Consider the following 56,136-nt stretch of genomic DNA (forward strand, 5'->3'; position numbering starts at 1 on the left):
TTCATTTAGTATTGATTCTTTTAATTCTTTTGTATAACTTTTACCTTTCATAAAATACCTCCAATCACTTTTCTTTATTATATCTATTCCAAAAGCAATTGTCCAAGTGTTCTTAGGGGCTTAAGAGTTATCAAAGAGTACATGGAATAAGGATTATGTTCTAAGAGCAATGCAAAATTTTGCTATCAAGAGAATTTGGGATTTATCACGAACTACTGGTGAACCTATTTATGTTATTATTGATGATACTATTTCAGAGAAAACTATACCTTCGTCACGGGCTAAATCTCCAATGGAATTATGTGGTTTTCATCAATCTCATACTAAGAATAAAACAGTTTATGGTCATCAAATAGTAGGTGTTCTTTTGCAATGTGGAGATGTAACTATCCCTTACGAGCTACCGCTCTATGATAAAAAGCAATATGATTCTAAAGGCAATAAAATATCTAAAATTATGATTGCTATAAAAGCAATTTTATCATTACCAAAACCACCCCGACAGGGATATGTTCTAGCTGATAGCTGGTACAGTGCCGAAAAAATAATAAAAGCTTCTTTAAAAAATGGATTTCAATATGTGGGGGCTCTAAAAACTAATCGTGTTATATATCCAAAAGATTGTAGACTAAGTCAGAAAATCAATGGATATGCCCAGATGATAGACAAAGATCAATTTCACCTTGTTACAGTGAATGGGCATTCTTATTATATTTTCAGATATCAAGGTAAAATCAATGGATTTAAGAGTGTAACTATACTAATAAGTTATCCTAAGAATGCTTTTCATAATAATAATGCACTGAAGGCATTTATAACAACCGATATCAATCTAAGTGATAATGAGTTGCTTCAACGTTATAAATGTCGATGGACAATAGAGACTTTCTTTCGTCAAAATAAGATGGAATTAAATCTTGATAAATATCAAATAAGAAATTTTAAAACTTTTAAAAGTTGCATAGGTAAGGTATAAATTTGTACTGTAAAAATTTGTTAGCATTTTTGCACGTTTATAGTAGCTAATATTTATATGATTTTTATAAACATATTTGGTATAAAAAGTTATAACCCTTATATAGTCACAGGCTGAATTACGATTGCTTCTATATCTTTATCAAAATTACCTTTTTCTCTTTTATACGCATTTTCAAAAGCATCTGTATTTTTTATTATATTTTCTTTATCAAATATAAATAAAAATAAATACTCCCCTTTATAATGAAAAGCATCTGAACCTAACTCCTCAGTTAAATTGCGTTCACTCATACTTTTTCTTGAACATTTAACTTCTATAACTATGCTATATTCTTCAAGAATAACATCATACCTTACAGATTTATATCCAGCATCATCAGAAACCTCTAGTCTTACTTCTGGAAAAATTGGTCTTATCAAAGAATATAGAATTCTTTGAACGTCATATTCATTTCCAATTCTAATTTTTCTCAAATCTTCTTGCTTTATAGTACCATTTCCATGAACTTTTTCTTGATACATGGCTTGAATATGTTTATGGAAATTATTTAAAATTCTTCTTATAATTATTAAAGCTATAGTTTTATCAATAGCTTCATCTTTATTTAGGTTTTCTGCCTCATCATAAAGTCCTTTGCATATATCAGATCTTAATATTTTTAAAAAGTTCATTCCTTTTTCAAAACCTTCATTTAACGTATTTATTGTATTTTGTTGGGAAAACTTGTTGATAAAAATTACCGTTTCCATTGAAAATTGATTTAATATAGAGTTATCAGAGAAAATATCATTTAAGCTTTTTATAGTATTATTTCTCCATGTATTAAATCCAGTTTTAAAACTAATAGTATCCCTATCTAAATTAAACTTATTAATAATCCTATTTCCAGCTGCAATATGTTTCTTTATTTCTTCAACTATCTCTTCTTTCTTATTACCATTTTTTATAATTGGCATATCTTCACCTCCCCCTATAAGATTACGTTCATATTAAAATCTTGAATTCTTAACAAACTCCCCATCTTAAATAAAATAAAAATAAAGGATCGAGAATATATACTTGATTATCTTTCCATTCAAAAACTTGATAAATTGATGCACTTGTCATCATAATATCTTGAAGTTTTTGTAATGAATCTCTAATCTTATTTTTATCAAGCTTATCTCTAGAGTTTTTTATTAATCTATCTACTCTATTTTTTATTTCTTCTAAAGAAATACTTATTAATGGAGGATTTTCAGCAATAGATTTTAGTAAAATACTATAAACATCTGCATTTTCTCCGTTAATTAGTTCATATTTTTTCCTCTTTTGCCCTCTTGTAGACGGACCCTCTTTTAATTTTTTTACTACTTCTTTATAAGGTAGATTTATTGTAGTAAACCCATAACTTTCTTTTATTATTGATTCATTTAATACTTGATTAACACTATCATTATCTATATTTAAAAGAGTTGATAAATTTAAACATATTGATTGCATCAATTGTGGAGATGTAAGACTTTCTAATGCAATTTTTGATGCAAATTCATCTGATATATTTACACCTAATTTATTAAATCCCGTAGTAGCAATTTCTTTAAGCTCATATTCTTGCCATGGTTCTATATTAATTAAACTTAACCTCCCACTTAAATCCGCATTTTTTCTTATAGCATCATCTGCTCTATGTGGTAAAGATATAACTATAGCTTTAAATTCTTTTCTTATTGCATCCTTTAATTGATACGCTATATCAAATTGTAAGTCTTCTGGTGCATAATGAAAATCATCAAGAACTAAAACTAAATTATTCTCTTTAAAATAATCAATTACCCTGTCTTTACTTGATACATATTTTTCTTTTATAGTTACTGATTTTTTTTCAGTATTACTTGTTATTCCTTGTCCTTCATACGAATTACTTTCTGTATGTTCTCCTTCAAGAGATAATCCTACCTTTCTTGATACAACAACCCAAAAATCATAGGATTTTTTAAAATCACTGCCTGATAGTGAAATTAGCTGGTGTTTACCTATAACCTTTTCGCATAAAACAGTTTTTCCTGTTTTTGAAGGCCCAATAATTGATGTAAGATATCCTGCTGTATTTAATGCTTGCTGTAACCTAATCTCATAACTGTATTTTAACTCTGATGATACTCTTGAAATATATGTATATTCAGGAAATGCTCCTGGTTTAAACACATCATTAGAACGAAGTTTCTCCATAGCAAATTTCACTCCTTTAACCACCTTAATAGTAATATATATTAATTATATCCCTAAATTAATAATTTTAAAACAATACTATGAAATTAACGACCTTTTAGCACTTATTATATACCTTTTCTTACATATATATAGCTAATATAAACTTCCAGTTCCTATTATAAATCCTATAGCCATAGCAATAAATGGAAGTTATTGTTTTTTATTAAAATACAGATTCAATAGATTTACCACAATTTTATGTTAAATGTTCTGAGGAATATAACAACATAATTTTTATTAGAGTATCACCAATAAAACAGTCTTTGAAATGCCCTAAATGCGATAGCATAGTCGATAGACTTCATGATAAAAAAGAGTTTTTAGTAAAAGATATTCCTATTCATGGAAAGCCTGTAATATTGATTGTTGAAAAGATCAGATTAAGATGTACTTGTTGTGGTCATAGAGGAATACCAATTAGGATTCCTTTTCTTAATAAATATCAAAGAAAAACCGATAGGTTTATTGAATTTATTGCTAAAGAAGTAGCTAAAACTAGTATTAATGAGGTATGTCAGCAACTTGAATTAGGTTACCAAGAAATAAAATCAGCTTTCCATATATATTCTGATAAATTGATTAATGAAATAGACAAAAAGGTTCAAGATAATGGAATTGAATACTTTGGAATAGATGAATTTGCTTTGAAAAAGGGACATAATTATGCTGTAGCATTGATAAATTTCATGTTATTAAACATATGGGAGATGCATTGAAAGAAGTTAGAAAATCAGTATGTAAGCAATTAGATAAAGAATCTAGAACAAAACTATTCAAAGATAGATATATATTAAAGAGAGCTAATGAAAATGTTACAGATGAAGAATATTTAAGATTACTAGAACATTTTAATTTTTGTAGCTGTGCTAATTTAAAAAGAAGGATAATTGCACGCTTTGCAAAATAATCTTTCAAATTTAGTATAGGTATAAATTTACAGGCTACGCCTAAAAGATTTTCAGAGTACGTTTTTTAAAAAATATTGAAAGTGACTATGATATTTTATAGCCACTTTGCACAACATTTATTAAATAGCCTTTTTGTTTTAATATTTTTTCAGATAAAAAAACTTATGCTGCTGACAATATGTCAACAACATAAATATTATAATTCCATAATATGTCTATTTATCAAATATAATTTGGTTTTTATATGCATCTTTTAATTCTTCTATCAAATTACTTCTATCCTTTGAAACACTATCAACATCCTTTTTACGAAAAGTTTCTTTACTTTTATTTATTGCTTTTTCTAAATCATTTTCAATTAAATAATGTCCATTTATACTTGGCATAGTATACCAATTCTCTTTATCATTGAAACGAGTACAAAATATATAAGTATTACCTTCTTGTATCATAGTATCATTATTTGTAGTGTAAAATACTCCATCTTTATATCCACATTGTTGGTCTACTGTTACTGTTTCTTGTAAATTTCCTTTTATATTTTCTAGTACTTTTACTTTAAATTGAGTTTCAGGACAACGATCTCTTTCTTTATCTCCTGATTTTTCTAATACTGTACCTACAAATACATTATCGCAAAATCCTACAAGTTTACGTTTATCATTTAAATCAGTTACAATATTAGTATCTATATTTACAATTTTATTTCTTTTTGAATGAATTATCTTTGTTATAAAACTTATAGCTACTAGTGAAAATATAATTCCAAAACATATAGCATTTTTTTTATTCAGTATTTTCTTCAATAATGTCATCTCCTCATATAATTTTATTATTGATATTCACAAATAGTACTACTATCTCGTTATTTTCCCCACAAGTATTGATAATCATAAATATCCTGACTTCCTAAATTGGCCATATTTTGCAAATATTTATACATTATATTTCCTTTTGGACTATGATCTAATCCTAAGGCATGCCCAAATTCATGTGTAATTGCACATTTTTTTTCTAATTTAGTTATCCTATTTCCTTTCATATAATAATCATTTATTTGTATTTCATCTGTTAGTATTGGTGGATGTACATATCTTGCCGGCCATTCAACATCACTATTATATGTATCACAAACAATTAAATCCGATAATGTTGTCCAAGTATCTTGTTGTATTTTTACTTTTTTTAATTCATTCCATTTATTCACAGCGTAATTCAGTTCAGTATCATATTTTGTTTTATCTTCATAAGCTATTTTCCCATTATCTACCGAATAATGACCTAACAAAAAATGTTGCTTTTTTGCATAAACAGTCGTTGATGCAGAAACAACTAACGTTCCACATAAAATCATTGTAATAACAATTTTTTTCATAAATCTGCCTCCATTTTTACCTTGAATGTTATCAAAAATTATATACTAACTTTTTGTAACCCTTTTAGTCTAAAAAAACAATTATACATTCACATAGACTTCCATACATAAATGTATTTCTAAATAAAAGAAATAAGATTGACCTCTTTAACAGCAATCCTGCTCCCTGCTAGAAGCACTGAAGCTCCTATTCCTAACTTACCAAATTTCTTTTTTAATGCCATATTAATATTCCTCCTATTAATTTTAAAATTTTTAATGGCTTACTGAATTATACAAGCCTTAATTGCCACAAATCGCAATAGAGTAATGATACCATTTTAATCTAAAATTTCAATATTAAATGCATGAAACGTAAAAAATCGAACATAAACGGAATTTTTTTTACAAATTATGTATATTTTCTTCTTGGAGTAACCAAAACAGAACTCACTAATATTCATTCCATTTTGTGTAGGGTAACTGCTTTATCTCAAAAATTGATAAATCTTTATTAAAAAAAAGCACCCCAAGGGGTGCTTCCAATAATTTGAAAACTCTTAATTTTATTTAATTTCAAATGGAACTCTTGTTGCTTGATCAAGCATTTCTCCATTATCTGATTTTATATCCTTACTAATGAATAAAGTGTATTTTTCTCCCTTTGTATAGTTCTCTATAGGAATGATTTTAATTACTCCTGTATTTTTATCAAAGCTTACTTTAGTCTCAACAAGAGTATCATTAGAATCAACTACAAATATATTTATTCCGTTCAATGATTCTAATTTAAGGTTTTTATTGAACCTTATTGTCCAAGTTTTATTAGTTTCAACTGATTTATTTTTAGGAGTATATTCTCTTTGTTCTCCTATTTTATTTTTTAACTTTTGTAAAACAGGACTTTGAAAATCCTTTAATTTTTCTACATTATCAGAAATCTCTTTTTTAAGTTCAGCTATTCTATCCATAGTTGCAGCATATTGTTCATTAGTTTTATCAAGCTTTCCTGATGGAGAATTCATTTGTTTCTTTACTGCATCAAGTCTATTATTTAATGCATTTAGCTTTCCAATAAAGCTGTAACCACTGATACTTTCTTCTTCCTCATCAGCTTCTGTTTCTTCAGCATCTTCATCATTTTCTTCTTGGTCTTCAACTTCTTCCTCTTCTAACTCTTGATCTTCAGATTCTTGATCTCCTATTTCTACATTCTCTTCTTCATTAATTACTTCCTCATTTGTTGCTTCTTCACTCTCTTCAGTTACATTTTCTATCTGTTGACTGCCTATGGCCTCATTCTCTATTGTTAAGCTTGCCTTTGTAGTTTGATCTTGATCTTCTAAATTTTCACTAAAATACTGGTCAATTCTCTCTGAAACATAATTGATGTGGTTTTCAATCTTATCTAGTTTACGGTTTATCTTTTCTAATTCTTTTGCTGTTCTATCTGGTTTTTCTTTTAATTCTTTTTCTTTTATCTGTTTTTCCTTTGCTTCTTTTTCTTTTAATTGCTTTTCTTTTAATTGCTTTTCTTTTACCTGCTTTTCCTTTAATTCTTTTTCCTTTTCATGCTTAATCAATTTTGAGCTTTTGCTATTTTTTTGTTCAACTTTTGGTGCTGGTTTTGCTGAAGTTACTGTTGAAAATGATAAAGCAACTATTAACCCAGCAATGGCCCCTCTTACTTTTACATTTTTTTTCATTTTACAGCCTCCCTTGATAATTTTGGATTCATTTACAAATAAATTCCCTCATTAGTAATTATCGTTAAATATGTTTTTAAGTTTAATTATATTTTTATTTGAAACTAAAATAAAACTGCTGACATTTTTTTTGCCAGCAGTTTTATATATGCTATATAGCTTCCTTATCAAGATTTCCACCAACAAACTGACTGTTGTAAAGATCAGCATAAAAACCTTCTTTAGCAAGGAGTTCATTATGGTTACCTTGTTCAATAATACTTCCATTATTCATAACAAGTATCAAATCTGCATCACGAATTGTAGATAATCTGTGTGCAATAACAAAGCTTGTTCTTCCTTTCATAAGGTTGTTCATAGCCTTTTGTATATAAAGCTCTGTTCTTGTATCAACACTGCTTGTAGCCTCATCAAGAATTAATATTGATGGATTAGCAAGTATTGCACGGGCAATAGTCAGAAGCTGCTTTTGTCCTTGAGAAATATTAGAAGCTTCTTCATTTAGTATTGTATCGTAGCCATCTGGAAGAGTTCTAATAAAATGATCTGCATGAGCGGCCTTTGCTGCCTGAACAATTTCTTCCTCAGTAACTCCTTCACGTCCATAACCTATATTGTCTCTTATAGTACCGTTAAATAACCATGTATCTTGAAGCACCATACCAAAAATTCTGCGTAAATCTCCACGTTTCAAGTCTCTTATATCTACACCATCAACAGTAATTTTCCCACCTTGGATTTCATAAAAACGCATAAGCAGATTTACAAGGGTAGTTTTTCCTGCTCCAGTTGGTCCTACAATGGCAATTGTTTGTCCCTGTTTTACATCTATATTCATATCCTCTATAAGAGTAATCTCTTCTTTATAGCCAAATTTAACATTTTTAAATTCAACTTCACCCTTAGGTGCTTCAATAGTTTTTGCCTCAGCACTATCTGCAATTTCTTCAACCTCATCAAGAAGTTCAAAAACACGTTCAGCTGCTGCAACAGTAGATTGAAGAATATTTGCTATATTTGCTGTTTGAACTATTGGGCGAGAAAATTGCTTTGAATATTGAATAAACGCTTGAATATCCCCAATCTCAATTTTCTTTTTAGTTACAAAGATACCACCTACAACGCAGATAATAACATATCCTATATTACCTATGAAATTCATAAGAGGCATGATTATACCTGAAACGAACTGTGCTTTCCAGCCTACATTGTAAAGTCTCTCGTTAATCTCATTAAACTCATTTATAGACTTATCTTCATGTCCAAATGCCTTTACTATTTTATGACCAGTATACATTTCTTCAACATGACCATTAAGTTCACCCAGTGTCTTCTGCTGTTCTGCAAAATATTTTTGTGAGCGTTTTGCTATCTTTGTTGTTACTATAATGGAAAGTGGTAAAGTTACAATTGTAACAAGTGTCAGTACTGGACTTATAGTCAGCATCATAATGATTATCCCTACAATAGTTACTACAGACGTAATAAGCTGTGTTAAACTCTGTTGCAATGTTGTTGCAATGGTATCTACATCATTAGTAACACGACTTAATATTTCACCGTGAGTATGTGAATCAAAGTACTTAAGAGGTAGACGGTCCAGCTTATCCTTCACTTCGTTACGTATATGAAAAACAGTCTTCTGTGCAACACCTGCCATGATATATTGTTGAATATAACTGAATGCTGCACTAATAACGTAAAGACCTATTAGCAAAAGAAGGATTTGGCCTATATACTTAAAATCCACACTTGGAACAGGTTTATGCATTTTTATTGCCATAAATTTTGCCATAAGACCTTCAAACAATTTAGTTGTAGCTTTTCCCATAATTTTAGGACTGACAATACTGAAAACTGTACTTAAGATTGCCGTTAAGAACACTGCAAGAAGTTTAACTTTCTGAGGCTTTAAATATCCAATAAGCCTTTTCATTGTTCCTTTAAAATCCTTTGCTTTTTCTGCTGGTCTTCCTAATGCTCCCATGGGACCTCCGCCATGACCACGCCCCATTTTTTGTCTTTTCCCATCTTGGTTCATCATGCTATCTCCTCCTCTGAAAGTTGTGAGAGCACAATCTCACGGTACACCTGACAGGTATTTAAAAGCTCTTTATGGTTTCCAATTCCAGCAACTTCACCTTTATCTAAAACTATAATTCTGTCTGCATCCATTACAGTGCTAACTCTTTGTGCAACAATAAGTACAGTGGAATCCACCGTTTCCTTTTTAAGTGCGGTACGGAGATTTGCATCAGTCTTAAAGTCAAGGGCAGAGAAACTGTCGTCAAATATATATATTTCAGGTCTTCTAACTAATGCACGAGCGATAGAAAGACGTTGTTTCTGTCCTCCTGAAACATTGGTACCACCTTGAGAAATTTCTGAATTAAAGCCTTCCTTCATATTGGAGATAAATTCTGTTGCTTGTGCAATTTCAGCTGCGTGTTTAACCTGTTCCTCTGCAGCATCTTCCTTACCATATCTAATGTTATCGGTAATGCTACCTGTAAACAGTACCGCTTTTTGAGGAACAAAGCCTATTTTTGCTCTAAGATTTTCTTGAGACATTTCCCTAATATCTACCCCATCAACCAAAACACTTCCCCTGTGAACATCATAGAAACGTGGTATGAGGCTTATAAGTGTAGATTTACCAGAACCTGTACCTCCGATAATAGCAGTTACCTCACCTGGTTTTGCACTAAAGGAAATATTACTTATAGCTGGCTGCTCTGCACCAGGGTAGCTAAAGGTAACATCCTTAAATTCCACAAATCCTCTTTTATTATCAGTACTTTTTGCATGCTCTGGATTCTTAATTTCTGGAACAGTATCAAGAACTTCATTAATTCTAACCGCTGAAGCTTCTGCACGAGGTATCATAACAAACATTATAGAAACCATAATTAGTGAAAACATGATCTGCATAGCATATTGAAGAAATGCCATCATATCTCCTACTTGCATACTTCCATTATCAATACGAATACCGCCAAACCAAATAATTGCAATACTTGTAAAGTTCATTATTATCATCATAACAGGCATTAAAGAAGCCATTATTTTGTTAACTTTAATAGCTGTTTCAGTAAGATCATGATTTGCTTCATTAAAGCGTTTCTTCTCCTGATCAATACGATTAAAAGCACGTATTACCCTAATACCTGTAAGATTTTCACGTAAAACAAGATTTAACTTATCAAGCTTTACTTGCATAGATTTAAATAGGGGTATACCCTTCCTTGCAATAATAAAAATAATACCAGCAAGAACAGGAATAATAGCGACAAGTACCAAGGATAACTTTGCATCTTTGGATACTGCCATAATAATACCGCCAATACACATCATTGGTGCACTAATCATCATACGCATTATCATAATTGTTACTTGCTGCACCTGTGTAATATCGTTTGTAGTTCTTGTAATTAGGGATGCTGTTCCCATTTTATCAAATTCATTTAATGAAAAGCTTTCTACTCTTGAAAAAACCTTACTGCGAAGATCTCTTCCAAAGCTTGTTGCCACTTTGGATGATAAAAATCCTGCCAAAATTACACATATACCACTTCCTGCGGCTACAAGCAGCATATATCCTCCCACTTTTAAAATGTACTGAGTATCTCCTTTAACTATCCCCGTATCAACTATATCTGACATCAAAGTAGGCAAATACAGTTCTGCCAAGGATTGAAAAAATAATAGTATCAAAATTGCAGCTATAACCGCTGTATAGGGCTTTAAAAATCTAAACAATTTAATCATAAATTATCATCTCCATTCAATATAAGCTGTTGAAAATTCAATATTATAACTCCAACTTCTTGTCACATACCTTTTCAAGATTATCATGCATTTGCATTAATAGCCTGCGCAGTAAAACTTGATCCTCTGCTGTAAAGTTGCCAAAGCACTCTGTTTCTAAATCCTTCATTATTTCTTTTACTTCTATCCAAGCTTCTTTGCCCTTTTCAGTAAGGTATACCCTTGATATACGCTGATCTTCAGTATCCTGTCTGCGCTCCACAAGTTCTCCCTTTTCCATCCTCTTCAACATTACTGTAATAGTAGAAGGCTTGATGCCAAGTTTCTTCGCTAACTCCTTCTGACTTTGACCATCCTTCATATGTAAAGCATGCAGCATAGGCGGTTGTCCAGGATAAATTCCCACTTTATCAAGCAGTGCTTGCATTCGGTGATAATGAAGTCGTATTACTTTAAAGAACATATGATTTAATGAATCCGATCTATAAAAACTCATTTATCTTCCTCCTAATTATTTAGTCGACTAACTAATTATATATTATAACTAATTTTTTTACTAGAGGTATATTGTGTTAGAATTCTTTGAACAATATGCAAAAATGATGAAGTGATTTTCAGTAGCCAGTAACCAGTATCCGAAAAAGGAATAAAAAGTGCTTAGATATGTTAAATTAAGTAAAAAGAAATATAAATAAGAGTAAGAATATAGAAAATCACTATGTTCTTACTCTTATTTTAATTTAGTTTTGCGTTAGCAAAATTTCCTTTACTAGTTACTGGCTACTGGCTACTGGTTACTAAAATATAAACCTTTAGTATACTTGAAAGTAGTCATGATCCTAAAATAATCTTAAAAACACTCTACTGAAACTCATCAAGTATTCTATAGTTTAAATTCTTCAACAGCAGTTTCAAGCTCCTCCGCCAAACTTCTCAAATTAAGGGATGACTCTGCAATTTGCTGCATAGATGCTGTTTGTTCTTCAGTAGTTGCTGATATTTCTTCTGAGGATGCAGCAGTTTCTTCCGCTATTGAAGCTATATTGGTTATAGATTTCACTATTTCTTCACTATTATTTGCAATGCTTTCAGATGTATCGCTAACTTGTTTGATTTGGTAAACAACTTTATCTACTTCTGAAGCAATGGCTTTAAAAGTTTCTCCAGTTTTATTTACGACTAAAACCCCTTCTTCCACTTCCTTTGAACTCTGTTCAATAATTACTACTGCTTTTCCTGTCTCGTTTTGTATGTTTTTTACCAACTCAACAATTTCCTGTGCCGATTGGGATGATTCTTCTGCTAATTTTCTTACCTCTTCAGCTACAACTGCAAAGCCTTTTCCGTGTTCTCCTGCCCTTGCAGCCTCGATAGCTGCATTTAATGCTAGCAAATTAGTCTGGCTTGCAATTCCTTGTATAGCTCCAACAATTACTCCTATTTTTTCAGATTCTTGTCCCAAAAGTTTTATTACATTTGATGTTTGTACCGAAGTATTTTTAACTTCTTGTATTTTTTTAACTGCACCTTCTGATACTGTCAATCCTTCGTTTGCAGTTTTCAAAACCTGTATACTTGTATTAGATACTTCTTTTGCATTTTCTGATCCCTTAATTATTTCCTTCCACATATTATTTACTATAATATTTGCATCCTCAGTGGCTTGTGCTTGTGTCGTAGTACCTTGTGCCAATTCTGTAACTGTATTTGATATGTTCATGCTGGCTGATGATACCTCTTGTGATGAAGCAGATAGCTGTTCACTGGAAGATGCTAAAAGCTGAGATGATTGGTTAACTTTCTGTATTAAATTTTTTAAATTTGATACCATAGTATCAAAAGCTTTTGATAATGTCTCAATTTCATCTCCTGTCTTAATTTCTCTAACAGATTGAGATAAGTCTCCATCAGCAACCTTATTGGCTGCATTCGTTAATGCAATTACTGGGTTTGAAATGCTCAATGACATAAATATGCTTATAATTACCCCTATTATAATAGCCACTGCTACAAAGATAATCATTTTAATTTGTTGGTGATTTAACTCTTCTTCCACTCCTTGAACAATTTCTGTATTTTGTTTATCTACCCATTGAATCCATTTCTCAGTGATTTCTTGAATCTTATCAACTTTATCTCTGCCCTCTGCGGCTTTCACATATGCCTTCTGAAAATCCCCTGATTTTCCTAATTGAAAAACACTTTGTGCTATTTCTTCATATTCTTTATGTACATTTATAATTTCACTTAAACATTGTTTTGACTGTTCTGTATCAATAAGCTTCTCAATATTCTTATATGTCTCACCTTTAGAAGAATTTATTTCATTAAAAAGTTCAATATATCTTTCATCTTTGTATACTAAATATCCTCTAAGAGCTGCCACCTGATCTAATGTATCAGATCTTACTTCCCATATATAACTTGATATAGGTATATTCTCCTTTACTGCCACATCATACTCTTTTTTAGTATTTCTCAATCCTGAAATTCCAAGGTATGATACCAATAGTATCAATGCAATCATTATGGCAAAACCACTAGTTATCTTAGTTCTAATTTTAAATTTCATATTTACCCACCTATACATATGTTTTTTTAATATTTAATTTTTATCCATTATGTTTATATTGTATATGTTCCTGAATTAACTTAAGTGCTTTAAAACATTGTATGAAAAACGCTCATGCAAACGTATACACGCTTAGTGCTTAACAAAATTATATGCTAACTAAACTCTCAATATACCTGGCTTTTACCAATGACATTACCTTATCATAATAAGTTACTTCTTCTAAAAAAAGAATAAATTAAAATCATCTTTTGTTTCCCCCCTATTTATGTTAAATTTTTATAACTTCATTTACCTCCTTTATAAAATTTTACATATTAAATGAAATTTTTTCAATATTTTTATATAAATATAGTTTTTTTCAATTTATTAATATAATACCACAAATACCCATACTCCTTATTTTCAAAATACAAATAAAGAGTGTAAAATATATAAACAATAAAAATAGCTTTCAAAGTTATACATAAAAGTTATAAAATGGTTGTTAATCTTATACATATACCTAAGAAAGCAATCTCTCATGTCTTTTTATATTTTATTATTTACTATAATAATTAGTATTCTTTTCTATTACTACTGGAAATTCATCATCTCCCTTTAATTCTTTATTTTTTTCAATAACTACATTCTTATCAATAATAACCTTTGTAAGTTTAGCATTCTCTTTTATTTCACAGTTCTGCATTATTATACAATCCTGAAGCTTGGCCCCTTTTCCGACTCTCACTCTTCTTGCTAATATACAGTTTTCTATCTCTCCTTCTATTACTGATCCATTAGCTATCAAAGAGTTTGTTACATCGGAGCTCAAAGAATATTTTGTTGGTGGCTCATCCTTTACCTTAGTATATATTGGTCTTTTACTAAAGAACAATTCTTTACTGATTTTAGGATTAAGCATGTCCATATTTGCTTTATAAAAAGTCTTTGTTGAATTTATACATGTTAAATATCCGTCAAATTCATATGCATTAATATCTAACTGCTTAAGCTTCGAATAAATACATTCCTTTATTGATTTATAATATCCTGCTGAAACACATTCATTAAGGATATTTAAAAGAACTTCTTTGTCCATTATAAACATATCCATAGATATATTTACTTCATTCTCCATTCCAATATTTCTTCCTACACTTATAACAGAGTTATTATCATCTATATTCAAAGCATTACAATTAATAAAATCTGTAATACCATCTTTTACTTTTTTATAAATTATAGTTATATTCTTTCCTTCCTTTTCATGAAATTCAATAGCTTTTTTATAATCAATATTGCATATCATATTTGATGAGGCAAATATAACCTTACTCTGTTTGCTGCGGTAAAGATACTCTATGTTTTCCTTTATAAGATTTACATCATCCGTAATAGAATTTGAACAATTAAAATTAAAAATAAATAATCCATTAATCTTTCTATCCAAATCCCAATCCTTACCTGAATCCAAATGATCCATCAAGGATCTTGATCTACTTTGAGTATATATTCCCACATTAGTTAACCCTGCATTAACCATATTAGAAAGGACAAAATCTATTATTCTATATCTTCCACCTATAGGAATAGCAGCTAAAGGTCTAGCACCTGTTAAATTCTTTATTTGTTCATCATTTTCGTTTAAACTTATAATCCCCATATAATCGTTATTCATATCTTGTCCCCCCAAATCACTTAATTATAGAATTGCTCTTTACGTCCTCGTTATCTCCTAAAACTACTATCTCTTCTGAATTACCTATTACACTGTTTCTTCTTATAGTTGCCCTCTTACCAACTATAGCTTTTCTTATAACTACATTATCTCCTATCTTGGTATTGCACATAATTACAGAATCTTCAATTATGGTATTTTTACCTACATGAACTCCTGGAAATAAAACTGAATTGTTTACAGTTCCAAATACAGTGCAGCCCTCAACCACAAGAGAATTCCTTATTTTAGCAGTACCACCTATATATTGAGGAGGTTTTGTAGGATTTGCTGTGTATATCTTCCAATGTTCATCATGAATATTTAATTCATTTTCTGGATTTAATAAATCCATATTAGCTTCCCATAAGCTTTCAATTGTACCAACATCTTTCCAATATCCTTTAAAAGGATAAGCATATAAATTTAGTTCACTATTCAACATATTCGGTATAATATTTTTCCCAAAATCTCTACTTGACTCCTTGTCCTTAGAATCATCAATAAGATATTTTTTAAGGATTTTCCAATTGAAAATGTAAACCCCCATAGAAGCTTTATTATTCTTAGGATTTTCAGGTTTTTCTTCAAATTCATATACTTTATTATCAGGAGTTGTGTTCATAATACCAAATCTACTTGCCTCCTCCATAGGCACTTCAATAACTGCAATAGTTGCATCTGCTCCTTTTTCCTTATGAAATTTAAGCATTTTAGAATAATCCATTTTATAAATATGGTCTCCTGATAATACTAAAACATATTCTGGATTATATCTGTCAACAAAGGATATATTCTGGTATATGGCATCGGCAGTACCCATATACCAATCTCCACCATCATTTCTCATATGGGGCGGAAGAATAGTTACCCCTCCATTATTTCTATCTAAATCCCAAGGACTGCCTATTCCTATGTGAGCATTTAGTTTATGAGGCTGATATTGAGTTAATACTCCAATAGTATCTATTCCCGAATTTGAACAATTACTTAAAGTAAAATCAATAATTCTATATTTACCTCCAAAAGGTACTGCAGGCTTTGCATTTCTCTTTGTTAACACTTTTAATCTTGTACCTTGTCCACCTGCTAAAATCATCGCTAAAATTTCTTTGTTTAACATTCCTTCACCACCATCTACTTAATATTTAATACAGAAAAGTTATATATATCTTAATATTACATTATTTTCAATTTTTGTTCAATATTAAAAATGAATTTTCATCCTTTTATTTACAAATAAATGTTGATAAGTTTTTTACAAAAAGTTATAATAAATGTTAATTATATCGTTTTTGTGATATTTTTTTACTTTCGTTGAAGTTTCTTTGAATTTTGTCGAATTATATACGATACTATATATATATGTTAATAAATATGAGGATGTGATATATTGAAAAAGCCTTATACGCTAATAAATCCACTTTCTAAACATAACATTTTATTAAAAATCAGTGGACCTGTTTTTACATTATTTTTAAGTATAATATTTATATTAAATTTAAATATTATTATGAAAATTCCTACTTTATATTCCATTTTTTATGTATGCATTCTTTATTCGACTTTTACAGGAGGACTGGCTGTTTCTTTAATCAGTTCTTTTATTAGTGGAATATGTTTTTATAATATGTGTCTGACATTTACTTCACTTCAAAATCATGCACTCTCAAATTTTGCCTTATTAATGTTATCTTTATTAAGCACTGCTATTTTAACTAATATTTTAGATAAACATATAAAAACAAGTAATGCTAAACTAATAAAAAAACAAAAAGAGCTTCATCATAACCAAAATATGTTAACCAATATTATTGATTCAATAAATGATGGTATACTGGTAATTTCTTTAAAAGGAACTATAACTCATACAAACAAAAAACTTATAGAAATGTGGAAACTACCTCAATACCTTGATATAAAAGAATATGATACCGCTTCATTAATGAATCTTGTTTGTAACCAATTAAAGGAACCAAATAAATTTAAAGATAGTATTCAGTCTATTATCAATTCAAACAAAGAAGCAACTTCTACTTTGCGGTTTAAAGATGACAGAATCTTTAAATGTTCCTACAGACCTTTAGTTGAAAACGATGAAATCATTGGTAGAGTTTGGAGTTTCAAAGATATAACCCAAGAAACCACAGCAAATAAGATTCTTAAAGAAAGTGCGGATCAGTACAAAAAATTAATTGAATTTTTACCAGCTGGAATTTTTGTTCATACAAATAGAAAAATTGTTTTTGCAAATACCAACTTTGCAAAGCTTATAGGTATAGACAATCCAAATATGCTGATTGATAGAAATTTTGCCGACTTTATCCATAAAGATTATTTTGAAATTGTAGAAAAAAGAATCAGACTGGTTGAAACTACTGGAAAAAGCGTTCCTGTATTGGAAGAAAAATTCATAAGGTTAGATAGCAGTATACTAGATGTATCTGTATCTACTACCCCATTTACTTTTGAAGATAAAGCAGCCTGTTTGGTTGTAGTTCAAGATATTACAGAACATAAACAAGCTGAAGCTCTACGTAAAAAGATTGAAGAAAAACAAAGATTACTGAATGAAGCTAACAGATATAATCAACTTCAATCTGAATTTTTTGCTAATCTATCCCATGAGTTTAAAACACCTTTAAATGTTTTATATAGTTCTTTACAGTTAATGAGCTTATTGCTTAACAACTCTTCTGTTGAAGATTTAAATGAAACTATTAAAAAAATGAAAAATTATGTACCCAATATGAAACAAAACTGTTTTAGACTTATAAGATTGCTTAATAACCTTATAGATATTACAAAACTTGATTCTGGATATTTAGACTTGAGTTACAAAAACGAAAACATTATTGAAATAGTTGAAAATATAACTTTATCTGTAGTAGAATTCGTTGAAAATAAAGGCTTAACATTAATATTTGATACAGATACTGAAGAAAAAATCATGGCCTGTGACTGTTATAAAATCGAGAGAATATTATTAAATCTTATTTCTAATTCCATAAAATTCACCCCAAAAGGTGGAGACATATTTGTCAATGTATATGATAAAACTGATTTTGTGCTTATCTCTGTAAGAGATACGGGGCTAGGTATTCCTGAAGATAAACAGCATATTATTTTTGAACGTTTTAGGCAGGTAGACAGATCTCTTACTAGAAAAAGCGAAGGAAGCGGCATTGGTTTATCTATTGTTAAATCTTTAGTGGAGCTTATGGATGGAGAAATTACTGTTAAAAGTGAATTAAACAAAGGAAGTGAATTTATAATAAAACTTCCTGTAAAATTAGTTGAAGAATCTGCTTCTGAATCACATAAAGAAATTGCTTGTACTTCTCAAGCTAAAATTAAAAACATACAAATTGAATTTTCAGATATTTATTCAGAATAGTCCACAACGCTCAATTCCCAGCTACTAATAAAAAACGACAGACACCTGTCGTTTTTTATTTTTCACAATTTCATCACAATTAAAACAAAGTTTAAACAAAATTTTTTATTATCATTATAGTATCAAATGTTTTTAGGAGGTACTAAAATGAAAAATAAATTCAGATGGATTGTGTCAATTTTTTTCTTACTCTTTGCTCCCTTTGCAGCAGTAATGCATCAGATAAAAGGTGGTGGTCCTGATGGTTCAGCTTCTGTTGATGCACTATGTCCCTTTGGTGGATTAGAAACATTGCCTACTCTTTTTAAAGATGGAACATATATGCAGCGAATAACGCCATCATCCTTTATATTGTTAATAGCAGTAGTAATTTTGACCTTTATTTTAGGTAGAGCTTTCTGTGGATATATCTGTCCTCTTGGAACCATTCAAAGCTTATTTACTAAACTGGGTAAAAAGCTTAATATAAAACAGATTAAAATAAATAAAAATGCAGATAAGATATTAAGATTTGCTAAATATATTGTATTGTTTATAGTATTATTTACAACTTATAAAGCTGGAGAGTTGGTTATAAGAGCCTATGACCCATGGGCAGCATTTATGCATTTAAGTTCTGGAACTGAAATATTTGAAGAGTTTTTGGTAGGTCTTATTATATTAATAGCACTTCTAATAGTATCAATGTTTATTGAAAGAGCTTGGTGCAAATATTTCTGTCCACTTGGAGTGGCCTTAGCCATAACATCACCGCTTAGAATATTCAAAATAAAGAAAAATACATCTACTTGCATAAACTGTAAAGCTTGTACTAGAAATTGTCCTATGGGACTTGATGTTCACTCTGAAGATTCTGTTTCTAGCACTGAATGTATATCCTGTGGAGAATGTATAACAAGCTGTCCTGTAGATAAAACTCTAGAAATGAAAAAAGGCAGCACTTCTCTGTCTATAAATAAAATAGGTGTTGTTGTTATTACAGTTCTAGCATTAGTTGTTGGTGGCAACGCAGCAATAGGTAATTTTGAAACTTCTCTTTCTAACAGAGCCACATTAACTCAAGACGGTGTATTGGATGCTGATAACATAAAAGGATACATGACCTTAAATGAGGTTGCTGAAGAATTTAATATTGATATAAAAGTTCTATTGGAAAAATGTAATTTGCCTGAAGATACTGATATAAATAAGTCTATGAAAGACTTAAAAAATGATTTAGCTGAAAAAGGAATAGAGTTTGAAACTTCTAACTTGAGAGAAGTAGTAAAAGAAATTATAGAGTAAAATTTCAGATATATAATTATATACTCTCCTAATTAGTTTAAGTATAAATTTCATTTATACTTATAAAATTCTATATAATATAAATAATATAATTATTAGATTTTTATATATAATTGAGCAAATTTTATAATTTTTAATTGTTGATATAGCTAAATTTTTCTCTCTATCTCAAGCTTTTTATCCTTTTGATCCTATATATATTTAACAATATTAGTACCATATATATCTCTCCAAGAACCAGTAACCTTTATAAAACAAAAGTCTATGAAAACACTCTCTAAATAGCATTTTCATAGACTTTTATTAAAATTAAATTCTATTTATAATTTACATTTTTCAGGTGTGTGATACGGCCCCTTGGAAGAAACCGGTAGCAGTTTCTTCTTGCTCATAATTCAATTATTCTATCACAACAGTTAGCAATATAAGTATCATGAGTAACAATAATAATTGTTTTTCCTTGTTTACTAAAATCTTTTAACATATTAATAATTATATCTCGATTTTTTTCATCTAAAGAACCTGTAGGTTCATCTGCTAAGATAAGTTCACATTCCTGTAAATAAAGTTTAAGCATTGCTATTCTTTGCTGTTCACCACCACTTAATTTATATACAGGTTTATCTTTTAACTTCTCTAATTTAAGCATTTTTAATGCTTCTTCAATTTTATTATTCCTCTCTTTTTTGGATAATTTTTTATATTCTAAAACAATATCTAAATTCCATTTTACCGTTTCATCTTCTACTAAACCATAATTTTGAAACAAATAACCTATTTTATTACGTCTTAATAACATTGCATCTTTTGAAGATATATCTACATTTTTTTTATCAAATAAATATAAATCTCCACTAGATGGTTTTGAAATAAGTCCTATGATATTTAACAAAGTTGTTTTACCTTTACCACTTTCACCAATAATAGCTACCATTTCTCCATTATGTGTAGAAAAATTAATATTTTCAATTACCTTATTACTATCAAATTCTTTATATATTTTATTTAACTTCAGTACTTCCATACTAGCATCCTCCATTAAGTATCTTATACAAATCTTTAATTATTATTTTTCTATATAAAAATAATAATATTATTAAATCATAAATAATAAATAATAAATAAATTATAAAATTTACTTTTAAAATATATAATATAATAGAGACACTCATCATAATTATAGTTGTTACAATATTATTATTTAAAATTTTAATAATACTATATCCTTGAATATATTCAGCTCCATATTTTTTACTACTTACAACCATATCTATATAATTTGATACGTAGACAATAAATATTAATACTAGTACAAATAGACATATGAAAATAATGGATTGACTCATTAAAAACTTACAATTACTAATTCTTATCTCAAATGGTGTTAACATAGTCTTTGTATGATAAAGCTTGTCTAAGTTATATTGTATCAACATACTTTTAAATTGATTTCTATCATCTAACTTAAAGGCCATACTAAAATTTGTAATAAGATGATAATAAAAACTACTGTTAAAACTTCCATTGTCTAGAATTATAATAGAATCATAAATTTCCGTATCTATGTTATCTTCATCATAAATAGAACTTAATATTTTGTATTTTATCCCATTATCAATATAAATAACTTGTATATTATTTATTTTGTTTTCTTGGTCGTCTAAACCATTTACATACATACTATAAATATCTATATAACTACTCTTTATATCTTCTTCATATTGCTTATATTTTTTAGGTACTAATATTGTTGGAATACTCTGATCAAAATCCCAATTTATTTTAACTTCTGTATAATCTTCTATATATTTTTTATTCAAGATAAGTTTATTTCTTATATATGAGTTAATCATTTGATCTTTAGTCTCCTGAAAAGCACCATATTTTAAATTTTCTATGATTAAATCGTTCATAACATAAGCTTTATCTTGATTTTCAATATACATTTTCTTAACATTATTTTGAGTTTCAACAAGTTCTTTATTATTCTTACTTAACCTATCATACTCATCTGAATTAAACCCATTAGAAGTATACATGTTATTTAATGATTTATAAGAGTTATACTTTTTATAAATCTCTTGCAAATCCCCATAATATTTAATAGACCTATTAATTGAAAATGTAATAAAAATAATTAAAACAATCTTAAGTATATGAATTATACAATTCAATCTGGAAGAAAAAACTTTATTTTTTAATGCTGCAATAACATCCATTCCTTTTACACATTTTTGTAATAATAGTAGCAGTACAATATTAATACTACTAATAATAAATAAAAATAAAATTAAAAAAATAATGTATCTCAAAGAAAATTTATTATTAATATAATAGTAAATGGAATATCCCAAAGCCACTAGTACTATACAACTGCTTTGTATCTGTAACGTTTCCTTAATATTAGTAAAAACTATTTTTACAGGTGAAAAACCTGATAATTTTTTTACTGCATTTACTTTATATCTAAATATTATATATATATACATAATTGTTAATGTAATAATATATAATATAACAAATTGTAGTAAATTTTGTTTTAAAATAGTGCTATAAGATATTGTTTGATCATCTACCATTTTAATGTCTATACCTACTTTTTGTGAAAGCATACTTATTTGTTCTGGTGATAAACTAGCCGAAAATAATCCACTGCTATCTACAAAATCATCTTGTGTCATTTGAAAATATCTATAAATATTATGAGAAACACCAATAATTTTTTTTATTGAGTTTATATCAGTATGGTAAATATCATAATAAATATTTTCATCCTCTGATATAGGCGTTTTCACTATCTGAAATGTAGCATTGTTTTCTATAAGCTCTTTATATATTTTCACTAAATTTTCACCTTTGGTGTCACATATTTGATACTTAATTAAAGAAGTATCTCCAATATTTTTAAGCCCATATATCTCATATATAGAATTATCAAATATATAAGAAAATATTAGTATTAACCCAAGTAAATAAATTGTAAATATTTTTTTCATAAATAACCTCTTTTATATTTTTAGTTAGTGTAAAGTTTTCATACTATTTACTTAACATACTTTTTTATAGACTAAAAGGTTGAATAATGCATTTAACTTTCATTTCAACCTTTTAGTCTTATTAATTATATTTTTTTATTTAACTTTAATTACTATAGAGTGCTCCCCAGTTTTGGTTAGTATACTCTTTTATAGTAAGCTGTTCATAATCATAATATGAGGTTTCATTTGAATACCAGTGTCTATCTGCTGATATACTTGCTGTTCCATAATGCCAGCCTGATGTGTAAGTTGTTGTCCCAACTTTAACAGTCGCTTTACATCCCCAAGATTTACCATCACCTTTTGTATTTCTAAATGATGTTTTTGCATCATATATTTTACTATAAACACTTTTTTTAGTTTGTCCACCTTCATATCTTAATGCACCACCCTCAAGGTCTAATGCATGTGCTAGAACTGGTATAGACATACTTAACGCTACTGCTAAAATTGTCAGTTTTACTTTTTTCATTTTTATTCATGCTTCCTAAATTTATTCAGTACTATTAGCCGCTTGCAAAATCTCTAAGCCAATTAGGACTCAGGGACTTTCAAGCTTTATCAAAAAGGATTTCCCCCACCTAATGTCGAATATATATAATAATCACAAAATATAAATTCTCGGAAATATCCTTTATGATTAATTTTTAAAATCAAATTCATCTTTGTCACATTTATCAAGAAGTCGTAGACTGCTTTGAGAAGATAAGCCTAAATTTATCACACTTTTTCAATAACATATAGAAATGAAAATATTAATTCCTCAAGGCTTTTATAATGCCTACTATTCTTCAACTAGTAGACCAAGAGATTATTCTATTTCCTCAATGCTAATAAAACTACTACTTTATAACTATTTTTTCTCTCGTCAGAGAATTTATATATTTATATCAACACTCGAGTAAATAATGACCCCTGGGGTCATAGCAATATCTGGAAAGTTATTGCTATGAAAAACCACTCAATTCACCTCTATTATTTATTGATGCTACAGACAAAACATTATCTAAATCATATCCTGCTGGATATAATGTGAGAAGTGAAGCTTCCTTGAGAAAGAAACTTCACTTCTTATTTTTTCCACATAAACATTGATTTAATCACTATCGCAAGCTGTCGCTTTTAGCATTTTAATTCTATTTTGCTATTATTAACTTGTCAAGTTTTTTTTGATAACCGGATAATAGCTCTAATAATTAACACACTGCTGACTATCATTATAATTATACTAGTAGGTATAGTTTCAATACTAAAATTACTAATTAAATTACATATTGCAAATATTAAAAATATGGCACCTACAATTAACATTACTATTGGAGTTCTATAAAAATTTTTCAATGCTATTGGAACTTTACCCGTTCCAACGAAATGCCCAGGATTGGTTGCGTTTTTTTGCCATTCGCTTATTTCCTCTAACTGTTTTTCTAATGGATTTAGTTCTTTCTTATTATCTTGATTACTCATTAACTTCACCTCCATTAATAGTTAACTATATTAAATAGTTATGAAATAACTAAAATGAAATTCTACTTATTGTAAGTATTTTATAATTCCATCTTAAAATATTATATATTCTTGCCACACATTTTCTTTATATTATTCAACAACAATACATATCCAATTATACCACATTAACCCTTATGGTAATTTTGAATTAGACATGGATAAAATAATCTCTATTAAAAAATAAGAACATTAAGCAAACTCAATTACATAAAATGTAATTGAGTTTTCACCTGGTAACAGCTACCATCTTACTACCCATATCGATGGTTATATTTTAACAGTTTATTTATTTCTCACCAGCATATTTATAATAAATCTGAACAATGTATTTCACAATTAAGTTTATTATTAAATAATCTGATTAACTTAAAAGCTAGTCAATATTAGTATATTGCACATTATACTTGTTTTTTAACTCCACCATTTCTGAATTCATAGTTTTATTAAATACTTGAAGTTTTTTATTATTATAACTTGATTCAATCTGAAATTCCATCTTTTTTCGTTCGTCTTCTATTTTGTTTAACTCAATTGTTCTATTAGGATTTTTTTTCAATTCGTTTGCACTTTTTATCTTTAAATTATATTTATCTTTTATTTCATCCTTTTGTTTTTTTTCTTCATCTTCAACTTTTTTTATGGCATTATCATAAATTCTCTTTCTAAATTCACTTTTAATCATAAAATCTTTGTAATCTTTATAAGCTAGTTTATTCCAATAGTCATCATAAGATACCTTATATGTTTCCATAATATTTTTAATTTCCTCATTTACTTTTTCATCATTTATTTTTTCAATTTGCACTCTTTGGTTTTGAATAAATTCTTTAACTTGACTATCACTAAAAGATATTCCTATTCTTTTAGCCTCTATAATTTGAAGCGCATCATCTACTAAATATTGAAGCATTTCATCTTTACTTAGACTATAGTTTCTTCTCATCAACCCAATTTCAACATCATTTTCCGTAATTTTATATTGACCATTTATTATAGCTAAAGTCCTTGACTTATTATTAGAATCTTTTAGTTCTTTAACCTTAGTCACTTTTTCTTTCATTCCAGTATAATTAAAATTTTTCGCAAATACAGGAGTTGCTAATACTATTATAGAAATAACTGTTCCAAGTAATAGTTTTTTATTTTTTTTCATATACTCACCCCTTATTATAATTTTACATTTAATATATATCTGTTGCAGTACATTTTAAAAACTGACCATTATTTACTGCTACAGCTCGTGTTCTACCAACTGACTTAGAAGTACTAAGTCCATAATCTACTAACTTATTCGGATACCATGCGCCGTCACATTCTGCATACCCCTCCTTAGGAAAGAAAGTTATGTTTTTGAAATTACCACTACTACAACTACCCACTAGTTTCCCACTATCATATAATGCAGAATATTCAGGAAATACCTCAACTGTAAAAGAATAAGGTTTAAGCATAGATCCATATACTACTATTTGAGATACTCTCGCTACGTTACGGTATTCCATCTCATATGACGTAAAAACTTTAGTATTCATTGAAACTGGTATAAATCCAATAGACCCCTGTACCCAAACACCAAAACTTGATTCAGTTTTACTCCTTACCGAAGCAAATGCTGGTATTACACTTGTTGGTAATAATGTAATACTTAAAGCTAACAATAAACTTGAGATTAACTTTTTCATTTTTATTCCTCCTTTTATATATAATATTTAATAACTCACTTGCTTTCACTATAAATGTTGAGATATATGTAAAAATAAATTTGTAAATATCAATAAGCCCTATATTTAAACTTCATTCTACATATGTTTACTTCTAATCTTAAACTATCACATTTCTTGTAAGTAAGACATATATATTCCTTGAATTGCACATTTCTTTCTTTAAGTTGTATTTTTTATGTGTTTATGTCATTCAAGGAATTTTTTATATCATTCAAGGAATCTTCATTGACATTTTTTTATTTATTCTTTAAATTTTACTTAATATATAACAATTTTAATAAGGACGTATAAAAATGAAATCTTCTGAAAAATTCAGTACTATAATATCAAATTTCATAAGTAAGACACTTCCTGATAAGACAGAAGAAGAATTAGAAATCATAGGATATGGACTAGAAGTTCTGTTTATGAATTTCACTAAATTTCCTATTATTTTAGGCTTAGGGTATTTATTAGGAGTGTTTAGTTATAGTGTTTATACTTTAATAATTTTTGGTGTTATACGAAGTTTTGCTTCAGGAATACATGCTAGAAAGAGTTACACCTGTCTTCTTTCTACCCTAATAATTATATTGGGAGCAGTATATTTATCTTTGAATTTTCAGTTCAGTATTATAACAAAATTAATAATCTTTATACTGAGTTTAATTATTTATTTTAAATATGCTCCAGCTGATACTGAGGAAAAACCTTACTTAGATCCTTTGATTAGAAATCAGTTAAAAGTTGAAAGTATATTTACAGCATTTGTTTATTTTTTCATTTCGATTACTGTACAAGATGTATTTTTTTCAAATATATTTATACATGTTTTATGGATAGAAGCACTGCTTATATCCCCTATAATTTACAAATTATTTAAGAGGAGGTTCAATAATTATGAATACTACGAAGAAACTATCTAAATTCATAGCAAATAAAATTAGTAATGTATCAACAAAAGTTGCTCATACATCAACAAGAGCATGTGCATGTCTTATTCTAGAAGAACCAAAAATACCAAAATCATTATTAAAAAAAGCTAAGTAAATATTACTTAGCTAATATGTAAATCTTGAATAAATATACTTTTTTCAATATATGTATTTAATATTACATTAGGATATTTTTCATTCAATATTTCTTTAACATTATAAAGACCTATTCCTCTATTATCGCCTTTTGAGGAATAGCCTTTTTTGTATATATCATTTATATTAATACTTTTAGCACTATAGCTATTTAATATTGTTATATTTAAAGCTTCATTTATTACAAAAGATATACATACAGATTTTTCACTGCTGTTTTTAGCTGCATCATATGCATTATCCAGCAGTATACCTATAATTCTACACAAATCTAATTCATCAATATGATATAACACTATATCATTTAAAATTTCTATAGACACATCTACGTTATCTCTAATCATATGTTCTATTTTAGCTGCAAGTAACCCTTTTAAGCCAGAAGCTTTAACTTTTTTCAGCTTAAGAATATCATAATACTTGTTTTCCTTTAGTATTTCTTTTGAAAAATATTTTTTTAATCTGTCATAATCATTATTTTGTAAATACCCATTCATCATAAAAATTACACTATTGTAATCATGTTTAAATTTGCTTATATCGTCCACTAAGCTTTCAGTTATATCTGAATAAAGTTTTAATCTATCATATTCTTTTTCTTTAATTTTTAGTTTTTCAATGTTCTTATTTGATATGTAGTTTGTATATAAAAAAGTTAAAGCAATAATCAAATAAAAGCCTGATAAAATAAAAATTATAACAAATATTTTATTATTAAAATATTCATTAAAATATTTATAAGTTAAAGAATAATTGAATAACAATATAACTGTTATACTAATCATAAATATACTTTTTATAGTTGAATTATTAGGATTAATGTGTTTTTTATTTTTAAACATTCTAACGAAAATACCTTTCACCTTTATTATTAAAATCTCAGTTAAACATATTGAAACATTTAAAGTAAATAGAGTACTAATATTATTTAAATCATTTAAATTAATTTTTAATAAATCAGTAAAAATAATCCCATTCAACAACTCTGAAACTATCATTATAAATAGTGTAAAAAAGCAGTTTTGAACTAATAAAATTAAATTTTCATCAATTATTTTCTTTATAATTATCATTAAAACAATAAAAGTTAATACTATTTTAAAATTATTTAATATAGGTAATTTACCTAAGTAATTATAAAGTATAGATAAAATAAATATTGTTATAAAATTTTCTTTGTTTACATTAAACCTATAATTATTTAGTCTACATGTAATATATAAGCTAGTATAAAAATTTAAAAATAAGAAAAATATATTCAGCATGTCCAAAAATCACTCACCACTTTCAAGCCACTTCTAGAAAGTGGGCATTGAGCACCATTTTCTAATTCCACATAAAGATTATTAGGACTTTTATTTATGTTCCTTATATAATTTTTATTTACTATAGTGGTTTTATGCACTTGAATAAAATTATCATCTAAAGAATTCTTCAGTTCTTTTAATGTACTGTAAAATTCTATTCTAGTATTACATGTACAGAGCATAATTTTTTTGCTGTTTTTTATGGTTTCAAAATAAATTATATTTTTAATAGGTATATTAAAAATTTGAACACCAGATTTAACCTGCAGTTTCTTTTCTTTATTTTCTTGTGTATTTTTACATACTATAGTTGTTGCAATAGAAAGGCTTTCTTTCAGCTGTTTACTGAGATTATAAGTTTTATCTATAAATTCTAAAACCCGAAGCTTATATTGAAAAACTTTAAAGCTCATTTCTATATGACTAGTAACAAAAATCATTTCACCGCCATAATTATCTAATTTTCTAATTTCTCTGCCTAATACCAAGCCATTTTTTTCTTCATTTAAGTCAATATCTAGTATATATATTTTTTTTCAATAGGATTATTTTTAACATATGTAATAATATCCTTTGAATTATTAAAAGTTTGTACACTAAAATCGTTAAAATCAATTTCATCATAAAATTCATTTACTATGTTTTTTATAAGTTCTACTGTTCTTGAACAATCATCACAAATAAGTATGTTCATCATAAAATCCCCTCCTTAGTAAAAATGTATAATTATACATTTTTTCAATTCAAATACCAGTAATATCCTTACATATATGGATTAATAATACGATATCTGTTAAGGTAGAAACCTAACTTTATTTTCGCTATTAGTAAATGAGGTTTCCTAATTGTAACAGAGAATGCAGGCAAAGCTCCCCCCTTTACCCTATACATCTACTTTTCCCGTAAGTATCTCCATATTATCTTTATTAGTATCTAAAGCAATTGTATCCTTAGTACTTGTACACCCTGTGGCTAATGAGATTATTGTTATTAGCAAAAGTACTGATATTAGCACTTTAACTCCTAATAAATGCGGAGCGTGTCTAAAAAGCTTTGTTAGACACCTAAACACAAAAAACAAACGGACAGGTTATGAAGCCTGTCCATTTTATAGTGAACTAGTATATTTATATATCACATTATACACTCCATTATCATTGTTGCTTTCTGCAACAAATTTAGCGTGTTTCTTTACATCTTCAGGAGCATTTTCCATAGCATAACTATAATGAGCTGCTTTAAACATAGTCAAGTCATTATAATAATCTCCAAAAACCATTGTATTCTTTCGACTTACATTAAATTTTTCTTGAAGTATTTTTATAGCATTTCCTTTACTTATACCTTTATTCATTATGTCTATCCAACAATCACCAGATACAACATATTCAAGATTATCATTAAGATTATTAGTTAAGTACTCCAATATAGCTGGCTTTACACCTTCTGATACATAATAAGTTATCTTATAAACAGGCTTCTTTATTTCACTGAAAGATTTTAATATAGTTGCTGGCATTCCAAACTTATTAAATTGATTTATCATATTTTCAGAAGGATTTACTATATAGGTGTCATAAGCTCCGGACACAAGTATTTCTTGTCCAAATTCAGGTTTTAAACTTAATACTTCTTTAATATCTTCCTCTGAAATATGATTTGAATATAAGGTTTTACCCATATTGTTGTATTTCACAAAAGCACCGTTATGAGAAATAAATATCATATCTTTAGTTATTTTTTTAAAATTTTTACTAAGCTGAGAATAAGATCTTCCGCTAGCTGCTGCAAATTTTATACCCTTTTCCTCTAAGGTGTGTATTAAACTAAATACTTTCTCACTTATTTTTCCTTCATTGTTTACTAGAGTACCATCCATATCAGTTGCAATAAGCTCTATCATTAGTTCCATCTCCTTAAAACACGTACTATAACCATAGTACCATATATTCTCATATTAATGTACAAATCATAAAAATTCATTATCCTTCTACGAATTAACAATGCATTTCACTTTCTGCCTTATCCCAAGTCACTACATATGCTTGTCCTTTTGAATTAAAAAGGATTCTTGTTCTTACTTAAAAATTCCTTTTTTAATCCTAATCAGTCCTTCTTCTAGCAAAGATTTAGGACAAGCATAATTAATTCTTATAAAACCTCTGCCCTCAGGACCAAACATTGAACCTCCGTCTAATACAACTTTTGCTTCTTTTATTTTTCTCTCTAGTGCTTCATAGTCACTTTCAACTTCTCTTAAATCCAACCATGCAAGATAAGTCCCTTCTGGTTTTGTGTATCTAACATTTGGCATATTATCTCTTACAAACTCTCCAATAAAATCTGCATTATCATTTAAGTATATAAGTAACTGTTCTAGCCATTCTTCACCTTCTGGTGAATATACCGCTGGAACTGCTGCTATACCAAATACATTGGGAAATGGAGGCATGGTAAATGATTTAATATATTCTTTATTAACTTTCTGTTTCATTTCTCTATTTGGAATGATAATGTTAGATGTTTGCAGTGCTGCCAGATTAAACGTCTTACTTGGTGCTGTACAAATAACAGAATTATTTTCAAATTCTTTTCCTAACGCTCCATAAGTAGTATGCTTATTTCCTGGTAATATAAGGTCACTATGAATTTCATCAGATACTACAATTACATTGTATTTGTTGCATATTCCACCCAGTTTTCTCAGTTCTTCTTTTTTCCATACTCTCCCTACTGGATTGTGAGGACTGCATAAAATCATCATTTTTGTATTTGGGTCCTTTGCTTTTTCTTCAAGATCCTCATAATTCATAACATATTTATCCTCTTTTATAACCAAAGGATTATTCACTGTTTTTCTTCCATTGTTCTCTATAGCTTTTTTAAATGGATAATATACAGGCTGCTGAATTATTATTTTATCTCCTGGATTTGTTAATGCTCTTATTATGAAATTTAATGCAGGAACAACTCCTGGAGAATTAATAACCCATTGTGGTTTAATCTTCCAATGATACCTTTTTGTATACCAGTAATTTAAAGCTGAATAATAATCTTCAAGAGGCTTGCTATAACCAAATACTCCATGTTCTGCTCTCTCTTTAATAGCATCAATCACTGATTGTGGACATCTAAAATCCATGTCTGCAACCCACATTGGCAGTAAGTCTTCACCTTTCACACCCATATATTTTTCAATTAATTTAGGCTCCCATTTCAACGCATTTGTTCCTCTTCTATCAATTACTTCATCAAAATTATATTTCATTTTTATAATTCAACTCCCTTCCTAGTTATCACTAAATAATATGTAAAAAACATAAGCCTCAAACTTAAACTTTCCATTTAGTAACATATGAAAATCGACAGGTTACTTTCCCCTGTCGATTTAACTTACTATACTTTCAAATCTCTCTTTCTATAAAATATATATGTGGCACTAGATAACACCCCAATTATTATAATTGACAATACCACAAAAGTTGTTTCAAACTTTCCATTTAACATCAAATTCTTAGCTTCAAAATATTTAAATGGAGTAAAGTATTTCAAATTTTCAAGCTTGCTGTTCATATCAACAGCTATGGATAAAATATATGTACCAAGCAGTACTGCCATAGAAACAGAAGCAGATTTCTTTGGATTTTTACTTATGGATGCTGTTGCCGTACCGATAGACATGAATATAAGTTGTAAAATAAACATTGCCATCATTAAAAGAACTATATCCTTGTTAATAGATTCACCCTTATTATACGAGCCTACAATAATAATCGAAGACACTAGAGTAGTCATATTGAATATAAAAATATTTGCAATTACCGCCAATACTTTTGATATGATAATCTTTTTTCTTCCAGCTGGTTTTACAAATAAAAATTCTGCTGTTTTATCTCTCTCTTCCTTTGAAATAATTGTAGCCCCTAACATTGCAGCGTGAATGGTTGCCATTAACACAAAATATAGAAAAAACACCCCATAATATCCCCGTACCTCTGTTAAATTGAAAAAGCCTACACCAAACATAGTTTTAAAAACCTGAGGCATGGCTGCCATCATCTTTTCCACAGATTCTCCAGTTTTTGAGAATGCTGCATATTTCATCATTCCCATTGCAATAATAAGAATTACATTGATACACCATATTATAAGCGATTTTAAATGAGCTCTCATTTCTCTCATAAATATATTCATATAGTTACCCTCCTTAGTGGCAAACTCAACTTCTATAAATCCATCAACCTACTACTATTAAAAAGCATTAATATCTTTTTTAGAGTACACCAGGTAACTTGCAGTAATAGTTGCAGCTATAAATACTATACTAATGATAATAAACGGAGCTTCATATGCACCATTTTCCAGAATATAAGTTATGTCAAAATATCTAAATGGAGTTATATACCTTATTGCCTCGTCTCCAATTGCTGATCCAAATAAATTTATTATATAAAATCCAAAAACAATACCAAGTGAAACAGACAATACAGAGTTTATTTTTTTCGTAATAACAGAAATTAAAATGCCTAAAGAGATAAATATTAGCTGTACAAAAAACATTGTCATATTGATCATAAACAATAATTTTATGCTGTATGGTTCTGACTTAACAGCTTCCATAGTAATAATAGAGGCTGCAAAATAAATCAGGTTAGTGATAACCACACAGGTTAATGCAGCCAAAAGCTTAGATGTGATAATCTGTTGACGTGTTACAGGTTTTGCCAATAGAAAGTCTGCTGTTTTCTCACGTACTTCTACGGATACAATAGAAGTTCCTAAAATCATAGCTTGAATTGCTCCACAAAGCATTACATATGCAAAAATAAATCCGTAGAATCCAAGCAATGAAGAAAGATCCAGTGATGAAAAACCAAATGCTTTCTGCACCTCTTCTGGAAAGTTCTCAAATATTTTTTGCATTAAAGCAGCATCCTGAGAAAAAGAAGAAAACATTGACATAAACAATACAACAATTCCTATCAATGAACATGCCCATATAATAGTTGATTTTCTATAAATCTTCAATTCATGTAGATACATATTCATATGCTGTTACTCCTCTCTCTTGTAGTAATGCATAAATATTTCCTCCAAAGAAGGCTCTTCAATCCAGAGATTTACTATTTTTATACCATGAAGTTTATCAATCATATGATTGATATTACCTTTAAATAAAAAGCTAACTATGTTGTTTTTAATAGTCAGGTCATTAACACCACTAATATTAAAGTAATCCTTATCCACATGAGCTGCTGTTTCCACTTTGAATTTTTTATAACTGTTTTCATTTAATGTGCTGATGTTTTCAACTTTAATTATTCTGCCCTCTTTAATAATAGCTACACGGTGACAAAGCTTCTGAACCTCATTTAAAATGTGTGATGAGAACAGAACAGCAGCACCCTTTTTATTCTCCTCTAGTATTAAGTCAAAGAACTTTTGCTGCATAAGGGGGTCCAAGCCACTTGTAGGCTCATCCAAAATAATAAGCTTAGGTTCATGCAGTAATCCCTGAACAATACCAACCTTTTTCTTGTTTCCAAAGGATAAATCATTAATCTTCTTTGAAAGGTCAAGCTCCATAATTTTCGATAGCTCTTTCATCCTTTTGCTGCAGTCTTTTTTATAAAAGCTGGCAGAATACTTTAGAAGATCAATTACCTTCATATTATCGTAATAAAATACCTCAGAAGGTAAATATCCTATCGCCTTCTTAATTTCATCACCATACTCCACACAATCTTTTCCAAAGATTTTTGCACTACCACTTGTAGGATAAATTAAGGACAGCAGTGTCCTAATTGTGGTTGACTTTCCTGCCCCATTAGGACCAATAAATCCAAAAATTTCTCCTTCTTCTACATTAAAGCTAACATCAATTATTCCTCTAGACTTGCCATAATACTTAGTCAAATTATTGATTTCAATAACATTCATCTTATGACCTCCTATTATTATTACTCATGGTCGACTCCAACCACTTGTAAATTTTTTTCCTTCGTTAGCTAGCCTTTGTTTCTAAGCTTTCTCACATCTTCCTCTGTTAAATTCCTCCACTTTCCTATAGGTAACCCTTCCAGTTTAATATTATCAATTCTGATACGCTTCAATTTTACAACCTTATACTCAAAATGAGCACACATCCTGCGAATTTGACGATTTAATCCCTGAGATAAGATAATTTTAAAGGTTCTGTCGCTTATTTTAACCACTTTACAACTATTTGTCATTGTATAATTATTTTTAACAGGATTATAAATTTTTACTCCTTTGGACATCCCTTTTATAAAGGAAGGAGTGATTGCCTTGTTTACAGTCACAATATATTCCTTTTCATGATTATTTTCCTGTCTCAAAACTTCATTTACTATACTTCCGTCATTGGTAAGAAGAATTAAACCTTCTGAATCTTTATCCAACCTACCAATTGGGAAAATTCGTTCAGGATGATTTACAAAATCAATGATATTTCCTTTAATATGTCTCTCCGTTGTACAAGTAATACCTGCTGGCTTATTTAAAGCAATATACACATCATTCTTCTTTTTTTCTAAAAGCTTACCATTTACTTCAACCTTATCCTCTGGTCCTACTCTCACTCCTAATGTTGCAATTTCACCGTTAACTTTTACTTTTTTCTGTTCAATTAATTCATCAGCCTTTCTTCTGGAACAAAGACCAGTTGAACTAATAAAATTATTCAGTCTCATATATTTCTCCTTATAAGCATCACTATTATTTTTTAATAAGATACGCCTAAAGTGTTCTTACTATTTTATACCACTACGATATCATATTGAATTTTACTAATCAATAAAAATAACTTTCTTATTTTTTAGCAATCAGTGTCATTGACATATACTTGTAGGATATAATAAAAAAATCCAACAGAACTATAAAAAATAATAGATTCTGTTAGAATTTTTACTTATGTCTTAAAACCCTAAATACAATCCCATAATAATTACCAAAACCCCTAAAACAATTTTAAGAATTCTTCCTGCTGCCATAGTCTTATTAGACATACTGAGCTGCTGAACCAATCCTATAGAAAAGAATAGGGAATACTTAAAGGCTGTCTTTTTATCCTTTGCTCCTGTTTCTCCTACATACCCAATAACTAATGGAAGAGTGGACAATATGCCGCTCACCCTTATCTATAAAAGTTCTTCCATTTTATTTAGTAACTTTTCTAAAAGCTTAACATGATTTGATTTTATACTATTGTATATCTGTAATGCAGTTTCTTCATCATATACATGGGAAGTTTTATTTCTATCTATCATCATATTTATCCAAGCATCTCCATCCTCAATAAGCTCATATTTAAAAGCTTCTTTTATAGTACTTCTTGGACTCTTTGCTTCCTCTATACCTTCATATTCAAGATAAAGCTTCATTAGTTTCCAGCTCTGTTCAAAAGTAAACTCAAATCTCTGAATTACACCATCAATAATAATGTCATTTTCTAATTGTATCTCAGTACTTTCTTTCAACCTCTTAAAAGCCTTTCTAAAATCATTAAACCTTTCATCTAACCTATCCCTTAACATATATCTCAACACCATCCTTTTCTATATTACACTTCAGTGCCTCTTTAGATATGTTCTCAAAATAAACCACATCAAAATCAAGAGGAGTATTAAGCTGTCTAAGCTCATCCTCCATAAGATTTATATCCATACAATTCATTTCTCTACCATATATGCAGATATCTATATCCGAAGTCTTTTTATAATTCCCTCTAGCTCTAGATCCAAAAATCACCGCTCTATCTATTTTAGAATATCTTAATATAATACTCCTAATTTTCTCAAGCAATTCTGAGGTAATACCTATTTTTTCATAAAGCTCCATGAAGCTCACTCCCCACATATCTTTGATTAGCTATTTTTTTATGTAATTTATCAACTTTTAATCTAGATTTTAATATCACTCATTTCTATTATTTACTACTGACTATATTTTAACATAAAAACTAATGGAAGAAAGTTTTAGATACTCCTGCACCTTTGTTTTTTCACGGTTAGGTATTCTCTTATCTTCAGCACTGTTCATACATCCAATTAAATTCAGTGAAAAAGTTATAGATAACAGCAATTTTAAAAACATCCAAAGTTTATTCTTTTGTTTTTTATCAATTTTTCCCTCCAATTTTCTAAATCATTAAGGTTTCTTTATTAAGCCATAAAACTTGTCCTGTATACCCCCTTTTTTCCTCTTCAAGTATTTTTAGCAACAGAAAACAGAATTCACTAACGTTCATTCCATTTTCTGTAGGGTACCTGTCAACTTTCAAAAATTAGTAATACAGTGAATAATTTTTGTTGATTAATTTAATTAAATCCTCATTTAATGCAACAAATCCAACAGAATTCTAAACTATTCTGCTGGATTTATCTTTACATTTTCCTTAATAAATTTCGCCACTTATTTCAGGTCTTTCGACTTTTTTCGGGTGGTACCGCGTCCTTGCGAAGGAACAATGTGACTGAGCTTACTTCCAAATTGCGGAAGAACCGATTTTTATTATTACCACTTCAGTCATTTTTTATTTACCAAAACATATTCTTTAATTGCTAAAACACTAATTATAATTAATGCATATATAATGTTTTTACCCATACAAAATAAAATATAGGTACAAAATAAGGTAGCAATTATTGCTAAAATACGTTTGAATGATTTAAACAACTTTGCTCCTGACAACATTGCTGATATATATATCAATACAAAAATACCATTAGCATAAAACACTAAAACTGATAAATCTATTTTACACACTATTTTAACAAAAGTTGTAACCGCAACTGCTGCAAAAGTTAATAACAATGCACAAATTGGAATACCTCTTTCATTAGTAGTCGATAATTTTTTATTTATGTTTAAAGAATATATTAATCTCGAACTACTAACTAAGTATAAATTAACCGCAGAAAAACAAGTTAAAAAACCTATAATAGCCATTAAGTATTTCCCATAGCTACTAAATAAAATTTTTGATAAAATAACCAATGAATTATTATTTATCTCTTCATTTCCAAACGCACCAAATCTAAGAATCACATATCCAATTAATATGTATACTATACCAACTATTAGAACACTTAAAATTATAACTTTAGAAAAATCCCTTTTTACATCTTTAAATTCTGCTGCTAAATGTGCCACTGCTTCAATACCAACAAAACACCAAAAGGCTATCGAAATTGAATTTCCTAATTTCTCTATTCCAGCATATTGAAATACAAATGGTTTACACATAACGTCATATCGAAAAATTCTATACATCCCACTAATAATAACCAAACTAAAAATAATCATAGAGATTATTGCTATTCCCGTTTGAGTTTTACTTGATATCTCGATGCCAAACGTATTGATAATAAACATAATAATTAATGTAATGAAGCATATAGCACCTATTCCAAGATAATTACAATCAAATATTGCCCCTAAGTATGTTGCACCAGTTATAATGACAACGGGAGGACCAATAGGAATAACCGATAAGTACATTAAAGCAATAATTTTACCCGCTTTAGAACCAAATGCCTTCTCTACAAAATAGGCAGTTCCACTAGCATTAGGATATATCGATCCAAGTTCTCCAAATATATATGCAACTGGAATCATAAATACCATTATTATAATCCAAGCAAGTACAGATGTTTCATGTGATACAGTTGCTATAATCGCTGGAATTATAAATATCCCTGAACCTAATAGAGTGGATGTTAATACTCCTATTCCTTGAACGGTTGTAAGTGATTTATTTAATTGCTTCATTCAATTCCTCCAGTACTGAGTCCCTATTTATAAAATCTCTACACTGACAAAGTCCGTGTACACAAAGTGCATTCTTATATGGCTTATCCTCATTCCAAATAGTTATAAGCGATCTATTTCTTATATTTCCATATGTTCTTTGACTCATGTTAAAACAATCATAAACATCACCTTCTGAATTAACATTCAAATTAGTTCCTATTCTATGGCAATCACCGGCTAATTCTCCGATAATTACTCCTTTGTTATTCTCTCTTTTTACCACTTTCACTTTCCAATCTAGGCCAAGCTTTTTATCAAATTCATTTATTTTCTGTACTTCACATATAATTTTATCATAATCAACTAAAAATTCGTTAAAATCTTGATTTTTAGCACTTCCTTCATATAGAACAGTATCAATCAATGGGAATATATTATTTTTTCTGCAATATTTCCATATATCATATATCTCATCAATATTATATGGGAAAATAGATGTTTCTAATGCTAACATTGTTTGTCCTTTTTCATCTACTTTTGTATATCCTATATCAATTAAATTTTCTAGACCTCTAATAGCCATTCCCCTCCCCACTTACTAATTTTGTATATATGAGTTTTACTTAATATCATTTCTGACAAATTGATAAAACTACGTTAGATCATTAATATCGCTTTATTTCAACTATTTAGGTTTTACATCTAACCTTAAACTATCACATTTCTTGTAAGTAAGACATATATATTCCTTGAATTGCACGTTTCTTTCTTTAAGTTGCATTTTTTATATGTTTATGTCATTTAAGGAATTTTTTGTACCATTCAAGGAATTTTTATTGACATTTTCCTATTTGTTCTTTAAATTTTACTTAATATATAATACTTTTAATAAGGATGTATAAAAATGAAATCTTCAGAAAAATTCAGTACTACAATATCAAATTTCATAAGTAAGACACTTCCTGATAAGACAGAAGAAGAATTAGAAATCATAATATATGGAATAGAAGTTTTGTTTATGAATTTTACTAAATTTCCTATTATTTTAGGTTTAGGGTATTTGTTAGGGGTGTTTAGGTATAGTGTTTATACCTTAATAATTTTTGGTGTTATACGAAGTTTTGCTTCAGGAATACATGCTAGAAAGAGTTATACCTGTCTTCTTTCTACGCTGATAATTATATTTGGAGCAGTATATTTGTCTTTGAATTTTGAGTTCAGTATTATAACAAAGTTAATAATTTTTATGCTGAGTTTAATTATTTATTTTAAATATGCTCCAGCTGATACTGAGGAGAGACCTTACTTAGATACTTTAATTAGAAATCAGTTAAAAGTTAAAAGTATATTTACAGCAGTTATTTATTTTTTCATTTCTATTGCTGTGCAAGATATATTTTTTTCAAATATATTTATACATGTTTTATGGATAGAAGCATTGCTTATATCACCTATAATTTATAAATTATTTAACAGGAGGTTTAATAATCATGAATACTACGAAGAAGCTCTCTAAATTTATGGCAAATAAAATTAGTAATGTATCAACAAAAGTTGCTCATACATCAACAAAAAAATGTTTAGCTTTTTTTCTTGAAGAACCTAAAATGCCGAAACCATTATTAAAAAAAGCTAAGTAAAGTAAGCGTCAAATATAACCCACCTTGTTAACTAATAAAACTCATGGGAAAATATCTATAATTAAGATGCAGAGGGGATTTTATCCTGGGAAAATCAGATGTGAGACCATTATGGGTAAAAAGAGTTGCGGAATATAAATTAAGTGGCTTGAGCGGATCTCAGAATTAGATGTCAGGAATACAAAATCTAGTAATGAAAATGTAAAAAATACTATGATTATAAAAATAGGTCCAGCATCTATTGAAATTAAGCCAGGTTTTGATGAAAATTTACTAGAAAATATAATGAAAGTAATGACTAAAATATGTTAAACACCAATATAGATAAGGTATATAGCCTGCGGAAGCACTGATTTAAATAAATCAATTGATGGCTTGGCAATAATTGTAATAGAAGCTTTTAATTTAGATCCTTTTTCAAATTGTATATTTGTTTTCTGCAATAAAAATAGTGATAAACTCAAAATTCTCCAATGGGAGCATAATGGATTTTGGATTCATTATAGAAGATTAGAACGTGGAAATTTCCAATGGCCACAAGATAATAATTCTACTGTAACTGTTACACAGCGGCAGCTACGCTGGTTACTGGATGGATTATCTATAAATCAAAACAGAGCTCATAGGGACGTTAAAGAAAGAATAATAATATAACCTACAATTTTTATTGTTGGGTTATCTTTTTTTGTACGTCTTATTAAAAATAAAGAGATTGATAAAACACTCACTTACGAAACTAGTTGATGAACTCTTATTTTCTTGGAGTAAATGGCTAGGTAGTTAATAAAAATCTACACCCAAATAATTCCATTTTGACTTAGTTTTAAAACTTGTTTATAAAAAATCGTTATAATACAATTGTCAATGGAAATATTTCTTAGAAATTAAACACTAGTGATGGATAATATAAATAATAACTCAATGAATACATCAGATTATAACTTAATATTAAATGAATTAAAAACACTGGAAACTAAATTTGCTGAATCAGAAACTGAAAGAAAAAAACAGGAGAATGTTATTGAAGAATTATCAGTAAAATTAAAATGGTTTGAAGAACGATTTGGATTGAGCCAGCAAAAGAAATTTGGTGCTTCCAGTTATTATAATGTATCAATATAAGACTACTAGGGAAGCTAAATATCCTAAAGAATTTTTATCAGAGTTTAAATGATATTTACAGGTAGATAGATATAACGGATACAATTCTATAAATAATGTTATCCTTGTAGGATGTTGGGCTCATGCTAGAAGAAAATTTGATGAAGCTATTAAAGCGTTGCCATCTTCACAAAAATCGTCACCTGTTTTAGCTAGAGAAGGCTTGAAATTCTGCAACTCACTTTTGAAATTGAAAAAGAGTTAAGTAAACTTTCCTTTGAAGACCGTTATAAAATACGACTTGAACGCCTCCAACCTATATTGGAGGCGTTTTTCCTATGGCTTAAAACACCAAAACCTAGAGTACTACCTAAAAGTGCTTTTGGACAGGCAATACACTACTGCCTAAATCAGTGGGAAAAGCTTACCACTTTTATGAAAGATGGACTTTCTCACTAAGTTCAGCTATCCCTTCACTAAGTTCTCAATGCCTATTTCTTTACTATCTTCACCCCAGCCTCAACATGTGTATAGACAATCTGTTAATACCAATATTCAAATTAATTATTAATAAACATATGTTAACCATTCTTTATCAATAACTATCTCATCCTTAACTATACCATAATACATATTCTGTATTTCACTTGTAATTTTAAAACTTCCATTACCTATACTAATTCTATCTATACTTTTTAGTGGTGTGATCTCTGCTGCTGTCCCAACAATAAATACCTCATCAGCAATATATAATAGCTCCCTAGGAATACTCTGCTCAATGATATAATACCCTTTAACTTTACAAATTTTAATTACCGTATCTCTAGTAATTCCAAAAAGTGCAGATGAAGCTATAGTCGGAGTATACACTATATTATCTTTAATTACAAATATATTTTCTCCACTTCCTTCGCTTAATTCCCCTTGTGTATTTAAAGCTAATCCCTCCTCATATCCATTCATCATAGCTTCCATTCTTATTAACTGAGAAGATAAATAATTTCCACCAGCCTTTGCTAAAGCAGGTATAGTGTTTGGAGCCATTCTAGCCCAACTTGAGATCTTTGCATCAATTCCATTTTTAATAGCTGATTCCCCTAAAAAAGATTTCCATTCCCACGCTGCAATAGTTACATTAACAGGACAATTAGTAGGATCTACCCCTAAAACATTATACCCTCTATAAACTATAGGTCTAATATATGCTTCCTCTAAATTATTTTCTCTTACTGTATCTATTATTGACTGCTTTATCTCCTCTTTTGTAAATGGAATTTGTGTATAATATATTTTACAAGAGTCAAACAGCCTATTAACATGTTCGTCAAGCCTAAAAATAGCTGTTCCCTTTTTAGTTTTATAGGCTCTAATACCTTCAAAGAAACTACTACCATAATGAATCACATGAGATAAAACATGAATTTTAGCCTCATCATGATCTATTAAACTTCCATCCATCCATATTTTTTTTGTATTAATCATCTACTGTCCTCCGCCTATTTTATTTAATATCTTTATACCATGTAATGTTGTCCCAAATGTAAATAACATTACAGGTGCTCCAATACAATGAACTGCCTTTAACCCATTGAATACTCTCGCTGATTCAGTTGTTATACATAACTCCCCAATTTCCTCTTTGCATCGTTGAGCTGCAAATGCATTAGAGTTTGAATAAACCACCTCTATGTTTTCTAAATTATCTACTAAAATAGAAGGTGACGGATGTGAAAAAATCTTATATTTATCCTTATCCTGATATTCATTAGTTGCAATAATCATATTATCTAACTTCATATAAATATGATCCATGAAAAAATAGCTATCTGTATTAGAAAAATAAAGTTCAAATAACTTATTATAAACAGCACAAAGTGTAAATACAGGCAATATTCTACTATGACTGATTTCTTTAGCCTTTTCTATAGCTTCTTCTGGTGAACTACATAAAATAATTTCTGCTTTATTACTTAACTCTTTATCTACAATCCACTTTTCTGCTGCTTGAGAAATATTAGTCCCCTCTGGTCCTAATGCAAAGACATATATCTTTTGAATATAATCATCTCTTAATATACTATTAATTTCCTTCTCATCATAGCATATATCAATAAAAGGATTAACATTACTCAAACAGTTTTTTAAACTATTCACTATACATATCCTCCTTTGTCCACCCTGCCGGATAAGTATATTTACCTAGTTTATTTATTTTTTTACCATACCCTATTAACATTTTTCTAAAATCTCTTAATTCTTGTTCCGTCTTTAAATTAAAATGCATCTTAAAATAATCACTTTGTGTTTCGTGAATATCAAGTAAATCCTCATTCCAATATTTTTCTGGATATGCCTTTTTCAAATAATAATATGCAGGTGAACCTGGATTAATCTCAATTATATTAGATATAATCTCCTGTGGTTCTCTGCCTAAATATTGTAACGATAATTCCCTTATGTAACACGCTTGTTGATATGTCTGGTCAAGTGTTTCTACTGTTTCACCAGGTAATCCTAAAACATAACTAGCTATCGTATCTATTCCATTTTGGAAAAGAAGCTTTGCTGCCTTAATATTATCATCTGGTGTTGCATTTTTATTTATTTTTTCTAATATTTCTGAACTTCCTGATTCAAATCCAATTGCTACCTCATCAATATTTAACATTTTAAGATATTTAATTACATTATCATTAATTCTATTTGCTCTTGCAAATATTTTTAATTTTATATTTGAGTTCTTTAATTTATTTTGATATAAATTTGCTACCTCTTCTAACCACTGTTCATCTTGTAGAAAATCATCACCAATTTCAAATATATACTTAATAGTTGGAATTGTCACTATATACTCTAACTCTCTTATATAAACCTCAGGACTTTTGAATCTAACTCCAGAATCTGCTCTACCACAGAAAAAACAATATTGTGAGTTTTGTCTATTGCTACAGCCCTTATGACTATAAGCTCTGAAGCTACTAAGCTTTTCTATTCTCTCTAAACTACTATTTCTAATTGGATCCCTATAATATTGCTCTAATAACTTTGGCTCTATATAATCTACAATATTTTCATCTATAGGGAAATTTCTTTTTGTTGTATACTTAACACTGTTTGTCTCTTTATCATAATAGGCTAAGTTAGGTATACTTTCTTTATGCTTCTCTTGTATTAATCCAACAAAAGCTTCCTCTCCATCTCCAACAATTACATAATCCACCAACTCGTTTCTGTTCATTATTATTTGTTCTCTAAGTTGAGTAGCATGATGGCCACCTAATACTGTTGTTATATTATATTGCTTAGCTACTTCTAACATCTTCAAGGTATTCCTATATGATGCCATCATAGTTTGTACACATAATAAATCATATTCCTTCAACATACCTAATATTTCTTCCATGCTGTAATATTCACCATCTATTATGTCAATTCTAACATCTAAATTCATGTATTTTATTGCATAATTATATAGATATAATAATCCTAAAGGCAATGAATCGTTAACTCCTTCTGTATGATAATTCTCATCCATTGGTGAATATACTAATAATACTTTTTTTTTCATAATCTCATCCCTACTACTTTCTTGGTATTAACTAAATGGTTTAAATTTTAGTTTTAATGTTTTATCTAAAAATTCAAAATAATCTACTGCTTTTTTATAGCTATCGTGTCTAGAAAAAACAAATCCTGGATATCCATTAAAAAATGCTCCTTTTGGATACGGATAATAATCTTTTCCAATACAATCCATAAGAATAACTTCATAAGTATCCTCATATTTTGTTACTTCATCAAGGCCCTCTATTGACTCTAAATTTCCACCTTCACCAATTTGTATAATATAATTACATGCAAAGCTCATTTGATTTACATTTAATTCCTTATCAATTATTTCTCCTAAAGATAATTTTAAACATAACTCAATAAAATTAATTCCTGTTGTTTCCTTAACAATAAAATGAGAAACTCCTGAGCCACCTATTCTTGCACCTATTTCGAGTATGTATGAATCTCCACTTGCATTAACTCTTAATTCAACATGAGCTGGTCCATTTTTTATATTTGCTGCAAGAACAGCCTTTCTAACATTCTCTTTCATTTTATTAATTATATTACTTTCTAATTGAGCTGGGGCTAAATATATACTTTCCTCAAAGTATGGTCCTATAGGATATCCTTTATATCCTATAGATAATATAAAAACCTCACCATTTACTGTGAAAGTTTCAACTGCATACTCTTTTCCATCTATATATTCTTCAATTATAATCTTTCCATCAACAATTTGATTGCTCCTATTTAAACTATCAATATTTTTTTCATTAAATTCTCTAACAGTTTTTACAGCCTTAACAAGACTCTGATAATCATCAACTCTTATTACGCCCATACTCCCCATACCACTACTTGGTTTTACTACTAAGGGGAAACTTACCTTTTCTAAGGTATTTTCATCAATATCTTTTTCAGTGTTTATTGCTAAATATTGTGACGTTTTTACACCATTTAAAATAAATTGCTCTTTCAATAAAGATTTATTTCTTGTAGTCTTAATTGCTTTCTTTGATACAAAATTAAGATTCAAAGTTTTACATAGCTCTGAAACAAAACAAAGTGCTTGTTCAGCAAAACATAGTATTCCATCAAATTTATACTCTTCATTTAACTTTATTAATTGTTCTAACGCCTCTTTAGGATTATTTAAATAATCAACATAAAAAACATTACACTCCTTATTCTTTTGAATATTATTTTGATTATTTATACAAAACACTTCAACATTAAGAGCTAAAACTTCATTTAATGTATAATTTAATTTGCTATTATGATCAAATAATATTACTCTTTTCTTCATATATATCCCTCCATATTTTAAAATTTATATATTACTTCAGCATCTCTTTTTTTATATAAAAAACATCTCCATAAAATGAAATCTATTATTAATTAAAAATACACACTTCTTTTACCTACTATGATGCCTCATTTGTTGATTTTTCTTTCTGTTCAGATTGTATTACTAAAATCTTTCTCTTATCTATTTTTATATTTATTAGCATAACTCCAATAATCACAAAGAATGTTCCCCAAAAGATATTGCTATTAAGACTTTCTCTTAGAAATATAACTCCAATATATATAGCAATAATAGGAGATACAAATAAGTGTGCAGTTGCTTTAGATACATGCCATTTTTTCAATATATGCATATTAATACAAAAACCACAAATTGATGCAATAATTGATAAATAAATCAAAGAAATCAAATTACTCCCTGAAAAAGTTCGTGTACCTTTCTCAAATACCAAACTAGAAATTAACAAAAAACTTCCCCCAAAACCCATTGATAAACTAGTAAAAGTCATGAATGGCAAATACTTTATTTTCGATTTTACTATAACAGTTGTAAATGCTGATCCTATCATCGCGACTAAAACTATAAGCATAGCTACTATTTCCATTAATGACCCTTTCATCATCAACTTATCACCAAAGACTATTGCAATCCCAATAGTACATAAAATCGTACCAACCTTTTGTGTATTTTTTGTAGGTGTTCTGTTTATTAAAATTGCAAAAATTAAAACAAATACAGAAATACTTGATGATAATACAGAAATTAATCCACTTGGTAGGTATACAGATGCCCAATAAACTGAACCAAATGGAAATGCAAAATACATAAGTCCATATAAAAATGAAATCACTAAAACTTTCTTATTAATCTTAAACTTTTTCGAAATAAGTAATCCTAAAATTATTAATGTACTAGCTATAATAAACCTCATACCTGCTGCCCAAAATGGGAGGCTATTCTGCAAACCTATTTTTTGAAAAGCCCAAGTAGTCCCTCCAATCAAACATTGAAGTAAAAATAAAATATACAAAATATTCTTTTTCATACAATTCTCCTTTAATAATAATGATAGTATTAAAAATCATTGCACGATTATAAAAAATCATCATTTATTTTCATCATTTCTTACACTTTTCGCAATAACTAAATTTGATTTTCAATTATGAGTAATTTTAAAAATCAAATTCATAATACCTATTTTTTTCTCTCGTCAGAGAATTTATATATTGATATCAACACTCGAGTATTAATATCAATTATATCTGTAGTATAAAGTTTGAATATCAATAAACCCTATATTTAAACTTCGCTCTACATATATTTGCATCTAACCTTAAACTATCACATTTCTTGTAAGTAAGATATATATATTCCTTGAATTGCATATTTCTTTCTTTAAGTTGTATTTTTTATATGTTTATGTCATTTAAGGAATTTTTTGTACCATTCAAGGAATTTTTATTGACATTTTCCTATTTGTTCTTTAAATTTTACTTAATATATAATACTTTTAATAAGGATGTATAAAAATGAAATATTCAGAAAAATTCAGCACTACAATATCAAAGTTTATAAGTAAGACACTTCCTAATAAGACAGAAGAAGAATTAGAAATCATACGATATGGACTAGAAGTTCTATTTATGAATTTCACTAAATTTCCTATTATTTTAGGTTTAGGGTATTTATTAGGAATGTTTAGATATAGTGTTTATACCTTAATAATTTTTGGTGTTATACGAAGTTTTGCTTCAGGAATACATGCTAGAAAGAGTTACACCTGTCTTCTTTCTACGCTGATAATTATATTTGGAGCAGTATATTTATCTTTGAATTTTCAGTTTAGTATTATAACAAAGCTAATAATCTTTATACTGAGTTTAATTATTTATTTTAAATATGCTCCAGCGGATACTGAGGAAAAACCTTACTTGGATCCTTTAATTAGAAATCAGTTAAAAATCAAGAGTTTATTTACAGTAGTTATCTATTTTTTCATTTCCATTTCTGTACAAAATATATTTTTTTCAAATATATTTATACATATTTTATGGATAGAAGCACTACTTATATCACCTATAATTTATAAATTATTTAACAGGAGGTTTAATAATTATGAATACTACGAAAAAACTATCTAAATTTATAGCAAATAGCATTAGTAATATATCAACAAAAGTTGCTTATACATCAACAAAAAAATGTGCATTTCTCGTTTTAGAAGAACCCAAAATGCCAAAATCATTATTAAAAAAAGCTAAGTAAATATTACTTAGCTAATATGTAGATCTTGAATAAATATACTTTCCTCAATATATGTGTTTAGGATTACATTAGGATATTTTTCATTCAAGATTTCCTTAACATTATGAAGACCTATTCCTCTATTATCGCCTTTTGAGGAATAGCCTTTTTTGTATATGTCATTTATATTAATACTTTTACCACTATAACTATTTAATATTGTTATATTCAAAGCTTCATCTCTTACAAAAGATATACATACGGATTTTTCACTGCTGTTTTTAGCTGCATCATATGCATTATCCAGCAGTATACCTATAATTCTACACAGATCTAATTCATCAATATGATATAACACTATATCATTTAAAATTTCTATAGACACATCTATGTTATCTCTAATCATCTGATCTATTTTAGCTGCAAGTAACCCTTTTAAGCCAGAAGCTTTAACTTTTTTTAGCTTAAAAATACTATGATACTTGTTTTCCTTTAATATTTCTTTCGAAAAATATTTTTTTAATCCGTCATAATCATTATTTTGTAAATACCCATTCATCATGAAAATTACATTATTGTAATCATGTTTAAATTTGCTTATATCCTCCACTAAGCTTTCAGTTATATCTGAATAAAGTTTTAATTTATTATATTCTTCTTCTTTTATTTCTAATTTTTCAATGTTCTTATTTGATATATAATTTGTATATAAAAAAGTTAAAGCAATAATCAAATAAAAACCTGATAAAATCAAGATTACAACAAATATTTTATTATCAAAATAATCATTAAAATATTTATACATCAAAGAATAATTGAATAACAATATAACTGTTATGCTAATTATAAATATACTTTTTATAATTGAATTGTTAGGATTGATCTGTTTTTTATTTTTTAACATGGTAATAAAAATATCTTTCACATTTATTATTAAAATCGCAGTTAAACATATTGAAATATTAAAAATAAATAGATTACTAATATTATTTAAAGTATTTACATTAATTTTTAATAAATTAGTAAAAATAATCCCATTCAACAGCTCTGAAACTATCATTATAAGTACTGTAAAAAAGCAGTTTTGAACTAATAAAATTAAATTTTCATGAATTATTTCCTTTGTAATTATCATTATAACAATAAAAGTTAATACTATTTTAAAATTATTCAATATAGTTAATTTAACTAAGTAATTATAAAGTATAGATAAAGTAAGTATTGTTGTAAAATTTTCTTTGTTTACATTAAACCTATAATTATTTAGTCTACATACAATATATAAGCTAGTATAAAAATTTAAAAATAAGAAAAATATATTTAGCATGTCAAAAGATCACTCACCACCTTCAAGCCACTTCTAGAAAGTGGGCATTGAACACCATTTTCTAATTCTATATAAACATTATTAGGACTTTTATTTATGTTCCTTATATAATTTTTATTTACTATAGTGGTTTTATGCACTTGAATAAAATTATCATCTAAAGAATTCTTCAGTTCTTTTAATGTACTGTAAAATTCTATTCTATTATTACATGTACAGAGCATAATTTTTTTGCTGTTTTTTATGGTTTCAAAATAAATTATGTTTTTAATAGGTATATTAGAAATTTGAATACCGAATTTAACCTGAAGTTTCTTTTCTTTATTTTCTTGTGTATTTTTACATATTATATTTGTTGCAATAGAAAGACTTTCTTTCAGCTGTTTACTTAAATTATCGCTTTTATCTATAAATTCTAAAACCCGCAGCTTATATTGAAAAACTTTAAAGCTCATTTCTAAATGACTAGTGACAAAAATCATTTCACCACCATAATTATCTAATTTTCTAATTTCTCTGCCTAATAACAAGCCATTTTTTTCTTCATTTAAATCAATATCTAATATATATACTTTTTTTTCAATAGGATTATTTTTAACATATGTAATAATATCCTTTGAATTATTAAAAGTTTGTACACTAAAATCTTTAAAATCAATTTCATCATAAAATTGATTTACTATGTTTTTTATAAGCTTTACTGTTCTTGAACAATCATCATAAATAAGTATGTTTATCATAAAATATCCTCCATCCTTAGTAAAATTAATATTTATTCATCTCTACTTTTAATGTTAAACTTATTTCTTCTGGATACTTCTTTTTTATTTCTTCATAGGTAGGCGTATATCCAAGCATATTATCTATATCTAAATCACTGTCACCACTTGGGCCTACATATACTTTAAACCTCCTCACATCTTTTGGAAAAATCTTTTCAATAATAGATTTTAATTCTTCATATGCTGCTTCACGCCAATATACATCTCAGCAATTTTAAAAACATCCAAAGTTTATTCTTTTGTTTTTTCATCAATTTTTCCCTCCAATTTTCTAAATCATTAAGGTTTCTTTATTAAGCCGCAAAGCTTGTCCCGCCACTTTTTTTTCCCTCTTCAAGTATTTTTATTTTCATGACATATTAGCTTATTTACTTTACTGTCATCTCCATTCATGATTGCTGTAAGTAATCCTCTTTCAAGTTTTGTAATGTTCAGTAAATTTTTCAGCTTTTTAAGCTTTTGAAAAACAAAAAAGCTAACCACATAGTAGTTAGCCGGTTAGGCTACTGCATCCACATGACATAAGCGTCCAAATATAGTCATGCTTCTTCTGCTCTAACATAAATCTTAAAATTAATATATTTACTTATATTTCTATCTTCCTATAAGCTGCTTTCAAATAGACTATGTAGAGATAGTTGGTGTATACCTATATTTTCTTTATTTTATAATATTTTCGATGTATTTCTTGTCGAAATTTGTAACTTTATTTATTTTTTTGTTTTTTTATTCAATAAAAATAGTTCCTTAAAGTTCCCTTTTCCATTTTTAAAAAATTGGCGTAAAACAATACATTTTACGCCATAATGTTTAAAAAATTTTTAGTTACTGCACTGCCTTAAATGCTTCTTCTAAATCTTCGATAATATCATGGATATTCTCTGTACCAATGGATAGACGGATGGTATTTGGCTTGATTTTCTGCTCTAACAATTCTTCTTCTGTGCACTGGCTATGTGTGGTAGTTGCAGGATGAATAGCTAAAGATTTCACATCTGCCACATTGGCAAGTAAGGAGAACAGTTCCAGGTTATCAATAAAATCTTTTGCCTTTTGAGCATCTCCCTTTATCTCAAAAGTAAAAATAGAACCACCACCATTTGGCAGATACTTCGCATATAAACTCTTCTGTTCTTCATCCTCTGATACAGACGGATGATGTACCTTTTCTACCTGTGAATGGTTACTTAAATACTCAACTACCTTCAAAGCATTTTCCACATGACGCTCTACTCGAAGAGATAAGGTCTCTAATCCTTGCAGGAAGAAAAATGCGTGGAATGGAGATAAAGTTGCTCCTGTATCACGAAGGAGGATTGCACGAATCTTTGTCACATAAGCTGCTGCTCCTACTGCCTTGGTAAAACTTATTCCATGATAACTTGGATTCGGTTCTACTAAAGATGGAAACTTACCAGATGCTTCCCAGTCAAATTTTCCACTGTCAATAATAACACCACCAATTGTTGTTCCATGACCTCCAATAAACTTGGTAGCAGAATGTACTACGATATCTGCACCATATTCGATTGGGCGGATCAGATACGGAGTTGCAAATGTATTATCCACCACCAATGGAATGTTATGCTTGTGAGCAATATCGGCAATTGCTTCGATATCCACCACTTCTGAACGTGGGTTTCCAATCGTTTCAATATATATACCCTTTGTATTCTCCTGAATTGCTGTTTCTATTTCTTCATAATTGAACGGATCCACAAAGGTTGCTGTAATTCCATATTCCGGCAAAGTATGCTTTAATAAGTTATAAGAACCGCCATAGATATTTTTTGCTGCTACGATGTGCTCTCCTGCATGAGCTAAATTCTGAATTGCATAGGAGATTGCTGCCATTCCAGAAGCAACTGCTAATGCTGCTACACCACCTTCTAATGCTGCAATTCTCTGTTCAAATACATCCTCTGTCGGGTTGGTCAATCTTCCATAGATATTACCTGCATCTGCTAATCCAAATCTTGCTGCTGCATGATCACTGTTGTTAAATACATAAGAAGATGTCTGATAGATTGGAACCGCTCTTGCTCCTGTTGCTGGATCTGGATTTTCCTGTCCTACGTGTAACTGTAATGTTTCAAATTTAAGATTTCTTTCTGCTCTTGTTTTCTTACTCATAATAAATTCCTCCTGTTCTATATAAAGTTCGATATTTTGAATTTGTTTTTATCTGTAATGTTTTGCCTGCTATTTATTGTTCCCACACATGACACTATAAATTGCAGTTCGTCTATGACCTTTAACTACTCTCATCGAATCATCTCCGTTTCATTTAATTTCTATCAATTTATAAAGAAATAATATCACGCCTTTCCTTATATGTATAATATATAAAACAGACTGCTCGCTATAGTTATTATCTATAACGAGCAGTCGTAATTCATTTTCATTATTTTTTCATTTTAATGTGTATATCTTCTAGTCTTTTCATATATTTCTACAAAGTTTCATACTGCTTCAAAATCTATAACACGAAGTCCTTATATTTTGCAATCTCTTCTAAATACTTCTGTCCCAAAGGGCTGATGGCTACACCTTTTCGCGAAAGATAGCCTATTGTCATTATCTCATCAGACTTCAATGGTATCGCACAGTAGTCAGAACCATTTAATCCTTCACATATAATGCCTGAGCATAATGTATAACCATTTAATCCAACCATCAGATTCAGCAACGTGGCTCTGTCATTAGCCTTAATTAATCGCTTGTATTCATAAGTACTTAACACTTCTTCTGCAAAGTAAAATGAATTATACGTTCCCTGTTCAAACGAGAGACACGGGTATTCTTCCAGTTCTTCTAATGAAATTTCCAATTTCCCTGCAAGGGGATTGCCTTTCCACATATATACATAAATGCCGCACTGTAAGATTTCATGGAACTCCAAATTATATTCGTTAAATAGCTTCGTTAATACCTTTCGATTAAAATCATTTAGATACAAAATACCGATTTCACTTTTAAAGTTCTTTACATCTTCAATTACTTCATAAGTTTTAGTTTCATGAATTGCAAACTCATATTCATCCATACCAAACTGCTTTACCATCTCTACAAAAGCATTTACTGCAAATGTATAGTGCTGCATGGATACACTGAATTTCTTTTTCACATTCTTCTTTTCTATGTATCTTGATTTCACCAGCTGATACTGTTCCACTACCTGCCTTGCATAACCTAAAAATTCCTTACCTTCCGGTGTTACTATAACTCCTTTGTTTGTTCTTTTAAATAATTCAATACCGATTTCTTCTTCCAAATCTTTTATCGCAGCAGAGAGACTTGGCTGTGCAATAAACAAAAGTCTTGCTGCTTCATTCATGGAATTTGTATCAGATATCGTGATTGCATATTTTAATTGTGTTAATGTCAAATTATCTCCTCTTTTCTTCTTATTGTTTTTATAACACAATCACCCTATAATTTTATAATTATTTTTAATTGAAAATCTATAGTAAAAATATAATCTTTTCTATTTATGCATTAAAACCCTAAATACAACAAATACATTCCCATAATAATTACCAAAACACCTAAAACAATTTTAAGAATTCTTCCTGCTGCCATAGTCTTATTAGACATACTAAGCTGCTGAACCAAACCTACTGAAGTTCCTGCAATAATGATTAAAACTGAATGACCTATAGAATACAGCAAAAGCATCAAGGCACCAAGGGTTACATTTCCTTTCTGTGCCACAAAAGCTAGTATTGCTGCAAGAACTGGAGTAGAGCAAGGCGAAGACAATGCCCCTCCTAGAATTCCTAAGAAGAATGCTCCCCCAAAGCCTCTTCTTCTGTTTGGCATTTTGCAGGCTTTATTATGACTTCCTATTACTCCTAATAATTGAAGCCCTACTAAAAGCATTATAGCTCCCAACACTAAGTACCACCACTTGCCTGTTATATTCATAAACTTGCCAAGTAGGGAAAAAGTAACTCCAAGTGCAGTAAAAGTAACAACTACTCCTATTGAAAAGAATAGTGAATACTTAAAGGCTGTCTTTTTATCCTTTGTTCCTGTTTCTCCTACATAACCAATAACTAATGGAAGTGTGGACAATATGCAGGGACTAAAGGAGGATACTATTCCTGCTAAAAAAGAAACTGCTAAAGCTATATATACATTGTTTGAGATCAAATTTGAAAAATTGTTTAATAGTTCACCCATTACTCTACTCCCATTGCTTTTAGCACCTCAGTTACTTCTTCTTCTGACATATATCCTTCCTGTCTTAAAAACAATTTACCATTTTCATCCAAGAAAATCATAGTAGGTACAACTCTAATAGAATATTTTTCTGCATACTCTGCAGCCTTCTCTTGTATATTGCTATCATCTAAATACACAACTCCAGCTATCAATTTATCTTTATATTTTTTATCTATACTCTCCATTACAGGATACATCTGTGCACATGCCGGACAGGTTGTAGTGGCTAATTCCATTACTACAGGCTTTTTAACTTCCCCTTTTTCTACTGCAATTATTTTATCTAAATTATTAGTTAAAGCTGCCTGTTCATTACCTTTTTTAAAGTAAACATTCTTACCATAATAAATTCCAACAACAGCCATCAACAGAACGACTATTATAGTTATTTTTGTCCACTTTTTCATACTCTAACCTCCTGATAATATTATAGTATTTTTCTAGTAGATTAACATTTATAATTCATATGCATATATAAGAATATGCGAATATATTAATGTAATAATTATTATATATTAATTATTATTCAAATATCAATTAAATAATAATTAATATTTTGTAAATGAACTTCCCTGCTATTGCTTAAACTTTGCTCCTGATTCTCCTACATATCCAATAACTAATAGAAGAGTAGACAATATGCAGGGACTATATGAATTTAAGTTCTCACCCTCATCTATAAAATTTCTCCCATTTTATTTAGTAACGAGGTTATACTTAGCAGCAATTTTAAAAACATCCAAAGTTTATTCTTTTGTTTTTTTATCAATTTCCCCCTCCATAGTTGCTACTATGACCCCTGGGATCATAGCAGCAACTGGAAGTTTCTGTTTGCTACTATATGTTATAATATCATAACAGTGTAGTTGTTTTTAGGAGGTAATAATAATGAAAAAAAAATCATTACTTGCACTAATATTTATAATAATCTCTGTAATTTTATTGATAATTTGTATCAATAAAAAAAATAATACTTATGACCTTCCACCAGAATATAGTCATAATTTATTTTTGTTAACAAGTAGATATGAAGAAATGTATGAAAAATTAAAAGATAAACCTTTAGATATAAATAACGTACTATACTTAAAAAAAGAATTGTCTACAATAAAGCAGTATTCATCAAAAATTAATGAGTTTATAACCGATGATTCTTTAGAAATAACTACATATTTATTTCTAAAAAACATAAATTATCTTGAGAATAATTATAAAAAGCATAATAAATTTAATCAAGAATCTATTGAAATTTATAGATTTACTTTAGATAAAACAAATCAATTAATTAATATAATTTATGAAGAGTATTATGATAAAGAATTTCATTATGGTGGAAATGGAATAGAGCCTAAAACTTTAGATAAACAGAATGAACTAATTAAAAGCCTAATTAGAACTAATATTCAGTTTAATATTATTTAAAACTAAAAGGGGGACCCCCATAGCCATCAACCTAAATATTATTAGAACTCTAGGATTACCTTGTAGTGGTATACTAAAGTTGTAACACCTCAGTCGAATAAATGATATAATTTATTTCAGAAAAGAGGTTACGACAATGAAAAAACGAAGATACGAATCAGAATTTAAAAATAAGATTATACGCCTT

General features: G+C 28.6%; 60 protein-coding genes, 1 pseudogene and 1 riboswitch. Of the genes and pseudogenes, 15 read left to right on the plus strand and 46 right to left on the minus strand.

Annotated features, from left to right (window positions below; translation table 11 throughout):
- The first annotated feature begins 169 nt into the window (after positions 1-169).
- Complete coding sequence (locus OIO11_RS08660) at positions 170-976, plus strand: transposase (RefSeq protein ID WP_268071052.1); 807 nt, start codon at positions 170-172, stop codon at positions 974-976.
- Between the two features lie 98 nt (positions 977-1,074).
- On the opposite strand, the gene OIO11_RS08665 is transcribed toward OIO11_RS08660, so the two are convergent.
- Entirely contained in the window at positions 1,075-1,935 is an 861-nt protein-coding gene (locus OIO11_RS08665) for a hypothetical protein (RefSeq protein ID WP_268071053.1), read from the minus strand.
- Positions 1,936-1,984: 49 nt separating this feature from the next.
- Positions 1,985-3,202: an ATP-binding protein gene (locus tag OIO11_RS08670; RefSeq protein WP_268071054.1), complete on the minus strand. Its 1,218-nt coding sequence runs from the start codon at positions 3,200-3,202 to the stop codon at positions 1,985-1,987.
- A 293-nt stretch (positions 3,203-3,495) separates the two neighbouring features.
- Here OIO11_RS08670 and OIO11_RS08675 point away from each other — a divergent pair, with 293 nt between their 5' ends.
- The gene (locus OIO11_RS08675) at positions 3,496-3,948 is read left to right on the plus strand and encodes a transposase family protein (protein WP_268071055.1); all 453 of its coding nucleotides are present in this window, start codon (positions 3,496-3,498) and stop codon (positions 3,946-3,948) included.
- Entirely contained in the window at positions 3,933-4,139 is a 207-nt protein-coding gene (locus tag OIO11_RS08680; RefSeq protein WP_268071056.1) for a transposase, read from the plus strand. Before OIO11_RS08675 ends, OIO11_RS08680 begins: the two co-directional genes overlap by 16 nt.
- Positions 4,140-4,355: 216 nt before the next feature.
- Here the strand turns inward: OIO11_RS08680 and OIO11_RS08685 are convergent, their stop codons facing one another.
- The 9 genes from OIO11_RS08685 to OIO11_RS08725 form a co-directional block, all read right to left on the minus strand.
- Positions 4,356-4,946, minus strand: coding sequence for a hypothetical protein (locus OIO11_RS08685; RefSeq protein ID WP_268071057.1), 591 nt, complete (start codon positions 4,944-4,946; stop codon positions 4,356-4,358).
- A gap of 59 nt (positions 4,947-5,005) precedes the next feature.
- The gene (locus tag OIO11_RS08690; protein WP_268071058.1) at positions 5,006-5,515 is read right to left on the minus strand and encodes a matrixin family metalloprotease; all 510 of its coding nucleotides are present in this window, start codon (positions 5,513-5,515) and stop codon (positions 5,006-5,008) included.
- 545 nt (positions 5,516-6,060) lie between these two features.
- The gene (locus tag OIO11_RS08695; protein WP_268071059.1) at positions 6,061-7,200 is read right to left on the minus strand and encodes an Ig-like domain-containing protein; all 1,140 of its coding nucleotides are present in this window, start codon (positions 7,198-7,200) and stop codon (positions 6,061-6,063) included.
- Between the two features lie 151 nt (positions 7,201-7,351).
- Entirely contained in the window at positions 7,352-9,241 is a 1,890-nt protein-coding gene (locus OIO11_RS08700) for an ABC transporter ATP-binding protein (RefSeq protein WP_326497930.1), read from the minus strand.
- Entirely contained in the window at positions 9,241-10,968 is a 1,728-nt protein-coding gene (locus tag OIO11_RS08705) for an ABC transporter ATP-binding protein (RefSeq protein WP_268071060.1), read from the minus strand. Before OIO11_RS08705 ends, OIO11_RS08700 begins: the two co-directional genes overlap by 1 nt.
- A gap of 43 nt (positions 10,969-11,011) precedes the next feature.
- Positions 11,012-11,464, minus strand: a complete 453-nt coding sequence (locus tag OIO11_RS08710; RefSeq protein WP_268071061.1) for a MarR family winged helix-turn-helix transcriptional regulator — start codon at positions 11,462-11,464, stop codon at positions 11,012-11,014.
- A 387-nt stretch (positions 11,465-11,851) separates the two neighbouring features.
- Positions 11,852-13,540, minus strand: coding sequence for a methyl-accepting chemotaxis protein (locus OIO11_RS08715; protein ID WP_268071062.1), 1,689 nt, complete (start codon positions 13,538-13,540; stop codon positions 11,852-11,854).
- Between the two features lie 541 nt (positions 13,541-14,081).
- Entirely contained in the window at positions 14,082-15,200 is a 1,119-nt protein-coding gene (glgD, locus tag OIO11_RS08720; protein ID WP_268071063.1) for a glucose-1-phosphate adenylyltransferase subunit GlgD, read from the minus strand.
- Positions 15,201-15,216: 16 nt separating this feature from the next.
- Positions 15,217-16,362: a glucose-1-phosphate adenylyltransferase gene (locus OIO11_RS08725; protein WP_268071064.1), complete on the minus strand. Its 1,146-nt coding sequence runs from the start codon at positions 16,360-16,362 to the stop codon at positions 15,217-15,219.
- A gap of 564 nt (positions 16,363-16,926) precedes the next feature.
- Between OIO11_RS08725 and OIO11_RS08730 the strand changes: the two genes are divergently transcribed.
- Together OIO11_RS08730 and OIO11_RS08735 are read left to right on the plus strand one after the other, a co-directional pair.
- Positions 16,927-18,636, plus strand: a complete 1,710-nt coding sequence (locus OIO11_RS08730) for a sensor histidine kinase (protein ID WP_268071065.1) — start codon at positions 16,927-16,929, stop codon at positions 18,634-18,636.
- 147 nt (positions 18,637-18,783) lie between these two features.
- Positions 18,784-19,920, plus strand: coding sequence for a 4Fe-4S binding protein (locus OIO11_RS08735; RefSeq protein ID WP_268071066.1), 1,137 nt, complete (start codon positions 18,784-18,786; stop codon positions 19,918-19,920).
- A gap of 388 nt (positions 19,921-20,308) precedes the next feature.
- On the opposite strand, the gene OIO11_RS08740 is transcribed toward OIO11_RS08735, so the two are convergent.
- From OIO11_RS08740 to OIO11_RS08765, 6 genes are all read right to left on the minus strand, one after another.
- Entirely contained in the window at positions 20,309-20,944 is a 636-nt protein-coding gene (locus OIO11_RS08740) for a putative bacteriocin export ABC transporter (RefSeq protein WP_268071067.1), read from the minus strand.
- Position 20,945: 1 nt separating this feature from the next.
- The gene (locus OIO11_RS08745; protein ID WP_268071068.1) at positions 20,946-22,916 is read right to left on the minus strand and encodes a hypothetical protein; all 1,971 of its coding nucleotides are present in this window, start codon (positions 22,914-22,916) and stop codon (positions 20,946-20,948) included.
- Between the two features lie 145 nt (positions 22,917-23,061).
- Positions 23,062-23,430: a hypothetical protein gene (locus OIO11_RS08750; protein WP_268071069.1), complete on the minus strand. Its 369-nt coding sequence runs from the start codon at positions 23,428-23,430 to the stop codon at positions 23,062-23,064.
- Positions 23,431-24,116: 686 nt separating this feature from the next.
- Entirely contained in the window at positions 24,117-24,425 is a 309-nt protein-coding gene (locus OIO11_RS08755; RefSeq protein ID WP_268071070.1) for a hypothetical protein, read from the minus strand.
- A gap of 415 nt (positions 24,426-24,840) precedes the next feature.
- Positions 24,841-25,620, minus strand: a complete 780-nt coding sequence (locus tag OIO11_RS08760; RefSeq protein WP_268071071.1) for a hypothetical protein — start codon at positions 25,618-25,620, stop codon at positions 24,841-24,843.
- A gap of 28 nt (positions 25,621-25,648) precedes the next feature.
- Positions 25,649-26,149 (minus strand): hypothetical protein, encoded by a 501-nt coding sequence (locus tag OIO11_RS08765; protein WP_268071072.1) that lies wholly within the window; start codon positions 26,147-26,149, stop codon positions 25,649-25,651.
- 335 nt (positions 26,150-26,484) lie between these two features.
- Between OIO11_RS08765 and OIO11_RS08770 the strand changes: the two genes are divergently transcribed.
- Together OIO11_RS08770 and OIO11_RS08775 are read left to right on the plus strand one after the other, a co-directional pair.
- Positions 26,485-27,096 (plus strand): accessory gene regulator B family protein, encoded by a 612-nt coding sequence (locus OIO11_RS08770; protein WP_268071073.1) that lies wholly within the window; start codon positions 26,485-26,487, stop codon positions 27,094-27,096.
- Positions 27,071-27,220: a cyclic lactone autoinducer peptide gene (locus OIO11_RS08775; protein WP_268071074.1), complete on the plus strand. Its 150-nt coding sequence runs from the start codon at positions 27,071-27,073 to the stop codon at positions 27,218-27,220. Before OIO11_RS08770 ends, OIO11_RS08775 begins: the two co-directional genes overlap by 26 nt.
- A gap of 7 nt (positions 27,221-27,227) precedes the next feature.
- Here the strand turns inward: OIO11_RS08775 and OIO11_RS08780 are convergent, their stop codons facing one another.
- The 16 genes from OIO11_RS08780 to OIO11_RS08855 form a co-directional block, all read right to left on the minus strand.
- The gene (locus OIO11_RS08780; RefSeq protein ID WP_268071075.1) at positions 27,228-28,334 is read right to left on the minus strand and encodes a sensor histidine kinase; all 1,107 of its coding nucleotides are present in this window, start codon (positions 28,332-28,334) and stop codon (positions 27,228-27,230) included.
- Positions 28,335-28,519: 185 nt separating this feature from the next.
- Positions 28,520-29,056: a LytR/AlgR family response regulator transcription factor gene (locus OIO11_RS08785; protein WP_268071076.1), complete on the minus strand. Its 537-nt coding sequence runs from the start codon at positions 29,054-29,056 to the stop codon at positions 28,520-28,522.
- 29 nt (positions 29,057-29,085) lie between these two features.
- Positions 29,086-29,265, minus strand: a complete 180-nt coding sequence (locus OIO11_RS08790) for a hypothetical protein (protein WP_268071077.1) — start codon at positions 29,263-29,265, stop codon at positions 29,086-29,088.
- A 186-nt stretch (positions 29,266-29,451) separates the two neighbouring features.
- Positions 29,452-29,583: a hypothetical protein gene (locus tag OIO11_RS08795; RefSeq protein ID WP_268071078.1), complete on the minus strand. Its 132-nt coding sequence runs from the start codon at positions 29,581-29,583 to the stop codon at positions 29,452-29,454.
- A 93-nt stretch (positions 29,584-29,676) separates the two neighbouring features.
- A complete protein-coding gene (locus OIO11_RS08800; protein WP_268071079.1) occupies positions 29,677-30,471 on the minus strand; it encodes an HAD family hydrolase in 795 nt (264 codons plus the stop codon).
- A gap of 174 nt (positions 30,472-30,645) precedes the next feature.
- Positions 30,646-31,836, minus strand: coding sequence for a MalY/PatB family protein (locus OIO11_RS08805; protein WP_268071080.1), 1,191 nt, complete (start codon positions 31,834-31,836; stop codon positions 30,646-30,648).
- Positions 31,837-31,964: 128 nt separating this feature from the next.
- Positions 31,965-32,762, minus strand: a complete 798-nt coding sequence (locus OIO11_RS08810) for an ABC transporter permease subunit (protein WP_268071081.1) — start codon at positions 32,760-32,762, stop codon at positions 31,965-31,967.
- Positions 32,763-32,819: 57 nt separating this feature from the next.
- A complete protein-coding gene (locus OIO11_RS08815; protein ID WP_268071082.1) occupies positions 32,820-33,617 on the minus strand; it encodes an ABC transporter permease subunit in 798 nt (265 codons plus the stop codon).
- A gap of 6 nt (positions 33,618-33,623) precedes the next feature.
- On the minus strand, positions 33,624-34,508 hold the full coding sequence (locus OIO11_RS08820) for an ABC transporter ATP-binding protein (protein ID WP_268071083.1): 885 nt from the start codon (positions 34,506-34,508) through the stop codon (positions 33,624-33,626).
- Between the two features lie 68 nt (positions 34,509-34,576).
- On the minus strand, positions 34,577-35,281 hold the full coding sequence (locus OIO11_RS08825; protein WP_268071084.1) for a pseudouridine synthase: 705 nt from the start codon (positions 35,279-35,281) through the stop codon (positions 34,577-34,579).
- A 225-nt stretch (positions 35,282-35,506) separates the two neighbouring features.
- On the minus strand, positions 35,507-35,722 hold the full coding sequence (locus OIO11_RS08830; protein ID WP_268071085.1) for a hypothetical protein: 216 nt from the start codon (positions 35,720-35,722) through the stop codon (positions 35,507-35,509).
- A 6-nt stretch (positions 35,723-35,728) separates the two neighbouring features.
- On the minus strand, positions 35,729-36,124 hold the full coding sequence (locus OIO11_RS08835; RefSeq protein WP_268071086.1) for a nucleotidyltransferase substrate binding protein: 396 nt from the start codon (positions 36,122-36,124) through the stop codon (positions 35,729-35,731).
- Positions 36,111-36,428, minus strand: a complete 318-nt coding sequence (locus OIO11_RS08840) for a nucleotidyltransferase family protein (RefSeq protein WP_268071087.1) — start codon at positions 36,426-36,428, stop codon at positions 36,111-36,113. Before OIO11_RS08840 ends, OIO11_RS08835 begins: the two co-directional genes overlap by 14 nt.
- 102 nt (positions 36,429-36,530) lie before the next feature.
- On the minus strand, positions 36,531-36,725 hold the full coding sequence (locus tag OIO11_RS08845) for a hypothetical protein (protein WP_268071088.1): 195 nt from the start codon (positions 36,723-36,725) through the stop codon (positions 36,531-36,533).
- Between the two features lie 390 nt (positions 36,726-37,115).
- Positions 37,116-38,360 carry an L-methionine/branched-chain amino acid transporter gene (gene yjeH, locus OIO11_RS08850; protein WP_268071089.1) on the minus strand — a complete coding sequence of 415 codons (1,245 nt, stop codon included), beginning with the start codon at positions 38,358-38,360 and terminating at the stop codon, positions 37,116-37,118.
- On the minus strand, positions 38,344-38,925 hold the full coding sequence (locus OIO11_RS08855) for an SPASM domain-containing protein (protein ID WP_268071090.1): 582 nt from the start codon (positions 38,923-38,925) through the stop codon (positions 38,344-38,346). The genes yjeH and OIO11_RS08855 overlap by 17 nt, the downstream gene beginning before the upstream one ends.
- Positions 38,926-39,246: 321 nt before the next feature.
- Here OIO11_RS08855 and OIO11_RS08860 point away from each other — a divergent pair, with 321 nt between their 5' ends.
- From OIO11_RS08860 to OIO11_RS17230, 5 genes and pseudogenes are all read left to right on the plus strand, one after another.
- A complete protein-coding gene (locus OIO11_RS08860) occupies positions 39,247-39,858 on the plus strand; it encodes an accessory gene regulator B family protein (protein WP_268071091.1) in 612 nt (203 codons plus the stop codon).
- The gene (locus tag OIO11_RS08865) at positions 39,833-39,982 is read left to right on the plus strand and encodes a cyclic lactone autoinducer peptide (RefSeq protein ID WP_268071092.1); all 150 of its coding nucleotides are present in this window, start codon (positions 39,833-39,835) and stop codon (positions 39,980-39,982) included. Before OIO11_RS08860 ends, OIO11_RS08865 begins: the two co-directional genes overlap by 26 nt.
- A 333-nt stretch (positions 39,983-40,315) precedes the next feature.
- Positions 40,316-40,636, plus strand: coding sequence for an IS66 family insertion sequence element accessory protein TnpB (tnpB, locus tag OIO11_RS08870; protein WP_268071111.1), 321 nt, complete (start codon positions 40,316-40,318; stop codon positions 40,634-40,636).
- Positions 40,637-40,879: 243 nt separating this feature from the next.
- Entirely contained in the window at positions 40,880-41,104 is a 225-nt protein-coding gene (locus tag OIO11_RS08875; RefSeq protein WP_268071093.1) for a hypothetical protein, read from the plus strand.
- Between the two features lie 64 nt (positions 41,105-41,168).
- Positions 41,169-41,542 (plus strand): annotated as a pseudogene (locus OIO11_RS17230) (IS66 family transposase); the annotation flags it as partial.
- A gap of 108 nt (positions 41,543-41,650) precedes the next feature.
- Here the strand turns inward: OIO11_RS17230 and OIO11_RS08890 are convergent.
- The 5 genes from OIO11_RS08890 to OIO11_RS08910 form a co-directional block, all read right to left on the minus strand.
- Entirely contained in the window at positions 41,651-42,565 is a 915-nt protein-coding gene (locus OIO11_RS08890; RefSeq protein ID WP_268071094.1) for a branched-chain amino acid transaminase, read from the minus strand.
- Entirely contained in the window at positions 42,566-43,237 is a 672-nt protein-coding gene (locus tag OIO11_RS08895) for a prephenate dehydratase domain-containing protein (RefSeq protein ID WP_268071095.1), read from the minus strand.
- Positions 43,230-44,651, minus strand: a complete 1,422-nt coding sequence (locus tag OIO11_RS08900) for a B12-binding domain-containing radical SAM protein (RefSeq protein WP_268071096.1) — start codon at positions 44,649-44,651, stop codon at positions 43,230-43,232. Before OIO11_RS08900 ends, OIO11_RS08895 begins: the two co-directional genes overlap by 8 nt.
- 27 nt (positions 44,652-44,678) lie before the next feature.
- Positions 44,679-45,944: an ATP-grasp domain-containing protein gene (locus OIO11_RS08905; RefSeq protein WP_268071097.1), complete on the minus strand. Its 1,266-nt coding sequence runs from the start codon at positions 45,942-45,944 to the stop codon at positions 44,679-44,681.
- A 118-nt stretch (positions 45,945-46,062) separates the two neighbouring features.
- Positions 46,063-46,992 (minus strand): DMT family transporter, encoded by a 930-nt coding sequence (locus OIO11_RS08910; protein ID WP_268071098.1) that lies wholly within the window; start codon positions 46,990-46,992, stop codon positions 46,063-46,065.
- Positions 46,993-47,476: 484 nt separating this feature from the next.
- Here OIO11_RS08910 and OIO11_RS08915 point away from each other — a divergent pair, with 484 nt between their 5' ends.
- Positions 47,477-48,088 carry an accessory gene regulator B family protein gene (locus OIO11_RS08915; protein ID WP_268071099.1) on the plus strand — a complete coding sequence of 204 codons (612 nt, stop codon included), beginning with the start codon at positions 47,477-47,479 and terminating at the stop codon, positions 48,086-48,088.
- Positions 48,063-48,212, plus strand: a complete 150-nt coding sequence (locus OIO11_RS08920) for a cyclic lactone autoinducer peptide (protein ID WP_268071100.1) — start codon at positions 48,063-48,065, stop codon at positions 48,210-48,212. The genes OIO11_RS08915 and OIO11_RS08920 overlap by 26 nt, the downstream gene beginning before the upstream one ends.
- A gap of 7 nt (positions 48,213-48,219) precedes the next feature.
- Here the strand turns inward: OIO11_RS08920 and OIO11_RS08925 are convergent, their stop codons facing one another.
- The 8 genes from OIO11_RS08925 to OIO11_RS08960 form a co-directional block, all read right to left on the minus strand.
- Positions 48,220-49,326: a sensor histidine kinase gene (locus OIO11_RS08925; protein WP_268071101.1), complete on the minus strand. Its 1,107-nt coding sequence runs from the start codon at positions 49,324-49,326 to the stop codon at positions 48,220-48,222.
- 185 nt (positions 49,327-49,511) lie between these two features.
- Positions 49,512-50,258: a LytR/AlgR family response regulator transcription factor gene (locus OIO11_RS08930; protein WP_268071102.1), complete on the minus strand. Its 747-nt coding sequence runs from the start codon at positions 50,256-50,258 to the stop codon at positions 49,512-49,514.
- Between the two features lie 25 nt (positions 50,259-50,283).
- On the minus strand, positions 50,284-50,436 hold the full coding sequence (locus tag OIO11_RS08935; RefSeq protein WP_268071103.1) for a hypothetical protein: 153 nt from the start codon (positions 50,434-50,436) through the stop codon (positions 50,284-50,286).
- 197 nt (positions 50,437-50,633) lie between these two features.
- Positions 50,634-50,783 (minus strand): hypothetical protein, encoded by a 150-nt coding sequence (locus tag OIO11_RS08940; protein ID WP_268071104.1) that lies wholly within the window; start codon positions 50,781-50,783, stop codon positions 50,634-50,636.
- A riboswitch (cyclic di-GMP riboswitch) is annotated at positions 50,784-50,866 on the minus strand. It abuts the gene before it with no gap.
- 259 nt (positions 50,867-51,125) lie between these two features.
- Positions 51,126-52,433 carry an O-acetylhomoserine aminocarboxypropyltransferase/cysteine synthase family protein gene (locus OIO11_RS08945; RefSeq protein ID WP_268071105.1) on the minus strand — a complete coding sequence of 436 codons (1,308 nt, stop codon included), beginning with the start codon at positions 52,431-52,433 and terminating at the stop codon, positions 51,126-51,128.
- Positions 52,434-52,779: 346 nt separating this feature from the next.
- Positions 52,780-53,688: a LysR family transcriptional regulator gene (locus OIO11_RS08950; protein WP_268071106.1), complete on the minus strand. Its 909-nt coding sequence runs from the start codon at positions 53,686-53,688 to the stop codon at positions 52,780-52,782.
- A gap of 110 nt (positions 53,689-53,798) precedes the next feature.
- Positions 53,799-54,485, minus strand: coding sequence for a cytochrome c biogenesis CcdA family protein (locus OIO11_RS08955; RefSeq protein ID WP_268071107.1), 687 nt, complete (start codon positions 54,483-54,485; stop codon positions 53,799-53,801).
- Positions 54,485-54,934, minus strand: coding sequence for a thioredoxin family protein (locus tag OIO11_RS08960; RefSeq protein WP_268071108.1), 450 nt, complete (start codon positions 54,932-54,934; stop codon positions 54,485-54,487). Before OIO11_RS08960 ends, OIO11_RS08955 begins: the two co-directional genes overlap by 1 nt.
- Before the next feature lie 481 nt (positions 54,935-55,415).
- On the opposite strand from OIO11_RS08960, the gene OIO11_RS08965 reads away from it, so the two are divergent.
- Positions 55,416-55,949 carry a hypothetical protein gene (locus OIO11_RS08965; protein WP_268071109.1) on the plus strand — a complete coding sequence of 178 codons (534 nt, stop codon included), beginning with the start codon at positions 55,416-55,418 and terminating at the stop codon, positions 55,947-55,949.
- Positions 55,950-56,136: the final 187 nt, after the last annotated feature.

This window comes from Clostridium sp. ZS2-4 (genome assembly GCF_026719745.1).
GTDB lineage: Bacteria > Bacillota > Clostridia > Clostridiales > Clostridiaceae > Clostridium_H.

What these genes read in the sequence shown, in the direction of transcription:
- OIO11_RS08770 (WP_268071073.1), top strand. Translation starts at nt 26,485, where the DNA reads ATGAAATCTTCTGAAAAATTCAGTACTATAATATCAAATTTCATAAGT.
- OIO11_RS08765 (WP_268071072.1), bottom strand. Translation starts at nt 26,149, where the DNA reads ATGAAAAAGTTAATCTCAAGTTTATTGTTAGCTTTAAGTATTACATTA.
- OIO11_RS08760 (WP_268071071.1), bottom strand. Translation starts at nt 25,620, where the DNA reads ATGAAAAAAAATAAAAAACTATTACTTGGAACAGTTATTTCTATAATA.
- OIO11_RS08920 (WP_268071100.1), top strand. Translation starts at nt 48,063, where the DNA reads ATGAATACTACGAAAAAACTATCTAAATTTATAGCAAATAGCATTAGT.
- OIO11_RS08915 (WP_268071099.1), top strand. Translation starts at nt 47,477, where the DNA reads ATGAAATATTCAGAAAAATTCAGCACTACAATATCAAAGTTTATAAGT.
- OIO11_RS08690 (WP_268071058.1), bottom strand. Translation starts at nt 5,515, where the DNA reads ATGAAAAAAATTGTTATTACAATGATTTTATGTGGAACGTTAGTTGTT.
- OIO11_RS08660 (WP_268071052.1), top strand. Translation starts at nt 170, where the DNA reads ATGCAAAATTTTGCTATCAAGAGAATTTGGGATTTATCACGAACTACT.
- OIO11_RS08905 (WP_268071097.1), bottom strand. Translation starts at nt 45,944, where the DNA reads ATGAAGAAAAGAGTAATATTATTTGATCATAATAGCAAATTAAATTAT.
- OIO11_RS08700 (WP_326497930.1), bottom strand. Translation starts at nt 9,241, where the DNA reads ATGAACCAAGATGGGAAAAGACAAAAAATGGGGCGTGGTCATGGCGGA.
- OIO11_RS08865 (WP_268071092.1), top strand. Translation starts at nt 39,833, where the DNA reads ATGAATACTACGAAGAAGCTCTCTAAATTTATGGCAAATAAAATTAGT.
- OIO11_RS08755 (WP_268071070.1), bottom strand. Translation starts at nt 24,425, where the DNA reads ATGAGTAATCAAGATAATAAGAAAGAACTAAATCCATTAGAAAAACAG.
- OIO11_RS08740 (WP_268071067.1), bottom strand. Translation starts at nt 20,944, where the DNA reads ATGGAAGTACTGAAGTTAAATAAAATATATAAAGAATTTGATAGTAAT.
- OIO11_RS08835 (WP_268071086.1), bottom strand. Translation starts at nt 36,124, where the DNA reads ATGTTAAGGGATAGGTTAGATGAAAGGTTTAATGATTTTAGAAAGGCT.
- OIO11_RS08890 (WP_268071094.1), bottom strand. Translation starts at nt 42,565, where the DNA reads ATGATTAATACAAAAAAAATATGGATGGATGGAAGTTTAATAGATCAT.
- OIO11_RS08930 (WP_268071102.1), bottom strand. Translation starts at nt 50,258, where the DNA reads ATGATAAACATACTTATTTATGATGATTGTTCAAGAACAGTAAAGCTT.
- yjeH (WP_268071089.1), bottom strand. Translation starts at nt 38,360, where the DNA reads ATGAAGCAATTAAATAAATCACTTACAACCGTTCAAGGAATAGGAGTA.
- glgD (WP_268071063.1), bottom strand. Translation starts at nt 15,200, where the DNA reads ATGAATAACGATTATATGGGGATTATAAGTTTAAACGAAAATGATGAA.
- OIO11_RS08745 (WP_268071068.1), bottom strand. Translation starts at nt 22,916, where the DNA reads ATGAAAAAAATATTTACAATTTATTTACTTGGGTTAATACTAATATTT.
- OIO11_RS08840 (WP_268071087.1), bottom strand. Translation starts at nt 36,428, where the DNA reads ATGGAGCTTTATGAAAAAATAGGTATTACCTCAGAATTGCTTGAGAAA.
- OIO11_RS08960 (WP_268071108.1), bottom strand. Translation starts at nt 54,934, where the DNA reads ATGAAAAAGTGGACAAAAATAACTATAATAGTCGTTCTGTTGATGGCT.
- OIO11_RS08725 (WP_268071064.1), bottom strand. Translation starts at nt 16,362, where the DNA reads ATGTTAAACAAAGAAATTTTAGCGATGATTTTAGCAGGTGGACAAGGT.
- OIO11_RS08925 (WP_268071101.1), bottom strand. Translation starts at nt 49,326, where the DNA reads ATGATAATTACAAAGGAAATAATTCATGAAAATTTAATTTTATTAGTT.
- OIO11_RS08750 (WP_268071069.1), bottom strand. Translation starts at nt 23,430, where the DNA reads ATGAAAAAAGTAAAACTGACAATTTTAGCAGTAGCGTTAAGTATGTCT.
- OIO11_RS08710 (WP_268071061.1), bottom strand. Translation starts at nt 11,464, where the DNA reads ATGAGTTTTTATAGATCGGATTCATTAAATCATATGTTCTTTAAAGTA.
- OIO11_RS08860 (WP_268071091.1), top strand. Translation starts at nt 39,247, where the DNA reads ATGAAATCTTCAGAAAAATTCAGTACTACAATATCAAATTTCATAAGT.
- OIO11_RS08715 (WP_268071062.1), bottom strand. Translation starts at nt 13,540, where the DNA reads ATGAAATTTAAAATTAGAACTAAGATAACTAGTGGTTTTGCCATAATG.
- OIO11_RS08800 (WP_268071079.1), bottom strand. Translation starts at nt 30,471, where the DNA reads ATGATAGAGCTTATTGCAACTGATATGGATGGTACTCTAGTAAACAAT.
- OIO11_RS08965 (WP_268071109.1), top strand. Translation starts at nt 55,416, where the DNA reads ATGAAAAAAAAATCATTACTTGCACTAATATTTATAATAATCTCTGTA.
- OIO11_RS08695 (WP_268071059.1), bottom strand. Translation starts at nt 7,200, where the DNA reads ATGAAAAAAAATGTAAAAGTAAGAGGGGCCATTGCTGGGTTAATAGTT.
- OIO11_RS08730 (WP_268071065.1), top strand. Translation starts at nt 16,927, where the DNA reads ATGTTATCTTTATTAAGCACTGCTATTTTAACTAATATTTTAGATAAA.
- OIO11_RS08825 (WP_268071084.1), bottom strand. Translation starts at nt 35,281, where the DNA reads ATGAGACTGAATAATTTTATTAGTTCAACTGGTCTTTGTTCCAGAAGA.
- OIO11_RS08780 (WP_268071075.1), bottom strand. Translation starts at nt 28,334, where the DNA reads ATGATAATTATAAAGAAAATAATTGATGAAAATTTAATTTTATTAGTT.
- OIO11_RS08735 (WP_268071066.1), top strand. Translation starts at nt 18,784, where the DNA reads ATGAAAAATAAATTCAGATGGATTGTGTCAATTTTTTTCTTACTCTTT.
- OIO11_RS08900 (WP_268071096.1), bottom strand. Translation starts at nt 44,651, where the DNA reads ATGAAAAAAAAAGTATTATTAGTATATTCACCAATGGATGAGAATTAT.
- OIO11_RS08910 (WP_268071098.1), bottom strand. Translation starts at nt 46,992, where the DNA reads ATGAAAAAGAATATTTTGTATATTTTATTTTTACTTCAATGTTTGATT.
- OIO11_RS08705 (WP_268071060.1), bottom strand. Translation starts at nt 10,968, where the DNA reads ATGATTAAATTGTTTAGATTTTTAAAGCCCTATACAGCGGTTATAGCT.
- OIO11_RS08790 (WP_268071077.1), bottom strand. Translation starts at nt 29,265, where the DNA reads ATGATGAACATACTTATTTGTGATGATTGTTCAAGAACAGTAGAACTT.
- OIO11_RS08945 (WP_268071105.1), bottom strand. Translation starts at nt 52,433, where the DNA reads ATGAGTAAGAAAACAAGAGCAGAAAGAAATCTTAAATTTGAAACATTA.
- OIO11_RS08665 (WP_268071053.1), bottom strand. Translation starts at nt 1,935, where the DNA reads ATGCCAATTATAAAAAATGGTAATAAGAAAGAAGAGATAGTTGAAGAA.
- OIO11_RS08815 (WP_268071082.1), bottom strand. Translation starts at nt 33,617, where the DNA reads ATGAATATGTATCTACATGAATTGAAGATTTATAGAAAATCAACTATT.
- OIO11_RS08820 (WP_268071083.1), bottom strand. Translation starts at nt 34,508, where the DNA reads ATGAATGTTATTGAAATCAATAATTTGACTAAGTATTATGGCAAGTCT.
- OIO11_RS08680 (WP_268071056.1), top strand. Translation starts at nt 3,933, where the DNA reads ATGGGAGATGCATTGAAAGAAGTTAGAAAATCAGTATGTAAGCAATTA.
- OIO11_RS08875 (WP_268071093.1), top strand. Translation starts at nt 40,880, where the DNA reads ATGGATAATATAAATAATAACTCAATGAATACATCAGATTATAACTTA.
- OIO11_RS08805 (WP_268071080.1), bottom strand. Translation starts at nt 31,836, where the DNA reads ATGAAATATAATTTTGATGAAGTAATTGATAGAAGAGGAACAAATGCG.
- OIO11_RS08855 (WP_268071090.1), bottom strand. Translation starts at nt 38,925, where the DNA reads ATGGCTATTAGAGGTCTAGAAAATTTAATTGATATAGGATATACAAAA.
- OIO11_RS08810 (WP_268071081.1), bottom strand. Translation starts at nt 32,762, where the DNA reads ATGAATATATTTATGAGAGAAATGAGAGCTCATTTAAAATCGCTTATA.
- OIO11_RS08955 (WP_268071107.1), bottom strand. Translation starts at nt 54,485, where the DNA reads ATGGGTGAACTATTAAACAATTTTTCAAATTTGATCTCAAACAATGTA.
- OIO11_RS08775 (WP_268071074.1), top strand. Translation starts at nt 27,071, where the DNA reads ATGAATACTACGAAGAAACTATCTAAATTCATAGCAAATAAAATTAGT.